Origin of the sequence: Wolbachia endosymbiont of Kerria lacca, from assembly GCF_051602725.1 — a bacterium.
GTDB lineage: Bacteria > Pseudomonadota > Alphaproteobacteria > Rickettsiales > Anaplasmataceae > Wolbachia.
The window spans coordinates 1,211,095-1,268,765 of the sequence record NZ_CP192272.1; the positions used below are offsets into that span (position 1 = coordinate 1,211,095).

The following is a 57,671-nucleotide window of genomic DNA, read 5'->3' on the forward strand; positions in this document are numbered from 1 at the left end:
CTGTAGAGTGCGCAATTTCGAACCTATTTAATAGTATTTTTTTTATCTCATACAAAATATTAGTGTGTTGTCCATTTTGCTTTATCTTGGCATGCATAGTAAGTATAAAATAATTATCAGATAGTGACCATGCATGTATATGATGCACATCTATCACTTCAGGTAACTTAGATACAATCTCACTTTTTATCTCCTCAGCAGATACACTCTCAGGTGTACCTTCAAGGAGTATATGGCAAGAATTCTTGAGAATTTTATATCCACTGTTTAAGATTATTACACTGACAAATACTGACAAAATAGGGTCCACTATTTGCCATCCGGTAAACATGATAATTATGGATGCAAGTATAGCAGCTACAGAACCTAAAATATCTCCGATAACATGCAATACAGCACTTTTTATGTTTATATTACTTTCGCATTTACTATGTAATATAAAAAAGACTATAATGTTAGAGATCAGGCCAAGTGTGGCAATTATTAGCATTACTTTCCATTCAACATTGACCGGACAAATGAATCTCTTTATTGATTCAATTATAATGACCGCTGCAATGAAAAATAGAGTTAAACCATTAACAAATGCTGCAATTATCTGCAATCTGTGATACCCATATGACCTCTGTAAATCAGATTTCTTAGCTGAAAATTTGTGTGCTATCCAGCTTAAAACCAAGGCAAAAAGATCAGTGAGCATATGTCCTGCATCTGATAGTAGAGCAAGCGAATGTGAAATTACTCCACCTGCTATCTCCATAAGCATTGTTATTGCGACTATTATTATGGAATAAATTAAGCGCTTGGACTCTGCTATTGAGTGTTTGCCATTGTGCACTGCTGTCATATAAAATCTTTTTATGAGCAAAAATCGTGGGTAACACTGGGCTCGAACCAGCGACCCCTTGCACGTCAAGCAAGTGCTCTACCAACTGAGCTAATTACCCATCGTAGCTTTAGTATAGTGCTTCAGTGAAATGAAAGTCAATTTGCTTTTAGACTTCTTGCTGAATGAAACTCCTTGACAAACCTTCCCACTTTCCTTATCATACCAATAAGAGTACTTATCCTTGTTTTTGATCCTCGCGGGTTCAACAACAAAAATTCAGTAAAAAACTCAGATATTTATTGGCAAATTACATAAAAATTATAGCGGCTGCATGTCTTTTTTATTTTTTCTACATTCAGCCAAATCGCGCTTGTTAGGACATTATTACAACGCCAATTTACATTATAAAACTCGCTACTAAAGGATTTTTTTACCTTTTTTTCTACTCAGTAAATTTCTTAATTATAATTCCGCTACTTATTAACAGCCATGGAATTTTAGCTATATTCTCGATTTTTCATATTGAGTTAACTATCTATACTTTTTTATTAAGATATAAATTATATCAATATGAGAATTTACACTTTCTTAGCGGAAGTAGCTTTATGCTTGATATTGTAAAGACTAATAAATTAGGGGTTAAAGTAATGACAATCAATCGACAAGTAAATAAAAATATATCTAAAGATGAATATTTTAACAACAAGCATATCATAGAAGTTAAAGATTTAAATATCAAAGTAGAGGTTCATTCTCATGATTTAAGAACAAGTAAAGTTGCTCACATTGAAAGTGAGATAAGAGAAACAGCTACTAATTTTAAAGATGCATTTAAGCTGGAGCCTGGTAGCTCAGAACAAACATTCAAAATTTATGTGTTTGATGATAAGGCTGATTACACTCACCTTGGTGGAAGCGAACGTTTTGGTTCTTACCTTGGAGATGAAGGTGGTAAATGTTACTACAAAGGAGAAGCTGATATTTTTGCTGAGATGTATGTCTATCAGCAAGGTGGCGTTCATAACCTTCAGCATGAATTTGCACATGGTTTAACTTACTTGGCTACAGGAGGAAAATCTCTACCTACAGTATTAATGGAGGGAATTGCAGATTACTTTGAACATCATTCAGATCACAAGTTCAATGCTCAAGGGTCAAGCATTGATAAAACTGAAGCCACAAATTTGGATCTAGGTGGAATTTTAAATTTACAATACTCAGCCAATGGTGAAGAAAACAGTTTAGTGTATAAAACTGGTCATGCGTTGATAATGTACTTACAGGAAAAAGATCCTAGTTTATTAAGAGACTACCTAGATGCTTTACGTCAAGGTAACTCAGATGAATCAAAAAGTTTCTTGAAAGACATAAAAGGACATGATGCTGACTTCAAAAGTTGGCTTGCTGAGAATGATACAGAAACTGCAATGGAACATCTCAACGCTTTGCAAGTTACAAAAGGAGATTTTATAGCAACTGGTCAAGAAATAGTGGGTGGAGAAATTAAAAACATATCCTACTATAAAGCAAATATAGAAAAGATAGATGGAGAAAACGTTGGAAGTTTTTCTCCTGTAGAACATGTTGCATTTTATGATGTTGCTCGTGCTATTAATAGGGCAACAAATGATAACCTCGATATATCAAAGGAATATCATTTTTTAAAGGTAGTAAAAACTCCTGATGGACAGGATAAACTAACTTACTCTGATCAACAAGGTAATGAATATCAAAACAGTCAAGAGTATAAAATGCAAGCTTTGAGGATATTATCAAAATATGGTGAAGATCTTAGAAAATCTTACTATGATGGGAAAGAAGACTTAGATAAGCAGAAGGATATAAAATATAATGATGTGTTGAAAAGCCTTCGTGAACAGGAAGAAACACAGCGTCATGATGCATACGAGCAATACAAAAGAGGAGAGATCTCTTATGAGAAATTTGTAGAAAAATGCAATTCAGCCAGCACTAATTATCATAATGAAGGTAAGAGATTATATAATGCTACACAGGACAAATATACACAACTGAAAGATGATTTGCTTGATAAAACCATAAACGCTGGCTTGAAACAAGTAAAAGAAACTCAGAACATTGACGTAGAAAAGATGTTAGAAGAGATGGTTAATATCGATCCAAACCTAATCAGAGGTGCTCATATTAATCTACAAGAAGGTAAAGTTTTCTCTATCAAAGCTCTTGGTCACGGAGATATGGGTGCACTATCTATATATGATGGGAATACAAAGCTTGGAGAGTTGTCGAGCGAATCGGGCTTTTTTAAGCAAGTTGAAGGTCAAACTAAAGAAACTTTTGTTTTTGAGGACATATTGCACAACTTGAATACTCAATATGACGGTGGTGCTTATATGGCTATTACAAAAGAAAATGGTCATTATAAAGCTTCTCTGATAGATGGCAGAACAGTTGAACGTGATGAATACTTTGATGAAGCACATTTACATGAAAATGAATTGTTGCATCCTAGCACTGGACACATTCAAAAAGATTTAGATTCTCTGCTTCTTAGAGGGACCAAAATTCTAAATTATCAGGATTCAAAGCATGCTCAATATTCTGATGAGCAAAGAGAAAGCGGTGTAATCGTAGAAAAAGGAACATTATTGGATGATAAAGGGACTGATAGAACAGACGACGATGTATACGAAGCGGTTGTAAAGCAAGGAGGCGAAAATCTACATGCATTCAAAAATATGGGCTTCTATATCACTGAAGAGATGAAAAATGAAAGAGGTGAAGTTGTAAATGGGAGTAACTTATTCATTCATGATCACGGAAAAAATGTACGCTATCAGTTACCTGAAGAAGTTACTCATCTAAAGTTAGTGCAAAAGGATGAAGGATACAAATTAGTGCCAGCTGATGAACGTGGTAATGAATATAGGTATGATGCTCAAGGTAATACTATACCAGAAGAATACAAATATATCAACCCAGTATTTGCACATGAATATGAAAAGAGAGATTATTCTCATAAACATATAAATGTGGGCCTTATAAACTTAGAAAAATATGCCCCTGGTAAACTTTTTACCATTAAACATGATCCAAATGATTATCAGATACAAAGAAACTCGAGTGGTGAAATAGTGAGAATCAACAATCAAAGATATTTCACTAAAGTAAAACTATTTGATGGTGATACTGATGAAGAAATAGGAATGTTATCTAATAATTTCCATAACTTCAAAGGAAAAATATTCTTTTCTGCTGATTATAACTACAGCTATAATGATTTCCTCGCATCTGTTTCTCCTCAAGTTGAAATTGAGAATATGGGAAATGGAAGCAAAAAAATAACTTTCGATCAAGGCAGTGGCGATATCGGTGATACTAACAGAGGCTACACGGACTATCAGAGAATATTCACAAAAGAGAAACAAACCGAAAGTCCAAAAGGGCAAGTAAGTGAAACTAAGACAGAAGTTCATAGTACTACTAATGTTGTTGCTGAAGAGAGAAACGACAACAGTGAAATACAGTCTGATCAACCACAAATTCCAACAAGGGCAAAAAGGTCAGCTTCAGTGGAGGAGAAAGAGCAGGTAGTGTTGAAAGACACAATCTTGAAAATAGAAAAGAGCTATGATAGAGATGTAGAAGGAAAGCATAAGGCAAATGTAATCATAGATTATAATGATGTGAAAGCCTTGTATAATAGAGCAGAAGGAGCAGATAAGCAATCTGTGTTAGATTTTTGGAACAAACTGCATACATCGGATTATAAGATTGGTGCTTTGCCGGAAGACAAGTATTACTTTAAAGATGGCAAATTTCTAATTCACGATAGTGACACGAAAAAGCTTATAGTGTTACCTGAAGATAAGGTATCCATCAAAATAATGAAGGATGGTGATAGTTATAGTTTGGCTATATCAAATGGTAATGGCAAAGTAATAAGCAGCATTAGTAAAATAGATAATCCAAATTACGAATTGCTATCAGATTCAAGTCACTTCAGCTTAGAAACACAAGATAACTTTGAGTTATTAGATCAACATCATGAATATAATCTCTATCTAGAGAATGGTTTTGTGAAAATGTTCGACTGCGCAAGCGATCACGTTTATCACGATCATAACTCAGCCTATATCTAATATATAAGGAGGGCCCTGCCCTCTTTTTGTTATTCCAATGCCCAGACACTGGCATCCAGTAAATTTGCTAGTATAAAAGTAATCAACGTTTCTTATGATGGAAAAATGGATTCCAGTGTCAAGCACTGGAATAACACCAAAGGGGCTACTAGGATGACATCGTCTGCTACATACTTAGATCACAAGAGAAGAATTCTGAAGCGAAAAGCTTCAAGGAAATCTTATGCAAAATCTAGTATTTACGGAATTTATATTATTTTCATGCACATTATGGTTTTTATAATTAACGGAAAGTGATATGGCTAGTTTAACTTTTAAAGACAACTCTGGAGGAAATGTACCATCCCCTAACATTAAAAGCATAATTTATGAAGATGCTGCACAGAATAAGTATACCTTTGGTGTAGACAATGCTACTAATGTTTTCAACACTTTTAAGTATGAACCTAATGGTGCTGCTGAAATAGATTACAGTGCTACAGCAACAAAGTTCATGACTGGAGGTGCAATTGCTACATTATTAGGTATTGGAACTAATGTAGATGCAATAAAAACTAAGACTGATTCTATTCCAGCTGACTTAAGCGCTGACTTAGTTACCATAAAAACTCAAGTCGGAACAGATCTGATATCAGGAATAAAGGCTAAGACTGATAAGATTACAGATACCTTCGGAGCTGATGTCACTGCTATAAAGGCTAAAACTGATACTATTCCAGCTGACTTAACAGCTAAAGTAACTGCTATAGAAACTGCTACAAATTCTGCTAATTTAGGAGATAAGGTTACTGCAATACAAACTAAGACTGATAAGATTACAGATACCTTAGGAGCTGATGTCACTGCTATAAAGGCTAAAACTGATACTATTCCAGCTGACTTAACAGCTAAAGTAACTGCTATAGAAACTGCTACAAATTCTGCTAATTTAGGAGATAAGGTTACTGCAATACAAACTAAGACTGATAAGATTACAGATACCTTAGGAGCTGATGTCACTGCTATAAAGGCTAAAACTGATACTATTCCAGCTGACTTAACAGCTAAAGTAACTGCCATAGAAACTGCTACAAATGCTGCTAATTTAGGAGACAAGGTTACTGCAATACAAACTAAAACTGATAAGATTACAGATACCTTAGGAGCTGATGTCACTGATATAAAGGCTAAGACTGTATTTATTCCAGATACCTTTACTGCTGATGTTGCTGCTATAAAAGATGCTACAAGTGCTGCTAATTTAGGAAAGAAGGTTACTGCAATACAAACTAAGACTGATAAGATTACAGATACCTTCGGAGCTGATGTCACTGCTATAAAGGCTAAGACTGATAAGATGCCTGCTGATTTAGGAACTGAGTTAGGTAATTTAGCTAAATCTGCTGAACTAGCTCCTTTAGCTAAATCTGCCGATGTTACTGCTATAAAGGCTAAAACTGATACTATTCCAGCTGACTTAACAGCTAAAGTAACTGCTATAGAAACTGCTACAAATTCTGCTAATTTAGGAGATAAGGTTACTGCAATACAAACTAAGACTGATAAGATTACAGATACCTTAGGAGCTGATGTCACTGCTATAAAGGCTAAGACTGATAAGATGCCTGCTGACTTAAACGCTGAGTTAATTAAGTTAACTACAATAGGAAATGCTATAAATGATAATGGTAACGTCACTGAAGCTGCTAAAGCTGTACTAGAGAGCAGTTTCAAGAAAGCTATTAAAGAAGCTGGAGAAGATGGTAGCGAATGGCTTAAAAATGAGATAAAAGAGATAGTGTCACAGCCATCCTTCGAGATTCCAACAGATTCAAGTTCACCTCTTTCTTGGGATTGGTAATGTAAGTGCTAGTGAATGACATCGCAAGATGTCATTCACTGTTGTCATTCCAGTATCACATGCTGGAATGACATCCTTGTTTTATTGCAACTAATTTGCAGTGATTTTTGTTTTAATGTAAATGGAATATAGTCCTATTGCTGCTGCGTTTGAAACATTTAGACTATCAATTACGTTTGACATTGGAATTTTTAAAAGATAATCACAACTTTCTTTCACTAATCTCCGCATTCCTTTCTCTTCAGAACCAAAAATAATTACTCTTTTTTGCCCAAAATTCTTTATTTCATCTATATTTTCCTTTGCATTGCAATCAAACCCATAACACCAGTAGCCTATCTTTTTTAAAGACTCCATCGTTTTTACTATGTTTGTAACGTATATTAGAGGAACAATATCCAGTGCTCCACTTGCTGCTTTTGCGATAGATGCATTTTCGCTCGGTGAATGGTGATGTGGTAAAACCAGTGCATCAATGTTGAAACAAGCTGAGGTTCTTAAAATCGACCCTATATTGTGTGTATCAGTAATTTGATCTAAAATGACTATAGTAGAGCTGTCACCTGAACCTTCAGCTATTTCTTCGATATTTAAGCTGTGAAAAATAGGAGCAACTTTTAAAGCAATTCCTTGATGATTGACACCTTTGGGTAAAACATCATTGAACATTTTGTTCTCTACCAGTCGAGGTTTAATGCCCTTACTATCTGCACATTGTTTAATTTCTTTCTCAAATTCTCTGTAGAAATTTTCTGTTACTAACAGTTCTATACACCGCCTATTTTTGTTTCTTAATGCTGAAATACAAGTGTGCTTTCCATATATCCAACAGTTTTCATTAGCTTTTGATGATTTCATCTCATTATTGAAAATCAGTTTTTTATAGAATAAGCAATATTTTACTGTGTTTATATATTGTTGTAAAATTATGCAGTTCAATTAATGAATTTATGTCAGATGATGAGTTAGATTGGCAAAAAAATGTTAAGCCAATAGAATGTGGAAAAGTTACTTTGAAAGTTGATCACAAAGTAAATATAAAATCTATGATTGATAAAGGTGCCTCTAGTTTACAAGAAAATTTTCTTAATACTGATAATGGTGATTCATCATTTTGTCTTGACTACAATACAAAATTAAAGATCGATAGGGGCAAATATTTTATAAGCGATAAACTCGATTTGCATGGCTATAGTATAGATAATGCTTATTGTAAATTGATAGATTTTATTATCAAAAATTATCAAGCAAGGAATAGGTGCTTATTAGTAATTACGGGGCATGGTAATAGTACAGATAAAATAGACACTATAAAGAATAGCTTAAATAAGTGGTTGAATGACACAAAAGTTCGAAATATGATCTTATACTATCAGCAAGCCATAAAAAAACATGGTGGCAAAGGAGCTTTTTATGTCTTATTAAGAAGAAATAAAGGTTAATTTTAGAGTACCTATTTAGGAGTACCTTTCTTAGAATTCACGTGTTGAAGAATGATTTCTGCTAAACCTTTACTAATTCCAGGTACGTTTTGAATTTCAGCTAGAGAAGCTTTGCTTATATTTTCTACAGAACCAAAATGAGACATGAGTGCCTTCTTTCTTTTACTGCCAACACCGGATATTTCACTTAATTGTGAAGCAAAAAACTGTTTATCGCGTTTTTTTCTATGCGAAGTTATCGCAAAACGGTGAGCTTCATTACGCAGCAATTGTAAATAAAGCATGACCTTACTGTCACTTGCTAGAGTAAATTCTTCTCTGTCCGGCACATAAAATCTTTCATTTCCTGCATTACGATCATGACCCTTTGCCATACAAGCAAAAGGAACTTTTATATTCAATATTTCCAACACATTCTGCACTATGGAAACATGTCCTGGACCGCCATCAATCAGTAAAAAATCAGGGATTATATCTTTTATATTGCCAGAGAAACGTCTAGTCAGCACTTCTCTCATCATTTTATAGTCATCACCTGAAATTTCTTCTTTTATAGTAAATTTTTTGTATTCACTTTTTAAAAAACCTTCCTGCCCTGCAACAATCATCACACCAACTTGTTGATTTCCAGATATATGGCTATTATCATAAACCTCGATACGCTTTGGAATATTTGGTAACGAGAAAATCTTCCTAAGCTCTTCGAGCTTTTCTAGGTTATTTCTATAATCAGTAAGCTTCTGTTCTAGACTATGCTGAGAATTATTGTAAATAAAATTCAACAAATCACGTTCTTTACTATTTTTCGCATGCAAAACTTTTATTGATTTTTGAGTAAGAGCATAAAGTGCTTGTTCTATAATTTCCTTATCCTTAATAAAATCGGGAACGTAAATTTGCGCTGGTGGTGTGTTAACTGGATTATACAAATTGACCAAAAAGGTGGATAAAATTTCATCATTTGAATGATCACTACAATTCTCAATGAAGTAAGGAATGCTTCCATAGTTACCTTTATCTCTGAAAGATAGTACACCAATGCATGCTAAGTCTGCCTCACGTACAACGCTAAAGAAATCTGCATCTTCTTCAAAAGAAAAATCCATTGGCTGCATTTGAATTTGCTGAAGAAATTTCAATCGATCTCTATAGACAGCAGCAAGCTCGTAGTTCATTTCCCTACTGCACTTTTCCATTGTAGAAAATAGCTGTCTTTGCACTTCTTTATTCCTTCCTAGCAGAGTATCTTGTGCTTGTTTTACTGATTTGCAGTAATCATCTTTTGTAATTTTATCTACGCATGGTGCTGAACAGCGCTTAACTTGATACTCAAGACATGGTCTTTTTGTTGAAGAGAAATATTGATCTGAACATACTCTTAAGAGAAAAGCTTTTTGCAATGATAATATAGTGTTCTTAACAGCAGCAGCAGATGGAAAAGGGCCGTAGTAATGAAACTCATTCTTCTTAAACTTACCTCTATATTTCGCTATTCTTGGATAATCATGCTTAGAAATTGTTATATAAGGATAAGATTTTCCATCCCTAAGCAAAATATTATAAGATGGTTTTAACGATTTTATTAACTGTGCTTCAAGAAGCAATGCTTCGATTTCATTCTCAGTGATGAATATTTCAACCTTAATAACCTGTGAGATCATTACTCTGATTCGTTCAGAAAGGTTTTCGAATTGAAGGTAGTCAGATAATCTCGACTTCAAGTTTTTTGCTTTACCAATGTATAAAACCTTACTCTTATCTCCAATCATCTTATAAACGCCACAGGATTGTGGAGATGATTTGATTTGTTCCTTATATTGCCTGAGCATTTATCAATTGTTTAACCTGTATAAGGTTAAACTCTGCTACTAAATGAAAGGTAGAAACAACATTTGCAAGCAAAGATAACCTGTTTATTCTAAGCTCATTAGAATCACAGTTAATCTTTACACTGTCCATAAATTGATTGATAAATGGAGCAAAACGAGCAAGTTCATCAAGCGCTGTATTAAAGTCGTTATTTTCTATCGCTTGTTTGATGTTTTTACAAGCAGCTATAGCACAATTTGATAGCGCAATCTCCTCATCTTCAATCAAAAACTTCTTACTGTAAGATGCATTATAAGTAGTGCCATCACTTTTTCTCACTTTGCTCATCATGTTACTGGCTCTTTTATAAGTGCTTAGAACCTGTTCACCTTCTTTTGTACTAAGATAACGATCCAATATCACAGTTTGCTTTTCCGCTTTCAGCAGATCATTAATATCGACTTTATATAGTATTGAATCTACAACATCTTGCCTTATATTTCTATTTTTTAAAATAATCTTGAACCTTTCTAAGCAGAATTTAAATACTAGTTCTAAAATTTGTTTTTCACTTGGCTTATCAACTGGAGTTATATTTTTATTCAATAGAAGCCTTGAACATAAAGATACTGACTTATCTATCAGCAATCTAATTGGAATATGCAAATTATTTTCAAGTATTGTTCTAATTATACCAATTGTCATTCTACGCAAACCAAACTGATCATACGAACCAGAGATTTTCTCACCTGCTGCAATTAAGCCAACCAAACTATCCATTTTGTCTGCAATAGCTACAGCAATCGCAGTAGGAGATCTAGGGCATTCTTGGTCCGATCCAATTGGCTTATAGTGCTCAGTTATAGCTTCCACTACTTCTTTATCCTCTTGAAAATAAGAAGCGTAGTATCCACTCATTACTCCTTGCAATCCCGGAAATTCTTTCACTATCAACGTTGCAAGATCTGCCTTTGCTAAATATGCAGCACGTTCAACTTTAATTAATGAAGCATGTGGAATAAATATCGCTATATACTTTGAAAGAGCGATAATACGCTTCACTTTTTCTTCTACGCTACCGAGCGAAGCATGAAATGAAATAGAGCTCAATTTTTTGACATAGTAATCTAGGTTTTCCTTCTTGTCTTGAGATATCAAAAACTGGGCATCAGCAAGACGTGCTTCTAATATTCTTTCATGGCCTTTGACAACTTCATTGTTGTTAACATTTACAACAGTAACAAAATGTGATATTTTCTGTCCATCACTTAAAGCAAGATACTTTTGCTGCGTATTAATTATACTAAGTATTACTTTCTTCGGTAATTCTGATGATTTTACTTTACCAAATAATACTATTGGCCACTCTATAAGCCCTGCCAATTCATTAAGTAAATAATCATTTTTTTCAAGTTGTAAGTTCTCCTCTTTTGTAAACTTATTAATCTGATCTAGTATAAATTGCTTTCTTTTGTCCAACTGGAGAATGACATTATTTTTTTCTAACAATTCAAAATAGTCTTTGGGTGTTTTAACAGTAAGTACTGCATCACCTGAAAGAAACCTATGACCATACGTCACGTTGCATGCTGTAACCCCTGCAAAAGATATAGGTATTATTTCGTCATTTAAAATACATAGAATATTTTTAATTGGCCTAACCCATCTCTCTTTTCTTTCACTCCATCTCATACTCTTTGGCCAAGAAAAGTTTTTTAGCATTTCCTCCAGTTGATTTTTGAGAAACCCGTTGATGTTAAATAAGCAGCTTTCTCTCTTAATGAAGTAAAAATCTTCATCATTTACTTTGCGAATGAGTAAATCTTCTTCACCTTTCCGATTTTTTCTCAAAAAACCTTCGATAGCACTTTTCGGTGCATTAACTCTTGGTCCTTTAATTTCATTGTTAGAATCTTTTAGCTCTAAAGCACTTATGCTATCAATAAAAAGAGCAATGCGACGTGCAGTCACATAAACTTCTATAGATGCAAATTTCACATTATTTTTACTAAAAGCATTAGTGATATAGCTCTTAACCTGAGCTGCAGATGAATTCTGCATTCTTGATGGAATTTCTTCTGAAAGACATTCAAACAATAATTGTGACAACATATTCTACTTTGCTCTATATAATTCACAGCATTTTTTTGTTAACTCTCTCACTCTACCAATATAGGCTGTACGTTCATTCACACCAAGCACACCTCTTGCATCAAGTAGATTAAGTAGATGGCTCGTTTTAATACATTGGTCATAAGCTGCTATCGGCAATTCTTTTTCAACAAGGAATTGACACAGTTTTTCTGTATCCTCAAACTGCTGTTGTACTACTTTAGTATCATAATAATCAAGTGCCAGGTAAGAAAACTCTCGCTCTCTTTGTTTAAAAATATCTCCATAAGTTACACCATTATCGTTCCACATTATGTCGTAAACATTATCTACACCCTGTATGCACATTGCTAAACGCTCTAACCCATATGCTACTTCACCAGGAATTATTCTGCAGTCAATACCTCCCACTTGCTGTATATAAGTAAGTTGTGTTACTTCCATTCCGTTGCATGTAACCTCCCAACCAAGACCGGATGCGCCAACACTTGGGTTTTCCCAATCATCTTCAATAAACTTAATATCATATTCTTTTGTCGATACACCAAGAGCTTTTAAGCTATTTAAGTAAATATCTTGCAAATTGCTGCCAGATGGTTTTATTATAACTTGGTATTGATGATGCTGATATAAACGATTAGGGTTGTCGCCATAGCGTCCGTCTGCAGGTCTGATTACTGGTTGTAGATACGCAATTTTTGTTGATTTTTCGTCAATCGCTGACATGATTGTTGCGGGATGTAGTGTTCCAGCTCCAACTTCAGACGTATATGGATGAAGTATAGTACACCCTTCATCTGCCCAAAAATCTTGTAATCCCTTTATTATATCCTGTAGATTCACGCAAACTGTATATCTTTTAAACTGAATACATAAGCAAATAAGTACTATTCTATACTTATTTTTTTAATAGTGCCATGAAAATAGTCACTCAAGGCTATTGAACTTTCTTTTACATACTCAAATATGCTTTTGTTTAAAACAATCGCATCATGCATAGTCAGATCGCAGAATATAAATGCAGTCAAGTACAATAAAATCACTGCATAAAACACATGAAAAATCCCTTCAAATGTGATTGATATTGCATTGTTATAACTAAGCTGTATCGTACTTATCGGCCATGGTTTTATTACTTCTACAATATTAAAAAATAAATAAGGTATTATAAAGAAAAAGAACAAATGCATAAGATCATTAAACCAAAATGGACATTGAAGTATTGCCTTGCATATACTTAAATAGAATTTACTTACAATATAATAAATTGACATTATTGCCGGCATCGAAAACGCAACAGTCATCACCTGTCCTGATGCTATTTGTATTACTATATTCTCATCACTGCTGGCTGAAGGATCTTGAGTATGAAAAATAGATATGCCAACTAATTGCAGCACTAACATAACTATTGCTAGCTTGGTAAAAATAGCAGCTACAACTATGCCTGAATTCGGCATTTTATATAGTATAAAATCACCTCCGTATGTAAGCATTAATATAATGTCGGTAATAAATAATATTAGAAAAGAAGACCAATAATGCTGCCAACCCGGTAAATATCCTACTCCTAAAAAAGAGCTTACTATTTTGGCAGGAAAAACCTTGCCTAGCATCTTACCCAAAAATTGAAAAAAAATCCCCATGTCCTAACTAACACTTGACTTATATTTTTCACAATACTGAATTGTAATGGACTTATCAATACACTTCTTGCATAGAAAAAAGGCAAATAGTTAAAAACGATCTAAACCGTTGCCCCTTTATACTAGTAGCCTCCTTTTTTGTCATCCCAGTGCTCCGACACTGGGATCCAGCCTTTCTTACCAATAAAAACTTAGAATAAGATCTCCTTTGTGCTCAAAAAACTTCTGGATTCCAGTGGGCTTTGTTGCACAGCTCTTCGGATAGTGGGTAATGTATAATAAATTCATGAAGCTATATCAAACTTAGCCATGCCTATTTCAGTAAATTTGTTAAGCAAATAACACTTGAGTAGCAGTTCCTTCTCACGATTAATCTCAGATTTATTCCTAAAACTAAATCCAAATATTTGCTTCAGTCGCGAGAAAAAACTTTCTATATAAGATCTCTTCCAATAATTTATCTCTTTTTTCCACCTCTTCATACCATCTTCATCATATGACTTTATGAGCTTGATTGTAGAATTTCTCTCATTCATATAATCCAACTTTGGATGCTCTACTGCATTATTTTGCGGAGGAATCCTTGTCTTTATGTCAAGCTCATCGCACAGTTTGTATAACTTCTTTCGATTATATGCCCTATCTGCATATATCGTGCTTATGTTATACTTGGTATCCACTCTTTCAATAAGATCACAGGCTCCATAGTGGTCGGAATAAACTCCACTACTGTATTTTGCAGCTATAACTTTTTTACTACCTATCTCTAGCATTACATGTAGCTTTCTTGTTTGCTCATAGCGGCGATACTTTCTATCTGTACCATTTGCCTTACTATGGCCTGGAATATTATTGTAGATGCTGATACCTGTACTATCTATAGCAATTTCAATATCTTCCATATCGTTCTTATCAACTCTGCAGTCGTTGATTTTGATATTAAGCTTTTTAAACCTTCTTGAAGCCTGCGAATAGCTGATAATTTGCAAAATTTTCCCTATTTGCTCAAGATATTTCTCTATAAATCCCACTGTTTGCCTAAGACCAATCCTGAATAGATAGGTTATTATGTGAATTAGAATCACTACTTTGTCGCTGTAGACATTGTTGCCACCTGCTACTTTTGGACTATTTTCGTACCAATTTTCAATGGCATCGTTGATATAATGAAAAACATTTCCCCTTTCTTGAAGAAATTTGTTATATTCATTGCAGTTACTGACTTTCATTCTTATTGGCATATTTTTCCTTTGTCGGCTAAATATCTATTTTATAACAAATTCCATCAGTAACTGCCTGTTCTTTCCTTGAGTGGTGCAACAAAGCCATCCCAGTGTCAGCTACTTGAATGACATCTTTAATCTCCGCATAGCTATGCGTCACGCGCTGGCCTGAAGCTTTAACTATAAATATTAAAAAATTTACCAAGCTAGAAAAAGGCAAAAGAATCCCCTAGTAACCCCAACTATGGATTAGCCAGCAAAGAAAGGCATAGAAATAGAGGGCTTTTTCGACTGCATGGAATAGGAAATCAGAACAGAAAAAAACATGAATTAGGAAATTTGTTGGCGATCTGTGTCTTGTGTGCTCAATCTCAAATTTGTTTTTCAAGGAGTCGAAAACAGTCTCAACAATCGATCTTTTCCTTAGTAAAATCTTCTCTTTAAGTGAAATGAGTACGTTTTTCATACCTTTTTTTACTTTAGTGACGAGTTTTAGGCCTCTATCAAAGAGTTTCTCAAAGAGCTCTTTCTTTATATAGCCCTTATCTCCAAACAAAAGTCCGGTCAGTCTTTTAGTGAGAGTTGGCACAGGTTTTCTGTCATCAACGTTACCTTTGGTTAGAGTAAGTGCTTGAATTTCTCCAATTTCATTAATTACCAAGTGCAATTTAAAGCCAAAAAACCAACCATATGTGCTCTTACTAATTTCTGCCAAACCATCAAAAACTTTGTTCTTGGAGATTCTTTTTTTGTGGCAAACAGCGATTGTAGAAGTGTCTATGTAGGCAATACCTGTCATTTTTGCTTGTTTGCAGAACCATTGCAAAAGTAATGCTAAATACCATAAAACCCGTGATTTAAGAGCGATAAATCGGTCATATGTTGGCAATTTAGAAAACTCAGATTTATAAAGTGGCAGATAAAGTAGGTAAAAAGCTTTGAAACTTTTGCAAGGGGATTGATGATATAATAGAATTATGGTGAGAATTTCCGAAGTCCGGTATTCTAGTTGGTTTTCTTCCTTTTGATAGGAGCATATTAGCAAAACTATCATCGACTGTGCGACAAAAATCCTCGACGCAACAGTAAAGTTCTGTAATATCTTTCTTCATGGGTAACCTCTTAATTATTGATAAAATACTTGAGCTTACCCTGTTTTCCTCTTCTTAGCTGCACTTTTATCTCTTTATTTAATCCATAGTTGGGGTTAGTAGTGAGTTTTGACCCTATAATAATGTAAATTGGCATTATAATAATGTGCTAACGCTTAAAATAAGCGTGTTTTGGCTGAATGTAGAAAAAATAAAAAAGACATGCAGCCGCTATAATTTTATGTAATCTGCCAATATATACCTGAGTTTTTTACTGAATTTTTGTTGTTAAATCTGCAGAGATTAAAAACAAGGATAAATACTCTTATTGATATGGTAAGGAAAGTGGGAAGGTTTGTCAAGTCACTTCGGCCAGCTACCTACTTAGATGTTCCACACTGCTAAGTAGATACCAAATTTTTTGCAACATCAAGTGCAGCATAGGTAAATATTGCACTTGCACCTGCACGTTTAAAACCAATTAAGGACTCATAAATCACTCTGTTATAATCCAACCAGCCATTATTTGCTGCAGCTTTTATCATTGCGTATTCACCGCTTACTTGGTAAGCAAAAATCGGAAAATTGAACTTGTCACTTGCTGTTTTTATTATATCTAAGTATGGCATACCCGGCTTTATCATAATAAAATCTGCACCTTCATTTATATCCATTTCAATTTCGCAGATTGCTTCGCGTGCATTTCGATAATCCATTTGATAACCACTTTTGTCGATGAAATTTGATGATGCGCACGAACCGACAACTTGCCTGAATGGCGCATAGAAGCTAGAACAGTACTTTACTGCATAGGACAATATTGACACATTCTGAAAGTTATTATCATCCAATGTTTTTCTTATTTTTTCTATCCTGCCATCCATCATATCAGAAGGAGCAACTATATCGCATCCTGCTTTTGCTAAAACAAGCGCTTGCTTACACAATATTGACACAGTTTCATCATTTTCCACATCCATCTTGCCGTCTTTTAAAATGCCATCATGACCGTGAGTAGTGTATGGATCTAGTGCAATGTCTGCAATAATGCCAATATCAAGTACCTTCGATTTTACAGCATGAATTGCTTTGCAGATTAAATTATCAGGATTATATGCTTCCTCAGCTTTTTCAGATTTTAGTTTACTATCAACTACAGGAAAAATTGCAACAGCATTAATCCCCGAGTCCTTAGCTTTCTGAACTATAGAAATTAATCCATCTATTGAATAACATTTGATATCAGGTAAGCCAGAAATTGGCTCAATTGTTTCTTCTCCGTCATGAACAAATAAGGGAAAAATCAAATCATTTACTGATAAAGTGATTTCACTTGTTAAATTGCGAATCCACTTGCCTGAGCGCCTGCGTCTTAATCTTATGTTTGGAAAGTTAAACATTGGACCCAGGCAAGTTCCCAGTAAAAAGCAACACTCCTGAAATGAGTATTACCCAAAGCACTGATATCGGTAGAAACACTTTCCAACCAAGACGCATTAGTTGGTCATATCTGTAACGGGGTATTGTTGCCCTGATCCAAATAAATATGAACAATAATAAAACTATCTTCAAAACGAACCAAATCAAACCTGGAATTTTATATAGTAAACTAAGCTCTAGTGGAGGATACCACCCTCCTAGAAAGAATATTGTCATCACAGCGCTTGCTAAAATCATATTTGCATACTCTCCTAGAAAAAAGAGAGCAAAAGGCATTGATGAATATTCGACGTTATACCCAGAGACAAGCTCTGCTTCAGCTTCTGGTAAGTCAAATGGGTGACGGTTAGTTTCTGCAAGCAAAGAAATAAAAAATATTATTCCTATAGGCATCATCAGCAAATCAATCCAAAATGGCATATTATGTTTCGCTACCACCATCTCTGCAAGATTCAACGTACCAGTTGTAATAACAACTGTAGCAACTATTAGACCTATTGAAACTTCATATGAAATCATTTGAGCAGCTGACCTTATAGCGCCAAGAAATGCATAATTAGAATTACTAGACCAGCCTGCAATAATAATGCCATATATTCCCAAAGAGGATATAGCTAGCACATAAAGCACTCCAACATTAATATTTGCTATTACCTTAGGGATTATTACCTGCTGTCCATTTTCTGTAATTATTTCAGCTCCAAATGGTATAACTGCCCAGGAAATTAATGCTAAAATAAAGGTGAGCATTGGAGCCATAATAAACAGTATGGTGTTTGCTCTAAATGGTATTATCGGCTCTTTAATTATCAATTTGATAGCATCTGCAAATGTCTGTAGTAGCCCAAATGGCCCTACTACACTTGGACCATGCCTTAGTTGAATTGCACCAATAACTTTACGCTCAAAGTACACTAAATATGCTACTGAAAGCAAAAGTGGAATAAGAAGAAAAAGAATATCAAATATCAAGTACATGCAACCCTAAATCAAAAAAATAGTTCATAATTGTGGCAATAAAAAATACAGCAAATGCTCTAGACACACAAGACAATGTCCCTATTGAAATCAATAGGACAACACTTTTCTGTATAGCATTTAGCTTAATAGAATAGTAAAATGATATGCATATGAATGACACTAGTGACATCATAATTAAGGTCATTGTGAGAGGCAAATAATTCCCTCTTCCCTCGGTAACTATAATAAATGTTATTGGCATCCATACATATCCTTCCGTAAATAGTGCAATAATATCATTGATAAAATCAACTAGCTTATAAACGAACTGTTTTTCTAATGTATTTTGTTCTTTACACAAAAATATAGAGTTTAATTTTCGTTGAAAATATACCAGAGTTATTAGTAATAATGGTGTTAGAATAAATAAAATATTAAGTAGAGTGTTCATAAAAATCCTTAGTACAATCTGCCATTATTTTTGAAGCGCGACTTATTGAGTCTGTCATATAAAAATTACACTTTTTTAGAGTGAAAGAGATATTACTTAATTTTATTTCATCACAGGTAATTGGTACCCATTTGTTTTTCACCACTTGGTCAGCATCTCTAAACTGTGGACCAATAGTGTATAATTTCTTCCTCACATCAAATAAATTATCGTATAGTAAGGAAAGGCCCAAATATTGGGATAAATTTTTTATAATCAACCAATCTTCCTTTGCTTCACCAGGAGGAAAAACAGCTAAATTTGTTCTCTGTACTCGCCCTTCAGTATTTACATAAGTTGCATATTTTTCTGTGTATGCAGCTCCAGGTAGAATGACATCTGCTATATGCGCTCCCCTATCACCATGGTGGCCTTGATAAATTACAAATGTACTTTCTAACTTTGATATATCAATTTCATCTGCGCCAAGAAGATAAACTACTTCTATCTCACCACTTTCTGCCTGTTTTAGCATCTGATTAATGTCTTTTCCACCTTTGCTAGGAACGAATCCAATATCGAGTCCACCAACCCTTGCTGCAGCCTTATGCAGTACGTTAAAGCCATTCCAGTCATCTCTGATCATGTTAAATTTTTCTGCAATTTTGCCAGCTAGAGCTAAAACTGATTCAGAATCATCTCTTATTAATGCATCTTGACCGATAATTAGCATAGGGTTCTGAGCCGCACTCAGTAACTCGCAGAATTTGTGATTTCCCTCTTCTATTTCTTTTAGAACGTTTGGACCATCACCTAATCTTTCAACATTATATAGATATTCAAGATTAGGACCAATATTTGCAATAGTGAAATTACCTTGTAAATATCTCTTTCTCAATCTTGCGTTAATTATTGGTGCTTCTATTCTTGGATTTGTATTTATAAGCAGACATAAATCTGCATTTTCTATACCCTCAATAGTGGTGTTGAATACATATGACCCACGATTATTTGGTATAAGCTTTGCTCCATCTTGCCTACAATCTATATTCCCCGAGCCGAGCTTCTGCATCACTTCTTTGAGTAGAAGCATAGACTCACAATCTGCTAAATCACCTGCAATTGCAGCTATTTTATTTGATTTTGTATTCTTTAATTTCTTTGCAGCAACAGTTAGTGCTTCATTCCAATCAACTGGGGCTAATTTACCATCTTTTTTTACATAAGGTTGATCAAGACGCTGAACTTTTAGTCCATCATAGGCAAAACGGGTTTTATCTGATATCCATTCTTCATTTACCTCTTCGCTCAGCCTTGGTAATATTCGCATAACTTCCAGGCCACGATAATCAACTCTAATGCTACTTCCCACAGCATCTAGCACATCTATAGTCTCACAATGTGATAGCTCCCATGGACGCGCTGTAAAGGAGTAAGGCTTTGAAGTTAAAGCCCCTACCGGGCAGAGATCTATAATATTCCCAGATAATTCAGAGCTAATATGCCTTTTTATGTAAGTACTAATCTCTATATTTTCTCCCCTGCCAATTCCTCCAAGTTCATTTGTACCTGCAACATCGGACAAAAATCTAACACATCGAGTACAATGAATGCATCTATTCATTGCAGTTCCAATCAGTGGACCAAAATGTTTTTTTGGCACAGCTCTTTTATGCTCATCAAGTCTGCTTATTCCTTTCCCATAAGCCATTGTTATATCTTGCAAATCGCACTCACCACCTTGATCACAAATTGGACAATCAAGTGGATGATTAATTAGTAAAAATTCGAGCACTCCTTCACGCGCCTTTTTTACCTTGGGAGTATCCGTGTGAATAACCATACCCTCTGCAACTGGCATTGCACAAGAAGCTACTGGTTTTGGAGGGCCACCCTCAACTTCAACCAAACACATTCTGCAGTTACCAGCAATTGCTAAACGCTCATGATAACAAAACCGCGGAACTTCAACGCCCACAACTTCACAAGCTTGAATTATAGTGAGCCCATGCTCTACTTCACATTCCTTAGAATTAATAGTAACTTTAACCACAACTACTATACAGCTTCCCACTTTATAGGATTGCCGCTTACCTCATCTTCAACTAGATTGCCGTTATCGTATTGAGCAGACATATAGTTCATACGTGAATCACGGTCTATATATCTAACCGGCTTTACCGGTTTATCCTTATACATTTTTTGTTCTGCTTTCTTACGCTGAGTAGGGTTATTTTTACTAGCTGTTTTCGCTTTTCCGCCTGCTGCCATATAAACTCCTAAAAACTTCCTATTTTATTCTAACACTTAAGTATATACCGTCAATACCCAATAGCTTTAAAGTTTTAATAGTCCATCATTACAATCATCATTTGAACAAAATACTTTCTCTTGATGCTGCTCAAGTGTGTAACTTTAGAATCCCCAAAAAAGAAAATGTAAGTTACTTTGATGATATCATTTTCTACGTCTTATAAATAGACATTCATGTAGCCGTAAATTAAGCTATAAACTCAATACAAAGATCCTTAATTATTAATCTCATAGTACTTCTCAACCAACTTATTTAGCAACCTTACACCGAAACCTACTGCCCCTCTTGGAGAAATATCAGTGCCTTTTTCGTGCCAAGCAGTGCCTGCAATGTCTAAATGTGCCCAACAAGTGTCGTTTACAAAACGCTGTAGAAACTGTGCAGCCATTATACTATCTCCACCAGAACCTGCAGGAGCTATATTTTGCACATCAGCAATCGGCGAATCAATAATTTTGTTATAAGTTTCATTCATAGGAAAACGCCATAATTTCTCATTTACTTCATTTCCTACATCAATCAGATGATTCGCTAATTCATCGTTATTTGAAAAAAGACCAGCATATTCATTATTTCCCAGTGCAACCACTATAGCACCAGTTAAAGTTGCAAGGTCGATCATAAATTTCGGTGCAAATCTATCTTGTGTATACCATAAAGCATCTGCAAGTATGAGCCTTCCTTCTGCATCAGTGTTCAACACTTCTATCGTCTGTCCAGACATCGAAGTTACTACATCACTTGGTCTTTGAGCATTACCGTCCACTGCATTTTCTGCAAGTGCAACTACACCAACTGCATTTACCTTTGCTTTTCGTCCAGCTAGAGTACGCATCACCCCAACCACAGTAGCAGAACCCGCCATGTCATATTTCATTGACTCCATGCCACGCGAAGGCTTGAGTGACACTCCACCAGTATCAAACGTTATGCCTTTACCCACAAAAGCTACAGGCTTTTGTTCCTTGAAAGCTCCATTCCATTTGATCACTACTAATTTTGGCTCTTTACTACTTCCCTGTGCTACCCCAAGCAATGCTCCCATTTTTTTCTCTTCCATCTGCTTCTTACCAAGCACTTCGATTTCAAGGCCAAGCTTAGTAAGCTCGGTTTTTATATAATCAGCATAGGATTCTGGATATAAAACATTAGGTGGTTCAATGGTAAGAGTACGTGCAAGAAATATGCCTTCACCTTCTTGTCTTAAACGCTCAAATGATTTTTCAGCACTACTGAATTGCTCATCTTTCGTTAGCACTGTGATCTCCTCTACTTCTGTAACTTTTTCATCCTTTTTGGTTTTATACTTATCAAATTTAAAACTGCGCAAAAATGCACCGTATGCAACATTTGCTGCATTGCCTTCGATTGAGATTGCCGCTCGCTTGATTCTTAATCTGCTTAGCTCACAATATATTTTACCACCAATATTTAATCCTTTGCTTTCATCCCATTCATCTCTCATTCCAAGACCAGCAACTATAATATTTTTTCCCTCTGATGAAGTAACGGAGAAAAATTCACCAAAACCTCCATTAAAATCACTAAATTTCTTGATGTTATCTATAGCTTGCTTATCTTGTAGAACATTAGTTATGAGCTTATCACCCTCAAAAAAACCTACCACTAGCGTCTCAAAATCGGGTAAAGCTTTAGAAATTGTTATCTTCATCGTTGACATCTCCGTTGCAAATAATTGTAAGCTGCACATAAAGCATAGTAAAAACATTAGTAAGATATTTTTCATATACATTTTAAGTACAATAGCGCTTAAGACTACTATGAACTCCGCTGATATGCAAGGGCTTTATCTTTTATCAGAAAATTTGTTATGCCCACCTAGGGTTATATTAAATGTGTAGGTCTTCATAGCCTGATTGTTATAAGTAAATGGTGCTATCAGAAGGCTTGCAAGTCCACTCTCAATAAGATTACCAAGAAGAAGATCATCACAGTTATCGCAATTATGATCAGCAAAAAACATTTGTGTTGTGAATTCTGGAAAATCTGGATGTTGGACCAAAAAGTTGATGTGTGGAGCCCTATCACCAATTTTACCTGGTACTATTGTAATAAAATTATAATAGCCAAGGTTATTTACTACAAATCTTCCTGATCCAGCAAAATTTGGATCAAGCTCCACATTTTCATCATAATAGCTCATGCCAAGTGAGTCTGCGTGCCATATAGAAACCACAGCATTTTGTATCGGTAAGCAATTTACATCAGTAACTCTACCCACTACATTTATTAATTCTCCTGATGCATTATTTGGAGAGCCAGGTTTTCTTCTTAAATTATTTGAAGAGTTAAAGCTTTTTGGCCTTGTTTCAAGATCATAAATCCCTGGAGTTTCAATACAATTAAGCAAAATAGGATCAGCTGCAAATAATGACAAATCGAATATAAATTGTACTAAAAACGCTAATAAGATATTTTTTACATTCATTTTGTTTATAGTGCTTTTATCAGAATTATAGCAACCTTTTTCTTTTATTAAAGACAAGACTTTCTTTGAAGCCTCCTTAGAATCACAACTATCCTTTCAATGTATGAGTTTTAGGTTTTAGTACTGCATACACAACTGCACGGACTTCCAATTTAGAAATTGCAAATCAATCCAAACACGCAAGTTTAATGTTACCGCCACATGCTGTAGTGTTGACACTTACAACCTTTTCTATAGAAAAACGTTGCAGATAATTAGGACCACCAGCTTTTGGTCCGGTACCTGACAGTCCTCTACCGCCAAATGGTTGTGTCCCAACTGCTGCACCTATTTGATTGCGATTGATGTATACATTTCCAACTGATATTTTCTTGCTTATTAAAGCGATCTGACTTTGTACACGGCTTTGCAAAGAAAACGTAAGTCCATATCCTGTATTGTTTATATCACTTATAACTTCATTTAACTGCGACTTATTAAAACGTATGATATGTAAAATAGGCCCAAACACTTCTTGCTTTAATTGCGAAATTTTTTGTATCTCATAAATGTACGGAGGAAAGAAATAACCATTATAAGAATTTGTATCCATTGGTACCTTGAACAAAAGGTTTGAATCTTCATCCCTTGATATTTTTTCCGTATGTTTAGTGAGCATATCAATAGATGCTTTGTCAATTATTGGACCAATATCTGTGCTCAGTTGTATTGGGTCACCTATCTTTAGTTCTTGAGCTGCATTGCATATCATTTTTACCTGTTTTTCTGCTATATCTTCTTGAATAAATAGCACTCTGAGAGCAGAACAACGTTGACCGCCACTGCGAAATGCAGAAATTAAAACATCCTTAGTTACCTGCTCTAAAAGAGCAGAACTATCAACAATCATAGCATTTAATCCACCAGTCTCAGCGATAAGTGGCACAATAGGACCATCTCTACTAGCAAGCATTCGATTAATTATTTGAGCAGTTTGTGTTGAACCAGTAAAAGCTACACCGGAAATTCTATTATCTGGTACTAATGTTTTACCTAAATACCAACCATCCCCTGGAATAAGGTGTAGCACATTTTTTGGTATTCCAGCTTCGTGTAGTATCTTAACGGCTTCATAGGCAATAATCGGCGTTTGCTCTGCCGGTTTTGCCAGCACTGCATTACCTGCTGCAAGTGCAGCTGAAACCTGTCCAATGAAGATAGCGAGTGGAAAATTCCACGGTGATATGCATAAGAAAACTCCTCTGCCTTCAAAAAAGATGAAGTTATCTTCACCTGTTGGACCTGGCAATTTTTTCCAGTCATTCAGTTCATTTTTTGCTATCATTGCATAATAGCGCAAAAAGTCGATTGCCTCTCTTACTTCTGCTATTGCATCGGATAAAATTTTTCCTGCTTCTACAATCAGAATATAAATTAACTCTTTCATCCTTTCCTCAAGCAAATCTGCAGCTTTTTCAAGGCATTTAGCGCGCTCTTCTGCTGAAACATTCTGCCACTTAGTAAAAGCACTATGTGCTATTTCAAGAGCATTTAAAGCATGAGCACTTGTTGCACTTGACACTTCTCCAATTACATTTTCCAAATGTGCAGGATTCACTACTTCGGTAAATTCCGCACTGTCAAGAAACGACTCTCCATCAATTATTGGGCCAACTTGCCATTTCTTTTCACTAAATTCCCTTATATCATTTGCAAATTGTGAAACTGCAATTGAATCGCTAATATCCATTCCCAAGGAGTTTTTTCTTTCCTCTCCAAAAATATCTCGTGGCAACGGAATGCTTGGATGAGGCTCATATTCTAAGCTTTTTACTTTTTCTAATGGATCTGAGACTAATTCTTCAATTTTAACGTCAGAATCATTTACTTGATTGACAAACGAGCTATTAGCTCCATTTTCAAGAAGACGCCTAATAAGGTATGGCAATAAATCACTATGTTTACCAACTGGTGCATATATACGACAATTGATGCTTGTTGCAAGTTCTGAAATTGCATAATCATACAAACTTTTACCCATTCCATGTAAGCGCTGAAACTCAAACCCAGGATGATTTTTATCGGCAAGCTCTATTATAGTAGCAAAAGTATAAGCATTATGAGTTCCAAAACATGGATAAAAGTGATTCTCTTTGCTTAAAAGTTTCTGCGCACAGGCAAGGTAGCATACATCTGTGTGGCTTTTTCTAGTAAACACCGGATAACCAATTAACCCTAATTCTTGTGTGCGCTTGATTTCCGAGTCCCAATATGCTCCTTTCACAAGTCTCACCATAACCTTATGCTTTGATCGAATGGCAACATCTTCAACAAAATCAAGAACAGACAAAGCACGTTTTTGATACGCTTGCACAGCTAGACCAAGCCCTTCCCACTCAGAAAGTGACTCATCAAGACGCAACTGTTCAAATAACACGAGCGACATCTCAAGCCTTTCTGATTCTTCTGCATCTATACAAAGTGAAATGTTATATTTCTTCGCTTCATGACACAGTTCCAGCAACTTAGCTCTCAGCTCTTCAGCTATATTACCAAATTGGCTAAATTCATAACGTGAGTGCAGTGAAGACAATTTGATTGAAACCCCTTGAGATTTAAAGCAATCATTTATGTCAGCAGATTCACCTATGGCTTTTATTGCATGCATGTATAAATTAAAATACTCTTCCGCATCCTCAACTGTGCAAGCAGATTCACCAAGCATATCAAAAGAGCATAAATACTTACTGTAGTCATCTGATTTCACACTTTCCAATGCTTTTTCTATAGTTTCTCCAACAATAAAATGCTTGCCAAGAATGGATATTGCTTGTTTCACCGCTTTGCGGATTATTGGCTCTCCTAAATTTTTCAATAACCTGGAAATTATGTGATAGAATTTTGAATCCTCTTCATTGTTTCTCAATATACTGCTTCCTATAATTAAACTCCATGTAGAAGCATTAACAAACAATGAAGAGGAACGCCCCAGGTGTTTATTCCATTCTTGGTTGGCAATTTTATCTTTGATCAATTCATCTATTGTGTAATCGTCTGGTATTCTAAGTAATGATTCAGCAAGACACATTAGCGCTACTCCTTCTTCGTTAGAAAGTGAGTACTGTTGTATAAAAGAATCTATAATGCCTAATTTACTACCTCTAATCTTTTCGACAATTTGTTTTGCAATATTGTAAATTATGTTTTTTGAATCAGCCGAAAGTTCTGATTTTTCTACAAGATAGCGTATGTGACTTTTTTCATCAGCACGATAAAATGCCTGCAATTGTTTTCGTAATGCGTTAGGTTCTTGTATAGAACTGATCATAATTATCTACAAAACACCCTTTACCATATATAAGATAAGATTATATCATAACTTTACATCGAATAAATTACTATTTAAATAAAGAGCCAGAATCGATTCAAAAAACCTAGTTGATGACTGTGATAGCTCAAAAGGACTGCGCAAGTATATAGCTCAACACTCCACCACTAATCAAGTACTTAACCTCAGTTGCAGTTTGTACACAGCACTTGAGTTGAATGGATTGCTCTGAATCATCCTTTCTTTTAATGATACATTCTAGATTTCCATTTGGTACTACTTCACCTTTTATGCTCACTATCTCACTACCATCAAATATCTTTCTCGTTACTCCATCCTGAAATGCAAGTGGAAGAACACCCATACCGACCAAATTGGACCTATGTATGCGTTCAAAACTTTCTGCAATCACAGCTTTAATTCCCAGCAATGCAGTACCCTTTGCTGCCCAATCCCTACTTGAACCCGTACCATATTCTTTTCCTGCAATGACAACTAATGGAACAGCTTCTCTTTTATATTGCATTGCTGCATCAAAAATTGACATAGTTTCTTGAGAAGGAATATGTTTTGTATAGCCACCCTCAGCGCTCACCATTTTATTTCTTATTCTGATATTAGCAAAGGTTCCACGCATCATTACGTTGTGGTTACCGCGGCGAGATCCATATGAATTGAAATCTTGCGGTTCAACTCCAAGACCTTTTAAATATATGCCTGCAGGACTATTTGAGGCAATATTTCCAGCAGGGGAAATGTGGTCGGTAGTGACGCTATCGCCAAACATCGCTAGTATTTGCGCATTCTTTATATCAACTATGTTGCTTTTATTGTTCTTAGTCGATAAATTATCAAAATAGGGAGGGTTTTGTATATAAGTGCTTTTCGCGTCCCAATCATAGATTTCACCTTTCTCACACTTTATCTTTTGCCAATGCTCATCACCAGAAAAAACATCCTTATACTTTTGTATGAACATTTCACGCGTCACAACACTTTTAACACAGCTCTCAACTTCATTATTTGTTGGCCATATATCTTTGAGATAGACATCATTTCCATTCTTATCTTTGCATATTGAATCTTTTGTCAAATCAATTTGCACAGTGCCTGCAAGTGCATATGCAACAATAAGTGGCGGAGATGCCAAGTAATTAGCTTTGACTAACGGATGAATTCTTCCTTCAAAGTTACGATTGCCAGACAAAACTGCAGCAACAGTTAAGTTTTTGTTTTTTATATCATCCTCTATATCCTTATTAAGTGGACCAGAATTTCCAATGCAAGTTGTGCAGCCATATCCAACTAGATTAAAACCCAAAGCATTTAGATCTACCTGCAATCCAGACTTTTCTAAATATTCTGTCACAACTTGTGACCCTGGAGCAAGAGAAGTTTTAACCCAAGGCTTTGATTTTAATCCAAGTTTAATTGCATTACGAGCTACAAGACCTGCAGCAATCATCACACTTGGATTTGAGGTGTTAGTGCAGCTTGTTATTGCTGCAATCACTACGCTGCCACTCTGGAGCTGATCGCCGTAGATAGGTTCCAACGGAGGTCTGTTTGTCTCATTAATAGGAAAAGATGTAGAAAAAGATTCCGCTACTTCTGAAAGGAAAATCTTATCCTGTGGTCTTTTAGGACCAGCCATCACTGGCTTTACGCTTGATAAATCAAGCTCTAGTGTGTCAAAAAATGCTAACTCATTACTGCTACGCCACAATCCCTGCTCTTTTGAATAGACTTCAACTAATTTGATCAGCTCTTCTGGTCGCCCTGTTAAATGTAAATAATCGAGTGTTTTCTGATCAATTGGAAAAAACCCACAAGTTGCACCATACTCTGGAGCCATGTTAGCTATGGTTGCTCTATCTGCCAAAGATAAATAATCTAAACCATCACCATAAAATTCTACAAATTTGCCAACAACGCCTTTTGTTCTCAGGATATTAGTAATCGTTAGCACTAGATCAGTTGCTGTTACTCCCTCTGAAAGTCTTCCTATTAATTTAAATCCTACTACTTCTGGAATTACCATACTAATTGGTTGACCAAGCATCACAGACTCAGCTTCTATTCCACCAACACCCCAACCAAGAACCGATAAACCATTTACCATAGTAGTGTGACTATCTGTACCGACTAAGGTATCTGGATATAGAACTCCGCTATCGTTACATACAACTTGCGCTAAATATTCAAGATTCACTTGGTGGCAAATTCCAGTACCTGGTGGCACTACTCTAAAATTTGTGAAGGATGACTCTCCCCATTTTAAGAATTGATACCTCTCCAAATTTCTTTTTACTTCCAGTGCAACGTTTTTACCAAATGCAGAAGTGCTTCCGTAACTATCTACTTGAACAGAGTGATCGATCACAAGATCAACAGGTACAGATGGATTTATTTTGCTGGGGTTACCTCCGTTTTTCTTCACATAATTACGCATTGAAGCTAAGTCAACGACAGCAGGAACTCCTGTGAAATCCTGCATCAAAACCCTTGCTGGCTTGTAGCTAATTTCGTGATTAATGTGTTTCTTGACGCAATTTGCTAATATCTTTATGTCATCTAATTTAACGCTTACTCCATCTTCGTTGCGCAATAAATTTTCAAGCAATACCTTGAGTGAACAAGGCAATTTTGTTAAATTTACTCCTAAAAATTTACCAGCGTTACTTAGGTTAAAGTAGTTATATAACCTTCCATCAATATTTAAAGTCGTCTTTGCATTTAAAGAATTGTTCATCCTGTATTAGTTAAAATTGGAATTACTAGCGCTACTTTTTTGTTGTTGACTTTGCTGCTGATACATAGTTTCAAAATCTATAGGATCTAGCATAAGTGGAGGAAACCCACCACTACTTGTAGTTCTTGCAATTATTTCTCTTGCAAAAGGGAAAAGAAAAGTAGGTCCACCAATAAATAAAGCTTGTCTCACCTCTTCCTCACTTAGCTCTGTAAAATTTTCTATTGAAAAAATACCGCAATACTTTACCTCGCAAATGAAAGCTATATCATCTTTTACATCTTCATCTTTTACCGTTGCTTTGGCTTCTATATGCAAAGTAATTTCATGAAAAGGCTTTTCTTCACTTATTCCTTTTTTATTTTCTGTTCCTTCTAATTTTGCTGAATTAATATTAACCATTACATTAATATCAGGAGCTTTACTAGAAGGAAGGAATGGCGAATTTGGATTCTCAAACGAAAAATCTTTGACATACTGACCATGAATTTTCATTTTGTGTTGTGACATTTCTTACGTCTCCTTTAATTAAGTTGAGATGTTTAATACTTTCTTATATAATATATTCATTTACAAATGAATAGTAAACCTAACTATAGGTTAATATGAAAAACATATTTTTATCAATAATTAATAATATTTAGATACTTTATATATCAAGGAGTTAAGTTACCATGATAGAGCTTGTAATATATGCTTTACTAGCGGCGTTTATTTTTTCACGCTTATATAATTCTTTAGGAAGATCAGCCAGTCTCAACCTAAAAAAGCTAACAGGTGTATTGGATGTAAGTCAAAGTAAAGAAGATGTGGTAGAAAATATCGAAGATTATATTTATAGCAACGACAAAAGTTCAATAGAAACTACTTATGAACAAATATTACAAAAAAACAAAGAGTTTTCTATTTCCAATTTTATAGAAGGTTCAAGCATAGCTTTTGAATTAATAATAAAATATTTTAACCAAGGAAATTTACCTCAATTAAAATCCCTTCTGGACAAAGACTTATATAACAGTTTTGTGGATAAGATTAAACATCGTAAAGAGACACATGAGTCCATAATTGTTTCTATCGTTTCACAAAAGATCTTAGAAATAAAGTTAGTAAAAAACGTAATATTTATTGCAGTATATTTCCTTTCAGAGCAAATTAACTTCGTTAAGAATAACGAAGGAAACATCACATCAGGTAGCATGTCTACTATTAACAAAGTTGAAGATGTATGGCAATTCAAAAAAAATATTAATTCATCAGATCTAACTTGGTTACTTGTTTCTATTAACTATAAGAAGGCAAGTACTGATAAAAATTTAACAACAAATGACAACTGATGAAAAGTAGGCTACGAGAAATAGTACTTGATACTGAAACTACAGGTCTTGATACTAAATCTGGCCATCGAATTATTGAGATAGGATGTGTAGAACTAATTAATCGTATTCCAACAGGTAAAACATTTCATCGATATCTCAATCCAGAAAGAGATATACCTTACCACTCATTTAAGATTCATGGTATTAGTGAGGAATTTTTGGAAGATAAACCACTATTCTCAGATGTTGCACTTGAATTTCTTGACTTCATATCCAATGACATTTTGGTGATTCATAATGCTGAATTCGATGTTAAGTTCCTTAATATGGAGTTAGGCAAGTTAAATGCTGGGTTAATTTCCTCAGATAGAGTGCTAGATACATTACCACTTGCAAGAAAAAAGTTTGTAGGATCACCTGCTTCTTTAAATGCATTATGCAAGCGTTTTGATATATCGCTAGAAGGTAGAGAGTTACACGGAGCATTAGTTGATGCTCAATTGCTTGCAAAGGTCTATGTTGAGCTTACAGGAGGATTGCAAACCTTTTTATTTAATAATGAATGTGCTCAGGACAATAACTCTACGTTTATTCAACATAAAGTGCGTAATTTAGCTCGCAGAGAACATTCACCAAGTATTAAAGAAATTGATGAGCATAAGAAATTGTTAGATAAAATTAACAACCCACTTTGGAAGGAATATATTGAATCAATCAACTAATCAATATATGATTTAACTTTATTGGAAACGCTTTAATGATAAAGTTTATAAGGTTATTGTCTAGTTTGCTAATAACAGTAGCAGCTATCTTCTTAGGTTATTGTTATTTTACTAAGCAAGGCATATTTGTTTCACAAAATACAGAAATTAAAATAGGTGGGGATTTTTCTTTGATTAACCAAAACGGGCAAATAGTACGCAGTAGTGATTTCAAAGATAAGTATATGATGATTTTTTTTGGATTTTCCTCATGTAAAAGAATTTGCCCTATGAACCTTGGAATAATTTCAGAAACACTTGCAAAGTTAGACGAGAAAACTGACAACAAGCTACAAACATTTTTTATCACAGTTGATCCTGAGCGCGATAATACAGAAAGGCTTAAAGAATTTCAGCAGCAATTTGACCATAGAATACAAATGCTCACTGGTGAAAGACAAAAAATAGATGAAGTAGTTGCAAAGTATAAAGTATATGCAAGTAAAGTAGATGGAGAAGAGGAAATTAACCATTCTTCAATGATATACCTTATTAGCCCTGAAGGAAAATATGTCACACACTTTGTAGCTGATTTAAATTCAGATGAAAGTCAATCTGATAAGATTCTGGCTGAGATAAAAAAATATGTAAGCTGAACTAAAGAGCTTAGCTTACTTTAAATTTATGCTAACAGCTATTTTGATTAAACTAAGTCGTTTTTTTAATTTTTTCTAGGATCAACTCAGCAGCTTTTTGTTCAGCAATTTTCTTACTAGGAGCGCATGCAGAAACTTTGTCATAACTCTCTATGCAAACTGATATAGTAAATTCAGGATTGTGTGCTGGTCCAGTTTGTTTTACAAGCTCATACTTCGGTAAAGGTAATTTATTTCTCTGAGTCCATTCTTGCAGTGAAGTTTTAGGATCTTGAGGAGGATCGAGGATGTCCTTAGCTAGCTTTTCCCAATGTCGGATAATAAATTTCTCAACACTCTCAAGTCCGCCGTCAATATAAATTGCACCTATTAGTGCTTCAAGCGAATTTTCTAAATTTTTTAAGTTACATTTTCCTCCGTTACAACGTTCACTATTATTCATGATAATAAAGTTACCTAACTCTATTTCTTTAGCAACATTAGCAATGGTACTGCCACAAACTAAATCCGTTTTTCTTTTTGCCAATGCTCCTTCTTTTTCTTCAGGAAACATTTTAAACAGCATAACAGACACAACCATATTCAAAACACTATCGCCCAAAAACTCTAGCCTTTCGTAGCTTACAACCTGGTCTTCGCTATTTCTCTTATTTACGCTTGGGTGAGTTAATGCCTCTTCTAATATTGCATAATCTGTAAATTTATAATTAATAACTTTAGATATTGTATCGTTCAAAACTCTCATATTAATCATTCAATAGAAAAGCACTCTCTATCATACCTCTACACTAAAAAGTTAGCTCTACTTTACTAAAACAATATCAATAACTTCCAAAATTAATGTATACAACCCACTGCTTCAGTAATGTTACTAAATCCATCTCTTTTTACCAATTCTGCAAGCTCCAGATTGATTTTGTTCACAACTTGATGCCCCTGGTATACAAGAGCAGTGTACAGTTGTACTAAAGAGGCTCCTGCCTTTATTTTTTCATATGCATCAACACCACTTGAAATTCCTCCGCATCCTATCAATAGAATTCTGCTTTTAGTAAGCTTGTACATGTCACTCAATAACTCGGTTGAAAGTTGAAATAATGGCCTGCCGCTCAACCCACCACTCTCATTATAGTAAGAATCTCGACTTATCGTAGTGTTGCTTACTATTAAGCCGTCAATTTTATATTCTAGTGTAAGCTCAGCGATATTTTCTTTTGTTTGCTGATCTATATCTGGAGAAATTTTTAATATTATCGGTATGGATTCAGAGCTATCGATTGATTTCCGGGTTAGAGTGATAGATTTCAACAATTTGGATAATTCTTGTTTATTGTGCAAATCGCGCAAGTTAGGTGTGTTTGGGGATGAGATGTTCAGTACTATATAATTGCTCTTTCCATATACTATCTTTATTAAGTCAACATAATCGCTGATTTGGTCCTTTGATGTACTGTTTCTTCCTATATTTATACCAAAAATACAATTACCAAGTTTAGTTTCACTTATCTGTTTAAGAAAATAGTCTACTCCTTTATTATTAAATCCCAATCTATTAATTATTCCTTCATCTTTAATTAATCGAAAAATTCTCGGTTTTTTGTTTCCATATTGGGGATGTTTAGTTACAGTACCAGCCTCAATAAATCCAAAACCAAATGAGAGCATCGGCTTTACAACTTCCGCATTTTTATCAAAACCTGCAGCAAGACCTACAGGACTCCTAATTTTATTACCAAAAAAGTTTACATTTAAAGACTTAGGTAGTTCTATAGGTTTCCTACAGGGCATCTTTTTTAACGCCGTTATTACCAAGGAGTGAGCGATTTCAGGCGGCAGTAAAAACAATAAATTACGTAATATCATTTTGTAAAACACTTTGCTTATTTTTAGTTTATTTTTTACCATGCAACAAGAATAACTTAGAAAGCTTGAGGTTTATCAAAATAGTAAGTATATAGTTTCTATGGGTAGTAAAAACTAATTTTTCTGAAGGGAAACCAGAACTTGATCAGTATTTTCATCTACTAATTCGAGGTAGCCAAATTTGTTAATTTGAGATTTTATTAGTATAGGAATCTTATTTCGATTTAAATAAAATCCCTGTTTTGATTGTTTATTAATCCGCAACCTTACATCCCCATTTTTCCAAGCAAGCATCTTATTTATTCCAGATTTTTCTTTACAATTATCTTCATTTACAAATCCTAAGTATTCATCTTCTGAAGAAGATATTGCAATCTCGCATATTCTATACCCTACCCAATTCCCTAGATATGGATCAGTATCGTCTTTTTCGTGAAGCTTGAACTCTCCTTTGACATATTCCCATGGAGCTTTTGCATCACCTACCTTTTTTAGAAAGAGTACGTCCTGATCAAAGTTTATAATGGTCCTTGTATGAAATGTTGTTAAGCTTGTGTCCCATAATAGTTTTTCTGTGATGCTAAAATGCTCTTTATCCTTTTGCATATTTTGAAATGATACGATTATCACATCTGCTCCAACTTCTCTTCCATAGTTAACATATTGACTAGCACGCCCATGTTTGGCTGTGAATGATGACTTACCTATTAACAGAAAGTCATTAAATAACGCATTATATATACTCTGTGCACTGTAAGCTGTACCGACGTAAACCGGCTGTTTGTTGGATGAAGGGTACTTTTCTGGTGCAAGATGAGTATACGAGCTCTTTAATAAATAGTGAAAAGTGCAACTGGTAAGCAAGAAGGGCAAACCAATCAATAATAAAACTTCTGTTAATCTCTTTGGCATTTTACTGCTTATATTTTGAATATAGTATCTTATTTTTTTAAATATTTCATTAAAAGCCACACTTCTTGTTAAAATTTCAGAAGAAAAAACGATCTAATTGGAGTAAGAGGCCGGGACCGGAATTGAACCGGTATAAAAGGATTTGCAGTCCTCCGCATAAGCCATTCTGCCACCCAGCCGTTTTTTATGCGTAGATATTAATTATATCTTTTAGCATAGATAAAGCATCCTCTTTTTTTCTTTGAAAAGTGTTGCGCCCGATAATTGAACCATTACCACCACCTTGCTTAATTTCTTTTGCCTCATTGTATATATCATCCACTGACTTTGACTCACCACCAGAGAAAACTACTATTCTTTTTCCTGCAAAGCAAGACTTTTTAATATATTCAATTCTTTTAGATAATGATTCAATATTTTCTATTTTTTCTCTTTCCAGATGATTGGTTGGAAGTTTTACTTTTATTATGTTGGCACCGAGCAAAGCCGCTATATGCGCAGCATAGGCAATCACATCAACTGCTGTTTCACCTTCTTTGGAAACCCCTTCACCACGTGGATAAGACCATAGCACTACAACAAGGCCACAAGATTTAGCCTCAGCTATAATTTTGCGAGCTTCTTCCATCATATCAAAACACTTAGCAGAACCAGGATATATAGTAAACCCAACAGCCATGCAGCCCAAACGCAGCGCATCTTTTACAGAGGCAGTTATTGCTTGATCTGAAGTTAAGCTTTTTGAGTGCAAAGAGTTAGCGCTATTAAGCTTCAAAATAAGTGGTAGCATTCCAGCATAAGTTGAAGCACCAGCTTCGATCATACCAAGCGGAGCAGCGTATGCACTTACTCCTGAATCAACTGCAAGCTGAAAATGATAATGTGGATCGTAAGCATTAGGGTTAACTTCAAAACTTTTTATTGGTCCGTGCTCAAATCCCTGGTCTACAGGGAGAATTACTAACTTGCCAGTTCCACCAAGTTTCCCATGCATAAGAATGCGAGTAAGATTCGCTTTTACTCCAGGGTTTTCACTTTCGTAGTAACTTAGGATTTGTTTTACTTCTTCACTCATTAATATCTTCAAATTTACTCAAAGTGTAGCAAAAACTATAGTTGAAGCAAAGACCTTTTTATGCTCTTGTTCCTACGCCTATATTTAAAGGTGTAACTTTAGGATCAGTAGTATGCTGTTGTGGTTTTTCTTGAACTAAATCTTCAAAATACATTTTAACAATAGGAAGAACGAGCGGCATAAGTACTAATTTGTAGTCATACCATGCAAATTTTTCTTTATAACTAAATTCCGCATCTTCTTCATATAAACACTGGATACAGTATGGCTTTGTTGCACAGCTCTTCGGATAGTGGGTAATGTATAATAAATTCATGAAGCTATATCAAACTTAGCCATGCCTATTTCAGTAAATTTGTTAAGCAAATAACACTTGAGTAGCAGTTCCTTCTCACGATTAATCTCAGATTTATTCCTAAAACTAAATCCAAATATTTGCTTCAGTCGCGAGAAAAAACTTTCTATATAAGATCTCTTCCAATAATTTATCTCTTTTTTCCACCTCTTCATACCATCTTCATCATATGACTTTATGAGCTTGATTGTAGAATTTCTCTCATTCATATAATCCAACTTTGGATGCTCTACTGCATTATTTTGCGGAGGAATCCTTGTCTTTATGTCAAGCTCATCGCACAGTTTGTATAACTTCTTTCGATTATATGCCCTATCTGCATATATCGTGCTTATGTTATACTTGGTATCCACTCTTTCAATAAGATCACAGGCTCCATAGTGGTCGGAATAAACTCCACTACTGTATTTTGCAGCTATAACTTTTTTACTACCTATCTCTAGCATTACATGTAGCTTTCTTGTTTGCTCATAGCGGCGATACTTTCTATCTGTACCATTTGCCTTACTATGGCCTGGAATATTATTGTAGATGCTGATACCTGTACTATCTATAGCAATTTCAATATCTTCCATATCGTTCTTATCAACTCTGCAGTCGTTGATTTTGATATTAAGCTTTTTAAACCTTCTTGAAGCCTGCGAATAGCTGATAATTTGCAAAATTTTCCCTATTTGCTCAAGATATTTCTCTATAAATCCCACTGTTTGCCTAAGACCAATCCTGAATAGATAGGTTATTATGTGAATTAGAATCACTACTTTGTCGCTGTAGACATTGTTGCCACCTGCTACTTTTGGACTATTTTCGTACCAATTTTCAATGGCATCGTTGATATAATGAAAAACATTTCCCCTTTCTTGAAGAAATTTGTTATATTCATTGCAGTTACTGACTTTCATTCTTATTGGCATATTTTTCCTTTGTCGGCTAAATATCTATTTTATAACAAATTCCATCAGTAACTGCCTGTTCTTTCCTTGAGTGGTGCAACAAAGCCATTCCAGTGTCGGAGCACTGGAATGACAGAAGAAGGAAACACTCGGATAGGGGCAATTTTAATGATACCAATCATAGAGATCAGCTACTCTGATGACAACTTTTTATCCAAATAGTTTTATTGATGATATTAAAGATTGCACTATAATGAAAGTTTAAGCTAGCGTTTTTAAGGTGAATAAAGAGCTAATAAGTGAAATACCTTTACTTGAAGATAAGGCAGTTTCTGAGATTGAAAATGCTGCTTCTTTGAAGGATTTAGAAAAAGTTAGGTTGTCATACTTGGGGAGAAAGGGTGTAGTAAAAGCTTATTTCGATGACTTAAAGAATATAGATGATGCAGGAGAGAAACGCGACCTAGGTGCAGTGATTAATGTTTTACGCAATAAGATAGACCAGCTTATAACAAGCAAAGAAAATGAACTGAAAGATAAAGAAGTTAAGTTAAAACTGCAAAATGAAGCAGTTGATATCACACTGCCTGTCAGACCAGAAAGAATTGGCAAGATTCATCCACTCAGTAAAGTTATAAGTGAAGTGAAGCTCATTTTTGCGCATATGGGCTTTAAAGCAGTTGATGGTCCTGATATTGAAGATGAATTTTACGTATTTGATGCATTAAATACTCCAAGTCACCACCCTGCACGAGAGGAGCAAGATACCTTCTATTTAAGGAATAAAATAAATGATAAAAGAATGGTGCTGCGCACTCATACCTCATCTGTGCAGATTAGAACCATGGAAAAGACAAAAACTTTTCCAATTAAAATAGTGGCTGCAGGCAGGGTATACAGAAATGACTTTGATGCAACTCACACTCCTATGTTTCATCAGATAGAAGGACTTTATGTTAATGAAAATGTCAATATGGGCCAATTAAAATTTACTATTCATTGCTTCCTTAGTAAATTTTTCGGAGATAAGGGTCTAAGAATACGCTTTCGTAATAGTTTTTTCCCTTTTACTGAACCTTCTGCGGAAGTGGACATAAGCTATAAAGATAGTAAATGGATTGAAGTACTTGGATGTGGTATGGTGCATCCAAATGTCTTTAAAAATGTTGGAATAGACGATACTAAATACAGTGGCTTTGCATTTGGGATTGGTATAGAAAGGCTAGCAATGCTGAAATATCAAATTAGTGATCTAAGGAGCTTTTACGACAATAGAGTTAGTTGGCTCAACCATTATGGTTTTCATTTTTCGTCTTTAAGATAAGTGACAAATAAATCTTATACATTTGTTGTACTTGCTGCTGGGCATAGTGAACGAATGAATTCAAGCTTGCCTAAGGTTCTGCACAAAATAGGTAATTTCTCCATGCTTGAGCATGTCATTTACAATGCAAAGCAGCTGAATCCTGAAAAAATAGTTATTGTAGTCGATTTGCCTTTAACTCAAAGGCTGAAATGCTTTGAGGGTATAAAACTCATTACACAAGAGTCAACGCTCGGCACGGGAGATGCAGTCAAAATTGCAATGAGGAACCTGAAAGAATTGTCAGATATAGTTGTTGTGCAGTATGGGGATACTCCACTAATAAAAAGCAGCACAATAACTAAAATGATAAGCTGCTTAGGAGAGAGCAATGCTTTAGTTTGTCTTGGGTTTAAAACTAATAATAAAGGATACGGTAGACTAATTATTGAGAACGGTTCCCTAAGAGAAATCGTAGAAGCACAAAATGGTAGAAATAATGATGAGGAATTTCTTGCTAATGCTGGAATAATGGTTGCACGTGAAAAGAATCTACGTGAATTGGTGGAGAAAATAGAGTGTAATAACCAAGCTCATGAATATTACTTGACCGATATCGTTGCCATTGCAGTAAAGAGTAATTTAAATGTCGGCTATGTTATTGCTGATGAGGAGGAGGCAACTGGCATAAATAATAGGAATGACCTTGCAACGGCCGAGTTTTACTTTCAAGAAGAAAAAAGAAAGTTTTTCACTAACTCTGGAGTAACGCTTGTTGCTCCAGAAACTGTTTTCTTCTCTCTTGATACGCAAATTGGTATGGATTCGATTGTTTACCCATACGTTTTTTTTGGTCCTGGAGTAAAAATAGGATCTGGTGTTAGGGTTGGTCCATTTGCCAAATGTGAAAATACAACAATAGGTGATGGTGCAATCATAGGTAATTTTGTTGAAACAAAAGCAAGTGATATAGGTATAAATACTAAGATAAAGCATTTAAGTTATATAGGAAATACTCAGGTAGGGCAGGGGAGTAACATAGGTGCAGGTACCGTTATTTGTAATTATGATGGGAAAAAGAAACATAGAACAAATATTGGAAGCAATTGTTTTATTGGTGCCAATAGTTCATTAATTGCACCGCTTAATGTTCATGATGACTCTCTAGTTGCAGCAGGTAGCGTTGTAGTCAAAGATGTGCCAAAGGGAAGTCTGGCAATTGCAAGAGAAAGACAAATAACAAAAAAAATAAAATAATTCCAATTTTTTACTTGCAATTTATACTATTTTTAATATTTATATGCTTGTATATGCATATATTAATCTTTGGAGGATAAAAATGAAAAAGTTACTTACTTTGTTGGCTTGCTGTTCTTTGTCAGCACCGTCTTTTGGAGTTGATTGGGTTAAAGATAGAACCTACACCTCTTCGTCATATGGCATGCTTGGTGTTAATTATGATCTTGGCTATCATTGTACAGATAGCATTAAAATTTCATTTGGTCCTGCAGTTAAACTTGTTATGAGTGAAGGGATTTTAGACGCGGGACTTATGACAAAGCTTCATTATCATTATAAATTTGAAAATACAGATATTACTTCTTATGTTACTTTTGGTGTAGGAGGTGGAGCTAAAGTATCTCAACCAGCACAGCAAGGTCAACAGCCAGACGTAAAAAAGTTTTTTTCCTACCAGATAGGTGCTGGTATTAATCTTCCACTTTCTGAGAGAACGAATGTTTTCGCTGGCTATAAACTTCACAAGTTCAGTAATTTTTCTCATGGGTTTGAACTTGGAATGAGTTTTAATTTATAAGCTCCGATTGAATGTTTTTAGTGAAAGCTTGAGTTTTTGTTAACGTCGTAAAGTTTTCATGAGACTAAGAGAATTTGAGAGTAGTCAAGTTTTAAAACTTGACTACTCTCCACGAGGAAAAGCAGATAAAGGTAGAAGTATTTCATGTTTTTATTTATATTGACAGTATGTGTAACATCATTTACGATTAGTGTTAATAACAATAATTGATATTTGTCATGTTTGCAGTAATCGAAACTGGTGGAAAGCAGTATTTAGTAAAAAAAGGCAGCATAATTAAAGTAGAAAGATTACAAGCTGAAGAAAAAGAGGAAGTGGAAATCAATAAAGTGATTTGTGTTTCAAACAATGGCTTATCTTGTTCATCTAATGCTGTTGTTAAAGCTGAAGTACTGGAGCAGTGTAGAGATAAAAAAATTATAATCTTTAAGAAAAAGAGAAGAAAAAATTACCGTAGGAAAAATGGTCATAGGCAGTATATTACTGTTCTTCGTATCAATGAAATTAGTCTTCAAAAGTAAGAGGTAAGATATGGCAACTAAAAAATCAGGTGGTAGTTCCTGTAATGGTAGAGATTCGGCAGGGCGTCGACTCGGGATAAAGAAGAATGGTGAGGTTATTCCAGGTAACATAATTGTACGTCAAAGAGGTACAAAATTTCATCCTGGAAAGAATGTTGGTATGGGTAAAGATCATACGATTTTTGCTAAAACGAAAGGCTGGGTGAGTTTTAGAAAATCAGCAAATAAAAAGACGTTTATTGATGTTGTGCTTACAGATGATATGCAAGCCTTGGCTTGAATAGATACGGGTCTGTAGCTCAGGTGGTTAGAGCGCACGCCTGATAAGCGTGAGGTCGGAGGTTCAACTCTTCCCAGACCCACCATTTAAATTTGCAATAGTTTTGATATCGTGTAACTAAGCGATGGTTTTACATAAGAATTCAGTAACCAGTGAATCAGTAGCAGCCGGTCATCCAGACAAAGTAGCAGAACAGATTTCAGATGCAATACTTGACGAATACCTTTTTAATGACTCTTCCTCTCGTACTGCAATAGAGACTTTAGTTACTAAAGATAATGTTATTATAGCTGGGGAAGTATTTGGGCCGAACATTGAAAATAGCAAGATTGAAAGTATTGTACGGAATACAATAAAAGATATTGGTTATGAGCATGATGGTTTCCACTGGGAAACAGTGAAAGTAAATATATTACTACATGAACAATCAAATGACATTGCAATAGGTGTGGATCAAGGTGCTGGGGATCAGGGCATAATGTATGGCTATGCAACAATAGAGACAGAAAGCCTCATGCCAGCACCCATTTTTTATGCACACTCGATTCTGAGAAATATCATGAGTATGGTCAAAGGGGTAAAGCTTGGTCCGGATGCAAAATCGCAAATCACTTTGGCGTATGAGAATAACCTTCCAGTGCGTGCTGAAAGTATTGTTGTTTCAATACAGCATCTTGAGGATCTGAGTCAATCGAAAGTGAAGGAAATAATTTATCCTTACATAGCTTCATCTTTACCTGAAGGGTGGATGTGCCCTAAAGAAAATCTCTTAGTCAATCCAACAGGTAGATTTGTTATTGGTGGACCAGTTGGTGATTGTGGATTAACCGGACGAAAAATTATGGTTGATACTTATGGAGGCTATATTCCACACGGTGGAGGAGCGTTTTCTGGAAAAGATGCAACAAAAGTTGATAGATCCGCAGCTTATATGGCGAGATACCTTGCTAAAAATATTGTCTTTGCAGGTTTAGCTGAACGTTGTCTTGTGCAGCTTTCTTATGCAATTGGTGTCTCAAAACCTACTTCATTTTACATTGATACATTTGGCACGAATACAATAGATGAAGAGAGGATTAAAGGGTTTATTGAAGGTAACATAGATTTATCAACTAAAGGCATAATAAGACATTTATCACTTAATCGTCCTATATATAAACGTACAGCCTGCTATGGGCATTTTGGTAAAAAGTTAGAAAGTGATGGTGGATTTTCTTGGGAAGGTGTGGACTTATCTACTGATTTTTGTAAAGAATTTAATATAGAAGAAGAAAAGAGAGAATTTCTTTAAACTATTAAACTCTTTTATTTCTAGCTTGATACTGATATAATAACTTATTATAAATTGTAAGTAACTTTTTAGTAACTATACTAATTTTAATATTTATGAGGCTTACAAGATGTCCAACAAACCAAAAGAAGAATTTTATGATATTGCTATAAAAGAATCATCTGATCTTATTGAAGAAATAAAAGAACATCCTTTCAATGTTGAATTGATAAACAATACGCTAGATTATGAAAAGTTCAAAATTTATCTTCAGCAGGATTTTTTATATTTAGTGGACTGTACTCGTGCTTTATTGATTATTGCAGCTAAAGTTGATGACATTGAAATAATGGGCAGTTTGGTTAATGTAGCAAGGGGAACATTTGCGGTTCGAAAGCAGTATACTGAATATTTTGAGACTTGTGATTTATCCGATAATCATAAAAAATCAAAATCTTGTTCTGCTTTTACTGATTTTTTTATGCGTGCTGCATATCATAATTCTGTTGCTGAAGCTTTAGCAGCGTCTTATCCTTGTTTTAATATATACCAAATTATTATAAATCATATGGTAGGAGAGGTTATGCCTAAAAAAGTTGAAGATCACAGATATCAAGGGTGGATTGATATCTATAATAACACAGTAATGAATGCTACGATTAATCAAGTTACTGACGTTGCAAATAATCTATATGCAAAGGCTGGTGATTGTGAGAGGAAAAAGATGCGTGAGTTTTTTAAGAGAGGTCTAGAGCTAGAAATAATGTTTTGGGATGAGATGTATTCTCTAGCATAATCTGTAGTATTAACACTAAATTATATTCTAGTTTATGTGATGTTTAGTGGTATAATTAAGAGTTATTATGGGTCAAATCTTTTAAAGGATATTATTGAGCATCCTTTCAATGTTGAATTAGCAAATAATACTTTAAACATAGAAAACTTCAAATTTTATATACAACAAGATGCATTCTTTTTAGCTGATTATGTTCGTACTGTTTTAATGACTGCATCAAAAATGGAGAGTTGTAATAACATTGTTCCATTGATTGGGGTGGCTAAAGGAGGAATAGAGATTATGAGAGTGTTATACGACCACTACTTTACTGTATACTCCATAAATCGTGGAGAAAAGTCGCTTGAATGTTTCAATTTTACTAACTTTCTTTTGTCTACTTCGTATAGCGACATTTATGAAGCTGTAACAGTTCTTTACTCTTGCCATTTTATATATAAAATTATTGTTGATAATATGAGAAATAAAATTAAAAAAAATAATAGATATAAGGATTGGTTTGATTTTTTTGGCGGTAGTTTGATGGAATCTGGATGTGTTGCTTTGGAAGATATTGTTGACGAGTATTGTAACAAAGCAAGGGAAAGTGAAAGAACCAGAATGCTTGAATTATTTAAAATAACTGCACAATTTGAGTTAGACTTTTGGAATAGCGCATATAATTTTTCAAAATTTGATCAAGATTTTAAGAAATATTGACAATTTTAAGCTAATTTGTATGCTTGATATGTATTTTTGAAGGTGATATGAAAAGTAAAGAACATGATTTTCATTTAGTGGACCCAAGTCCCTGGCCAATTGCTATATCAGCAGCAATTCTTGTTCTTGCACTTGGATTAGTTGGTACACTCCATAAACAAATTTCTGGAATATTTGGTTTAGTTTTGGGAATCTCTGCGGTATCAGGAGTGCTGTTTTATTGGTGGAGAGATGTAATAAGAGAAGCAATTTATGATAAATGCCATACTGCCATTGTAAAACATGGACTCAAGCTTGCAATGTACTTATTTATCCTCTCGGAAGTTGTGTTTTTTATAGCGTTCTTTTGTTCATTCTTTAAAGCCTGGCTTGATCCGGTTTTTTTATTTGAAGCGTTTTCTCCTACAAAAAAAGTTGAATGGCCCCCTGAAGGGATTTTACCACCGGATCCGTGGTCGTTACCATTTATGAATACACTAATATTATTACTTTCTGGTACAACGATTACTTCAGCACATCATTTTTTACTTGAAAATGATCAAAAGAGCATGATTAAAATGCTGTCTATAACTATATTGCTTGGGATGTTCTTTATAATAGTGCAAGCAATTGAGTATTATGAAGCAAGTTTTTCTCTACAAGAAGCGGGAGAGAAACTTATCTATACATCCAACTTTTACATGATTACTGGTTTTCATTGTGTACATGTTATAATAGGGATAATATTCTTGTCAGTATGTTTATTTAGAGCTCGAAAAAATCAGATTACACCTCAAGATCATTTATGTTTTGAGTTTGCTTCTTGGTATTGGCACTTCGTTGATGTAGTTTGGATATTTTTATTTTTGTTTGTTTATTGGCTCAGCATTTATTAAGTGATTAAGATAATAGGTCTAGATCCAGGAATAAGCAAAACTGGTTGGGCAATTATCAATCTGGAAGAAAAAAATAGTATTGAATTTTTGGGTGGTGGTGCCATATCAACTGATAGTAAGTTGGTTACAGGTGAGCGTTTACATATAATTTTTGAAGAATTAAAGAAAGTAATTTCTCTATACTCTCCAAATGAAGCTGCAGTAGAGAAAATTTTTGTTAATAAGAACCCAAAATCTTCGCTAACTTTAGGATATGCAAGAGCAATTGCAATTTTAATATTACGAATGACGGATTTACCCATGAATGAATATGATGCAAACTATATAAAAAAGAGCATTACTGGAAATGGTCATGCTGATAAGGATCAGATTATATTTATGGTGAAGCAAATAGTTAAAAACTTAAATATAAAATGTCATCATACTGCTGATGCTCTTGCTACAGCAATTTGTCATGCTTATACGAGAAGTTCTTGTTTTATTGAATAGTTTTACATGAATTCAGTTGAAAAAACTATTTGATGGTATTTATCTTATCTAACGTTCGTTGCAGAATAATACATGCAGCAATTTTATCATCTATTTTTTTTGATTTTGTGATTGATATTCCAGTAATTTTTAGTGCGTGAGTTGCAAGAGATGTTGATAGACTTTCGTCTTGTAGGTATATGTGTACTTTACATTTTTTTATTATTTTATTTGCAAACTGGATTATTGCTTTACACCATTCAGTCTCTTGGTCATCTATTTTGAATGGTAGTCCTATTACCATTGATCCAGCTTCATTTTCTTTAAGCACTCTATTTAGATAACCTAAATCTTTGCTCATATTTCTTCTATAATATATACTATGAGCTGTAGCTATAAGCTGTGTTTTATCACTAAATGCTATGCCTATTTGTTTTTCTCCCATATCAAGGCACATTATACGTTTATCTCTTGGAATAGACTTTAGAAATTCATCTGGATTTCTATGTAGCATCTATGAAAACATAACTTTTGTACAATTGTATTTTTGTGACAGTAAGTTATGTACAGTCTACTGGCATGATAGACATTCATCATAATTAATATCTGTTTTTTGTTGCAATATTTCACTTTTTTTGAATATGTCATGTGAGACCTTGTCAGCTCTCTGCATTGATTGTGATCTGCAGTAATACAAGCTTTTTAATCCTTTTTTCCAAGCAAGCATATGTATTTTGTGTAAGTAACGTTTATGCACATTGGCAGGTAAGAACAGATTTACTGATTGAGATTGACAAATATAAGGAGTTCTATCACTTGCATGTTCTATGATCCATTGTTGATCAAGTTCGTATGCTGTTTTAAATGTCAGTTTTTCATGCTTGCTAAGAAAATCTAAATGCTGAACAGAACCCTCATTTGTTGAAATTGAGGACCATATTTCATCATTGTCTTGATTTTTTTCTGCTAGTAGTTTTTGCAAGAATTTATTTCGTACTACAAATGAACCTGTAAGTGTCTTCTGTATAAATACGTTTGCTGCATATGGCTCTATTCCAGGGGAAGTGTTGCCTGCGATAATCGAAATTGAGGCAGTTGGAGCAATAGCGAGCTTATGTGTAAACCTTTCCATTAGATCGATTTCTTTAGCATCAAGACATGGCCCTTTTTCTTCTGCTAATTTTTTAGAAACTACATCTGCTTGCTCGCGCAAATGCTTAAATACTTTTTTATTCCATTGTTGGGCTGTTACTGATTCAAAAGGAACCATTTTACTTTGTAAAAATGAATGAAAACCCATCACGCCAAGACCGATACTACGCTCTCTTATTGCGGAATATTTTGCTCGCTGTATTTCATTTGGTGCTTGGTTTATGAAATCCTCTAATACATTATCAAGAAAACGCATTATATCTTCTATGAAAAGCTCATTATCTTTCCATTCTTCGTAGTATTCAAGATTTACGGATGATAAACAACATACAGCAGTGCGTGACTTTTTCAGGTGATCGTAACCTGTAGTTAAAGTTATTTCACTGCATAGGTTTGACATTTTGATGTCTAAGTTGAGTTTTTTGTAAGATTCTGGCTTATTGTTATTTGTTGCATCAAGGAAAATAATGTAAGGTTCTCCAGTTTCAACTCTTGCTGTTAATATTTTAATCCATATATCCCGTGCTTTTACTGTTGAAATAACTTTATTGTTATGAGGGCTTATTAAATCCCATTCTTGATCATCTTCAACAGCTTGCATAAACTTATCTGTTACTATTACAGCATGATGTATATTTAATGCCTTGCGATTTGGGTCACCACCAGTTGGCTTACGTAAATCTAGAAACTCTTCTATTTCTGGATGCCATACAGGAAGATAAACTGCTGAGCTTCCTCTTCTTAAGGATCCTTGGCTGATTGCAAGCGTCAGAGCATTTTGTACTACGATAAATGGCACAATTCCTGATGTTTTACCGCTACCTTTGACACTTTCACCAATTGAACGTAAATTTCCCCAATAACTACCTATTCCACCACCACGTGCAGCGAGCCAAACATTTTCATTCCATAAATCAACTATTCCCTGCAAGCTATCTTCAGTTTCGTTAAGAAAGCAGGAAATAGGCAATCCTCTCTTGGTACCACCATTACTAAGTATTGGAGTTGAAGGCATGAACCATAAATTGCTCATGTAATCATAAAGACGCTGTGCATGCTCTTTATTATCAGAGTAGTAATTGGCAATACGTATAAAGAGATCTTGATAACTTTCATTTTCTATTAAATACCTGTCCAATAGAACTGCTTTTCCAAAATCAGTTAATTTACTATCCTTTGCGTAGTTAATAGCAATGTAATTCATAAGACTCCCTTTATGATAATATAGACATTTATTTGAGCGATTTCTCGATTAAGTTGTTAAATTTTTTTGTGGATACTGTAATGCAAACAAGATACCATCAACTTGGCTGCCATATATTTTACAGTAACTCATTTGACTTATTTGCATATTTGTTTCTTTTGCAACATGCTGAATATAATCTTCTGAGTGACGAAAATAATCTCCTTTGTTTACAAAGTCAATACCTTTACCTTCCTTTCTTCTTACTAAACATACAATAACCCCTTTTTTGTTTGTCAATCCTTTTGCTAGTTCCAATTCTGCTAGAAAATCATGTAGATAGTGTAGCACTTCAGCAAAGATAATTACATCATACTGCTGGTTGTTCTCTTGTTTAAGAAACTCTTTCATTTCTGTATGTATTAACTCATCGTAAACAGGTTTACCTTTTATAAGGCATCCTCTTGCAATATTGAGCATTCTATTTGAGATGTCAACTCCTGTTATGCGACTTCTAGTATTACTTATTTTTAGGAAGTGACCACATATTCCAGTACCGCAACCAAGGTCGAGTATATTCAGTTTAGAAGTGGAGTTGTTAAAGACTTTTGTAATTATCATGTGTACGAGTTCATGCCCTCTGTATTGTTTGGCAATTAGCCAATGCTCAACAAAATATTCACCTGTGTAATCAAAATATTGTTTTATGAGATTTTCAGGCAATTCCACAATATCTGATGTGTTTGTTATTTTCTTTATATAGTAAGAAGCTTCTTTATGACTACTATCTAATTTTAGGGTTTTTGTTAAATAATTATAAGCTTTGTTAGTATTGCCTACTGCAAAATGACATCTTCCGATATTATACCAGACTAGAGGTAAATTAGGGTAGAATATGCTAATTAACCAAAATCTTAACTTTGCATCTGATATATTACCTTTATAGAAGTGATATAACCCGATTTCAGTGTTGGTATTTAACAGGTTTTTAGATTTTTCAAGAAACACTACAATTTCTTTATGGAGAGTACTGTATTTATCCATAATGAAATTTTTTACTTTTTTACTATTTAATAAGCCAGTGAGCTTGGATATACAATTTAAAGCAAAGTTTTTTATAAAAGATAGATTACTTTTCATACATTAGAAATACTCCAAATGTTCATTTTCATTTTTAGGTAACTAATTTTAACACATTTTATCTTACAAAATATCTTTTTCATTAATTTTTCTGTACATATCAATTTGTCAAATATTTCTTAGATTATAATGTTTAAGATTGCTGGTATATTGTTGTTGATAATAATAGGTAAATGTTTTGTGTAAAAAGGCGTTGACATATGATTTATCAGATTGTAACATATAAAAGATTAGTTTTTAGATGTTTGAAAAGTTTTATGGTAGAGATTATTTAATCTCAATTCAATTGTAAGTTAATATTTAACTCTGCATATTCTACATATAGTCAGATAAATAAATTATTAAGAGCACTTGATGGATGCCTTGGCGTTAAGAGGCGATGAAGGACGTGGCAGGCTGCGATAAGCTGTGGGAAATTGTCAACAAATTTTGATCCGCAGATTTCCGAATGGGGAAACCCAACTAGCTTAGCTAGTTATTATATACTAAGTATATAAAGCAAACTTGGTGAACTGAAATATCTAAGTAGCCAAAGGAAAAGAAATCAACCGAGATTCTGTTAGTAGTGACGAGCGAAAGCGGAAAAGGCTAGTGATTTAAAAATAAGAATTAGAATACTCTGGAAATGGTAACCATAGAAGGTGATAGTCCTGTATAAATAGAAAGTTTTTAAATCCTTGAGTAGAGCGGGGCACGTGAAATCCTGTTTGAATATGGGGGGACCATCCTCCAAGCCTAAATACTCCTTAACGACCGATAGTGAACAAGTACCGTGAGGGAAAGGTGAAAAGAACCCCGGGAGGGGAGTGAAATAGAATCTGAAATCAAGTGCTTACAAACAGTTGGAGCTCTATATCAATTTATTGATATTTAGAGTGACAGCGTACCTTTTGCATAATGGGTCAGCGAGTTAATCTATGAAGCAAGCTTAAGCCGGTAGGTGTAGGCGTAGCGAAAGCAAGTCTGAATAGGGCGTTTAGTTTTATGGATTAGACCCGAAACCAAGTGATCTAGTCATGACCAGATTGAAGGTATGGTAAAACATACTGAAGGATCGAACCAGTTAATGTTGCAACATTATTGGATGAGTTGTGATTAGGGGTGAAAGGCCAATCAAACTTGGAAATAGCTGGTTCTCCGCGAAATCTATTTAGGTAGAGCGTTGTATTTATGTTGTTGGGGGTAGAGCACTGGATAGACTAGGGGGATTCATCATCTTACCAAATCTAACCAAACTCCGAATACCAATAATTAATTATACAGCAGACACACTATGGGTGCTAAGTCCGTGGTGGAAAGGGAAACAGCCCAGATCACTATCTAAGGTCCCAAAATTACAGCTAAGTGGGAAAGGAAGTAGAAAAACCATTACAGCTAGGAGGTTGGCTTGGAAGCAGCCATCCTTTAAAGAAAGCGTAACAGCTCACTTGTCTAAATAAGTTTTTCTGCGCCGAAAATGTACCGGGGCTAAAGCTGTATACCGAAGATGTGGGTGCTTATTAATTTCGATTAATAGGCGCGGTAGCGGAGCGTTCCGTAAGTCTGTGAAGGTGGTTTGTAAAAACTGCTGGAGATATCGGAAGTGAGAATGCTGACATAAGTAGCGTAAAAGAGTGTGAAAAACACTCTCACCAAAAATCTAAGGGTTCCTACGTTAAGTTAATCTGCGTAGGGTTAGTCGGTTCCTAAGGCGAGTCCGTAAAGGAGTAGTCGATGGCAATTAGGTTAATATTCCTAAACCTCTTAAGTGTGACGGGTTTTGTATTTGTATAGGTCTTATTGGATTGATCTATGCTTAAAAGAAGCTCCAGGAAATAGCACTTATATTTATGAGGCCGTACCGTAAACCGACACTGGTGGATGAGTAGAGTATACTAAGGTGTTGAAAGAATGATGTTGAAGGAACTCGGCAAATTATACCTGTAACTTCGGAAGAAGGGTAACCTGCTTTTAGGCAACTATAAGTAGGTGGCACAAAATAGGGAGTAGCGACTGTTTACTAAAAACACAGGACTCTGCAAACACGTAAGTGGAAGTATAGGGTCTGACGCCTGCCCGGTGCTGGAAGGTTAATAGGAGGGGTGCAAGCTCTGAATTGAAGCCCCAGTAAACGGCGGCCGTAACACTGACGGTCCTAAGGTAGCGAAATTCCTTGTCGGGTAAGTTCCGACCCGCACGAATGGCGTAACGATTTCTCCACTGTCTCCAACATCACTTCAGCGAAATTGAATTCCCCGTGCAGATGCGGGGTACCCGCGGTTAGACGAAGAGACCCCGTGCACCTTTACTATAGCTTTACATTGCTATTAAAAGTGTGATGTGCAGGATAGGTGGGAGACTTTGAAGTTATGGCGCTAGCTATAATGGAGTTAACCTTGAGATACCACCCTTTACACTTTTGATATCTAACTATGTTTCATTATCTGGAACTAGGACATTGTATGGTGGGTAGTTTGACTGGGGCGGTCGCCTCCTAAAAAGTAACGGAGGCGTGCGAAGGTAAGCTAGAGCTGGTCGGAAATCAGCTTGATAGTACAATGGCATAAGCTTGCCTGACTGCGAGGCTGACAAGCCAAGCAGAGACGAAAGTCGGTCATAGTGATCCGGTAATTCTGTATGGAAGGGTTATCGCTCAACGGATAAAAGGTACGCCGGGGATAACAGGCTGATGGTGTTCGAGAGTTCATATCGACGACACCGTTTGGCACCTCGATGTCGACTCATCACATCCTGGGGCTGGAGAAGGTCCCAAGGGTTCGGCTGTTCGCCGATTAAAGTGTTACGTGAGTTGGGTTTAGAACGTCGTGAGACAGTTCGGTTTCTATCTGCCGTGGGTGAAGGAAATTTGAGAAGATCTGACTCTAGTACGAGAGGACCGAGATGTATATACCTCTGGTGTACCAGCTGTTATGCCAATAGCATCGCTGGGTAGCTATGTATAGATGGGATAATTGCTGAAAGCATATAAGCAAGAAACCCTCTTCAAAAAAATTTCCCAATTAAGGCCGTGGGAGACTACCACGTTGATAGGCTAGGTGTAGAAGCATGGTAACATGTGAAGCTAACTGGTACTAATAGCCTGATTGATTTATTTGCTTTCTATATGTGCATATGCAGTGTTAAATATTAAATTAAAATTTATTAAGTCAGAAATTTTTGTTGACTTGGTGGCTATAGCAAAAATGAACCACCCGATCTCATTTCGAACTCGGAAGTGAAACTTTTTAGCGCCGATGATACTTAAAAAGGGAAAGTAGGTCGTTGCCAAGTTTATAAAAATTTCTTCTTATTTATATCTTTTCAGTAGAGCGATGAAACAGGGTAAACATAGAGTAGCTGTGAGGTAATATAACTGATCTTTTAGAACTCTGCGAAAACTTTAAGATAAAAGTAGAAAATTTAAAAGTAGAATTTGTCACTTATTTCCAAATTAGGAGGAGAGATAGCAACATTTAACAAATCATCAAACAATTGATCTTCCGAAAATCAAACTTTATATAATTGAATATTAATTAAGTTGTTGGAGATGAGGAGAAAGAAGAAGTAGCAAACTACCAAAAAGCAGATACATTTGGTCCAATAGTTAGGTGATAATTGTAGCACTCAGTGGATCTTATAAAAATTCAAAACGTGAAAATTATAAGTGATATTTTTAATGTGAATTGAAAGCGTATCAAATAGTGAATATAGAATTCCCTCAAATGCAAAAAGGTGTATGAGCAAATCGAATAAGAAAAGTGAGGTTTTGCGCATCAACGTGTTATAATAAAGGTAAACTTGGTTAGTGCTGAAGCAATACTGCAAGTTTTAAAGGGAAAGAAGATTTAAAAGACAGTGTATGTTGCAATCGTAATAGTCGCTGAAAGGTACTTTGAAACATAGCTGGACTATTGAAGTTAAAATTCTGGGCTGTTACTTAAAAAACGCATCCACTGAATTATTTATGCTAAAAAAAGCTTTATTAAAAAATGAAACAGAAGTGTAAGAAAGTTGCAAAACGTATAAGGTATTACTTGAAGCTACCTATCTGAAGCAACTGGAGCTTCTCAAGTTGCGAAAAATATTTTAAAATCTGAAAGAATGATGTGAAATTTTTTAAGTAAACCAGAAAGTATTCCACTATCACGCTGAACAGCAAATTAGGCATTATATCGTTTACTGTAAAAGCTCATATTTTACGTAATCAGAGCTAGGAACTTGAAAGGATAATTTCATTATACTTAACATGGAAACAAAGAGAACTATACAATCTCCTACCTATCGTTTCTTCAACCACTTCCCTGAACGGGTACTTTTATCAAACTATTCTCTTATTGTAATGAGTTGCTTCTATATTAAAATTTAGCAATTTCCCTCTAGGATTATCTTTATTTTGTTCTAAATATTGGCTTTGTTCAAATGCCATTCCCCATTGTGTACGATAGCTAGACTTTCTATATTCATAAAAACTCTCTTCAGCATTATTTGTATCGAGCTTTTTATCTTGTTTTTTTATACTTTCTACCTCAAGCACCCACATCTATTAATTTATTTTAAAAACCTCACTTATCTTATCATAAAAAATATAGCTGTAAATACTTTAGTGAAAATTCCTTCTTATTTTATCTTTCTTTAAGCAAATATTGAGGTCTTTTTGTAAATTTTTATAGCCTGCTTGCATAATGTTTTGATGGGTTAGTATTATGTAATAGTATCCTACATTACTTATATTAGAAATGCTAACTTTAGCTAGCATTCGTAATTGCCTTTTTATTTTATTTCTTTTTGCTGCTTTTCCGACTTTTTTACTGATAGCCAGACCTACTCTAATAACATGAATATACTTTTCAGGTTCTCTTTCTTTTATAGCATATAGTGATATATATACCCCTCGATAAAAAAGACTGTAAGATGCTAATCTGTTTTTAAAAGCAAAGGAAAACTCTTTTTTTTTATGCTTACTATGCGCATAATTTATTACACCCTAATGAGCGACGCTTATTAAGAATTTTTCTTCCAGCTTTTGTTGACATACGTGAACGAAATCCATGTTTGTGCTTTTTTTTTAAAATTTTTGGTTGTAATGTTCTTTTCATTGTTTTTATATTAATATGACTATTTATTTTAAACTATTTTGCTCTATTGTCAAATAATGGTCAACTTCTGTGGCATTCTTGTTGAATAAAATTTGATATATGGAAAAATGAATTTAATTATAGGCGTACTTGTTTTACTAGTCCTTTTATTTTGTTTGAGTAAGTTTCAAGCAGTAAGTAAAGTTAAGTCTTATATATATTTGAGTTGTATGTGGATGCTACCTTGTTTGTTAGCATTCTATGATGGTTATTTTATAACTTCTATTTCTATAGCGTTACTTTTTTTTATGCTGATTTTTATCCTTAAAGGTAAAAGAAATAAGATGGTAAAATTTTTGTTATTTATGGCTTTAGCAATATCACTTTTTATCACTTTATTTATAATGCTATCTATTTTTGTTCAGTCCATTTCTTTTTTTAATAAAGTAGCTATTTCAGAATTCTTATTTTGCTTAAAATGGAAGCATAATGTAGCTATTATTGGTGAAGGAGAGGTGGGGTGTTTTGGTATAGCGCCACTTTTAGTGGGGACATTACTTATAACTATTGTAGCAATGTTAGTTGCGGTGCCGTTTGGTTTATTTTCTGCAATATATATTAGTGAGTATGCGAGTGAAAAAGTGCGTTATGTTATTAATACAGCCTTACAGGTTTTGTCTGCTATTCCTACTGTTGTATATGGATACTTCTCAGTTATATTTTTGTCTTTTTTTATAAAGCAGGTAGCAAATTTTTTTAATTTAAGTATACACTCAGAAAGTGCTTTGATTGCTGGTTTATCGATCGGGGTAATGATTCTTCCTTTTATTATTTCTTTGCTTGAAGATGCTATAAGATCTGTTCCAAAAAGTTTACGTTATGGTTTTATGGCGCTTGGCGCAACACCAGCGGAAACTATATGGCATATAACAATACCTTATGCAATGCCTACAATTTTAAGTGCAATTTTATTATCAATTTCAAGAGTAATAGGTGAAACAATGATTGTACTAATGGCTGTGGGAATCAATGCAAATTTGACCTTTAATCCTCTCAATTCAGTTACTACTATCACTGTACAAATTGCTACATTACTTAACGGAGATCAGGATTTCAATAGTGTGCAAACTCTTGCTGCTTATGCGCTTAGTTTGGTGCTGTTTGTTATTACTTGGCTATTGAATGCATTTGCATTGTTTATAATGAAACGTAACTAGTAAGTGTTTTAATATTGCAAAATTTCTGTTAATAATATAAGATTTATTTTCTTTAGAAGTTCTTTTATAGAATTGTAGTGTTAGGTGATGAAAGAGATGAGTACAGGTAAAGTAGTTAAAATAACTCAAGCAGTTGTTGATTTAAAATTTGAAGACGGGTTGCCTAAGATATTTAATGCTTTAAAAAGCAAACTAAAATATAAGGGCAAGGAGCTAGTTTTAGAGGTTTCACAGCATATAGGTGACAATATAGTTCGTTGCATTGCTATGGATAGCACAGATGGTATGTCAAGAGGTGATGAGTTTGTTGATACAGGTGCACCAATATCAGTTCCGGTTGGACGCTCAACTTTAGGAAGGATTTTTAATGTTGTAGGGGAGCTTATAGATGAGTGTGGTCCGCTAAAAGGAAAGTATGATTTAGAACCTATACATAGATCACCTCCAAGCTTTACTGAGCAGAAGATACAGGAAGAAGTTTTAGTTACAGGAATAAAGGTTATAGATCTTCTTGCTCCTTATCTTAAAGGAGGAAAAATTGGCTTATTTGGTGGAGCTGGTGTTGGTAAAACAGTTCTGATAATGGAGCTGATTAACAACATAGCAAAAGCTCATAAAGGATTTTCTGTGTTTGCTGGAGTAGGAGAGAGAACGCGTGAAGGTAATGATCTTTATAACGAGATGATTACTTCGAATGTAATAGATATAAATGAGCACGAAAAATCTCAAGCCGTTTTGGTTTATGGTCAAATGAATGAACCTCCTGGAGCAAGGGCTAGGGTTGCTTTAACAGCACTAACTATGGCGGAGTATTTTCGTGATCATGAAAATCAAGATGTTCTATTTTTTGTAGATAATATCTTCCGTTTTACTCAAGCTGGCTCTGAAATTTCTGCTTTGCTTGGAAGAATACCGTCGGCTGTTGGTTATCAGCCAACTCTTGCGACTGATATGGGCGCTATGCAAGAGAGAATAGCCTCAACTACTGCTGGTTCTATTACTTCTGTACAGGCTATATATGTTCCTGCAGACGATTTGACCGATCCAGCTCCAGCAACGACATTCTCTCATCTTGATGCCACTACAGTATTGTCAAGGCAGATAGCTGAAATGGGTATATATCCTGCTGTTGATCCACTTGAATCAACTTCTCAGTCTTTATCTGCTGAAATCATTGGTGAAGAGCATTATAATGTGGCTTCTGAAGTGAAACGTATATTGCAAACTTATAAGTCGCTGCAAGATATTATCGCAATACTTGGTATGGATGAACTATCTGATGAAGATAAAATTATTGTTGATAGAGCTCGTAAAATTCAGAAGTTTCTTTCTCAACCTTTTCATGTTGCGGAGGTATTTACTGGCATGTCTGGCAAATTTGTTTCACTTTCTGATACTATTTCTAGTTTTAAAGGAATTATTGAAGGTAAATATGATCACCTGCCAGAAGCTGCTTTTTATATGGTGGGAAGTATAAGTGAAGCAATAGAAAAGGCTGAATCAATAAAAGCTGAAGTTGGAGCCGGACATTAAAGATTATGAACACTTTTAAGGTGCAATTTTTTTCTCCTGATAATCGAATTTCATTCGATGAAGTGGTTTCGCTTTCAGTGAATGGGCTTGAAGGAGAGCTAGTGATTTTAGCTTACCATTCTCTTTACTTAATTTATTTATTGCCTGGTATAATTACTGCTCAAATGATTAACCAGACAAAGGAAAAAGTTGTAATTGATAATGGTATATTAGAGGTTGCAAATAATAATTGTAGCATTATAACGAATCAAATTCAGGTTTTTGATCATTTGACTCATGATGAGGAATCATTAAAAGATAAGAGAGTTGGTATATATTTAAGTTATCTTGATGTCAAATCTCTTTAGGGCTCTTTTTTGTTAAAGAAATAAGTCTACTCTTGTCATCTCAATGTTTGTCGTTCAAGTAGCTGACACACAACTCGGATGACAAGAGGGGCTACTTGAATAAAGAAGCCGCTGGTCTCATGTGCATCTTTAAACATTTTCACGCTGACTTTGGCTACACACCTTTGAGGGACTGCTGATGAAGTCTAGAAGTGAATTACAACAATCATCATCACTATAAAATGCACTATCAGAGCTTGAAGATCTAGATTTTCTTTCTGCATTATCAACTTCCCCTACAAGCTGATCAGATATTTTTGCACGATTGTTCAAAGGTTCCTGTTGAGAAATCTCTGTACTTAACATTTCTACTTGGTTATTTAGATGTTGCTCTTTACCGTTTAGCTCTTCTCTTTCTCCCGTTATTCTTTCAATTTCCATATCTTTAATCTTTTCTTTCAATATTTCAATCTCATTCTCATACTCTTCAAACTTTGGTTCT

General features: G+C 34.8%; 51 protein-coding genes, 3 tRNA genes, 2 rRNA genes and 2 pseudogenes (2 of these 58 only partly in view). 23 read left to right on the forward strand and 35 right to left on the reverse strand.

Annotated elements, in window-relative coordinates:
* Positions 1 to 847, reverse strand: the 5' portion of a protein-coding gene (locus ACQ4M0_RS05640; RefSeq protein ID WP_007302486.1) for a cation diffusion facilitator family transporter. Its footprint begins 50 nt before the window's first position; only the first 847 of its 897 coding nucleotides appear in the window; it begins with the start codon at positions 845 to 847; its stop codon lies beyond the left edge, outside the window.
* A gap of 27 nt (positions 848 to 874) precedes the next feature.
* Positions 875 to 947, reverse strand: a tRNA-Val gene (locus ACQ4M0_RS05645).
* A 487-nt stretch (positions 948 to 1,434) separates the two neighbouring features.
* On the opposite strand from ACQ4M0_RS05645, the gene ACQ4M0_RS05650 reads away from it, so the two are divergent.
* Together ACQ4M0_RS05650 and ACQ4M0_RS05655 are read left to right on the forward strand one after the other, a co-directional pair.
* Positions 1,435 to 4,950, forward strand: a complete 3,516-nt coding sequence (locus tag ACQ4M0_RS05650) for a peptidase M2 (protein ID WP_438456371.1) — start codon at positions 1,435 to 1,437, stop codon at positions 4,948 to 4,950.
* A gap of 298 nt (positions 4,951 to 5,248) precedes the next feature.
* The gene (locus ACQ4M0_RS05655) at positions 5,249 to 6,790 is read left to right on the forward strand and encodes a hypothetical protein (protein WP_438456372.1); all 1,542 of its coding nucleotides are present in this window, start codon (positions 5,249 to 5,251) and stop codon (positions 6,788 to 6,790) included.
* Between the two features lie 90 nt (positions 6,791 to 6,880).
* On the opposite strand, the gene rlmB is transcribed toward ACQ4M0_RS05655, so the two are convergent.
* On the reverse strand, positions 6,881 to 7,648 hold the full coding sequence (gene rlmB, locus ACQ4M0_RS05660) for a 23S rRNA (guanosine(2251)-2'-O)-methyltransferase RlmB (RefSeq protein ID WP_007302490.1): 768 nt from the start codon (positions 7,646 to 7,648) through the stop codon (positions 6,881 to 6,883).
* A gap of 92 nt (positions 7,649 to 7,740) precedes the next feature.
* Here rlmB and ACQ4M0_RS05665 point away from each other — a divergent pair, with 92 nt between their 5' ends.
* Positions 7,741 to 8,232, forward strand: a complete 492-nt coding sequence (locus ACQ4M0_RS05665) for a Smr/MutS family protein (protein WP_007302491.1) — start codon at positions 7,741 to 7,743, stop codon at positions 8,230 to 8,232.
* 11 nt (positions 8,233 to 8,243) lie between these two features.
* Here the strand turns inward: ACQ4M0_RS05665 and uvrC are convergent, their stop codons facing one another.
* The 18 genes and pseudogenes from uvrC to secB form a co-directional block, all read right to left on the reverse strand.
* Positions 8,244 to 10,061, reverse strand: coding sequence for an excinuclease ABC subunit UvrC (gene uvrC / locus ACQ4M0_RS05670; RefSeq protein WP_012481994.1), 1,818 nt, complete (start codon positions 10,059 to 10,061; stop codon positions 8,244 to 8,246).
* Positions 10,045 to 12,153, reverse strand: a complete 2,109-nt coding sequence (gene glyS, locus ACQ4M0_RS05675) for a glycine--tRNA ligase subunit beta (protein ID WP_213863905.1) — start codon at positions 12,151 to 12,153, stop codon at positions 10,045 to 10,047. The genes uvrC and glyS overlap by 17 nt, the downstream gene beginning before the upstream one ends.
* A 3-nt stretch (positions 12,154 to 12,156) precedes the next feature.
* Positions 12,157 to 12,996, reverse strand: a complete 840-nt coding sequence (locus tag ACQ4M0_RS05680) for a glycine--tRNA ligase subunit alpha (RefSeq protein ID WP_438456373.1) — start codon at positions 12,994 to 12,996, stop codon at positions 12,157 to 12,159.
* A gap of 44 nt (positions 12,997 to 13,040) precedes the next feature.
* Positions 13,041 to 13,799: a hypothetical protein gene (locus tag ACQ4M0_RS05685; RefSeq protein WP_007302495.1), complete on the reverse strand. Its 759-nt coding sequence runs from the start codon at positions 13,797 to 13,799 to the stop codon at positions 13,041 to 13,043.
* 284 nt (positions 13,800 to 14,083) lie between these two features.
* Entirely contained in the window at positions 14,084 to 15,040 is a 957-nt protein-coding gene (locus ACQ4M0_RS05690) for an IS5 family transposase (protein WP_213863789.1), read from the reverse strand.
* A 16-nt stretch (positions 15,041 to 15,056) separates the two neighbouring features.
* A complete protein-coding gene (locus ACQ4M0_RS05695) occupies positions 15,057 to 15,242 on the reverse strand; it encodes a hypothetical protein (RefSeq protein WP_341815226.1) in 186 nt (61 codons plus the stop codon).
* Positions 15,243 to 15,271: 29 nt separating this feature from the next.
* Positions 15,272 to 16,134, reverse strand: a pseudogene (locus tag ACQ4M0_RS05700) (IS982 family transposase).
* A 10-nt stretch (positions 16,135 to 16,144) separates the two neighbouring features.
* Complete coding sequence (locus ACQ4M0_RS05705; RefSeq protein WP_265025124.1) at positions 16,145 to 16,270, reverse strand: hypothetical protein; 126 nt, start codon at positions 16,268 to 16,270, stop codon at positions 16,145 to 16,147.
* Between the two features lie 244 nt (positions 16,271 to 16,514).
* The gene (gene hemB / locus ACQ4M0_RS05710) at positions 16,515 to 17,513 is read right to left on the reverse strand and encodes a porphobilinogen synthase (RefSeq protein WP_213863903.1); all 999 of its coding nucleotides are present in this window, start codon (positions 17,511 to 17,513) and stop codon (positions 16,515 to 16,517) included.
* On the reverse strand, positions 17,506 to 18,531 hold the full coding sequence (gene nuoH, locus ACQ4M0_RS05715) for an NADH-quinone oxidoreductase subunit NuoH (protein ID WP_213863902.1): 1,026 nt from the start codon (positions 18,529 to 18,531) through the stop codon (positions 17,506 to 17,508). The genes hemB and nuoH overlap by 8 nt, the downstream gene beginning before the upstream one ends.
* On the reverse strand, positions 18,515 to 18,964 hold the full coding sequence (locus tag ACQ4M0_RS05720; protein ID WP_438456374.1) for a hypothetical protein: 450 nt from the start codon (positions 18,962 to 18,964) through the stop codon (positions 18,515 to 18,517). The genes nuoH and ACQ4M0_RS05720 overlap by 17 nt, the downstream gene beginning before the upstream one ends.
* Complete coding sequence (gene nuoG / locus ACQ4M0_RS05725) at positions 18,948 to 20,996, reverse strand: NADH-quinone oxidoreductase subunit NuoG (RefSeq protein WP_007302472.1); 2,049 nt, start codon at positions 20,994 to 20,996, stop codon at positions 18,948 to 18,950. The genes ACQ4M0_RS05720 and nuoG overlap by 17 nt, the downstream gene beginning before the upstream one ends.
* Before the next feature lie 5 nt (positions 20,997 to 21,001).
* The gene (locus tag ACQ4M0_RS05730; RefSeq protein WP_006279675.1) at positions 21,002 to 21,214 is read right to left on the reverse strand and encodes a hypothetical protein; all 213 of its coding nucleotides are present in this window, start codon (positions 21,212 to 21,214) and stop codon (positions 21,002 to 21,004) included.
* Between the two features lie 257 nt (positions 21,215 to 21,471).
* Positions 21,472 to 22,929, reverse strand: coding sequence for a leucyl aminopeptidase (locus tag ACQ4M0_RS05735; RefSeq protein ID WP_007302471.1), 1,458 nt, complete (start codon positions 22,927 to 22,929; stop codon positions 21,472 to 21,474).
* A gap of 135 nt (positions 22,930 to 23,064) precedes the next feature.
* Positions 23,065 to 23,706 (reverse strand): protocatechuate 3,4-dioxygenase, encoded by a 642-nt coding sequence (locus ACQ4M0_RS05740; RefSeq protein WP_012481990.1) that lies wholly within the window; start codon positions 23,704 to 23,706, stop codon positions 23,065 to 23,067.
* A gap of 166 nt (positions 23,707 to 23,872) precedes the next feature.
* Entirely contained in the window at positions 23,873 to 27,013 is a 3,141-nt protein-coding gene (putA, locus tag ACQ4M0_RS05745; protein ID WP_438456375.1) for a bifunctional proline dehydrogenase/L-glutamate gamma-semialdehyde dehydrogenase PutA, read from the reverse strand.
* A gap of 127 nt (positions 27,014 to 27,140) precedes the next feature.
* Positions 27,141 to 29,765: an aconitate hydratase AcnA gene (gene acnA / locus ACQ4M0_RS05750; RefSeq protein WP_264685510.1), complete on the reverse strand. Its 2,625-nt coding sequence runs from the start codon at positions 29,763 to 29,765 to the stop codon at positions 27,141 to 27,143.
* Positions 29,766 to 29,771: 6 nt separating this feature from the next.
* Complete coding sequence (gene secB / locus ACQ4M0_RS05755) at positions 29,772 to 30,275, reverse strand: protein-export chaperone SecB (RefSeq protein WP_007302467.1); 504 nt, start codon at positions 30,273 to 30,275, stop codon at positions 29,772 to 29,774.
* Positions 30,276 to 30,439: 164 nt separating this feature from the next.
* On the opposite strand from secB, the gene ACQ4M0_RS05760 reads away from it, so the two are divergent.
* The 3 genes from ACQ4M0_RS05760 to ACQ4M0_RS05770 are packed head-to-tail and all read left to right on the forward strand — an operon-like array spanning position 30,440 to position 32,438.
* Positions 30,440 to 31,099 carry a Tim44/TimA family putative adaptor protein gene (locus ACQ4M0_RS05760; protein ID WP_007302466.1) on the forward strand — a complete coding sequence of 220 codons (660 nt, stop codon included), beginning with the start codon at positions 30,440 to 30,442 and terminating at the stop codon, positions 31,097 to 31,099.
* On the forward strand, positions 31,099 to 31,803 hold the full coding sequence (gene dnaQ / locus ACQ4M0_RS05765) for a DNA polymerase III subunit epsilon (protein ID WP_007302465.1): 705 nt from the start codon (positions 31,099 to 31,101) through the stop codon (positions 31,801 to 31,803). The genes ACQ4M0_RS05760 and dnaQ overlap by 1 nt, the downstream gene beginning before the upstream one ends.
* Positions 31,804 to 31,838: 35 nt before the next feature.
* Entirely contained in the window at positions 31,839 to 32,438 is a 600-nt protein-coding gene (locus tag ACQ4M0_RS05770) for an SCO family protein (protein ID WP_007302464.1), read from the forward strand.
* A gap of 52 nt (positions 32,439 to 32,490) precedes the next feature.
* Here the strand turns inward: ACQ4M0_RS05770 and rnc are convergent, their stop codons facing one another.
* The 7 genes from rnc to ACQ4M0_RS05805 form a co-directional block, all read right to left on the reverse strand.
* Positions 32,491 to 33,183, reverse strand: a complete 693-nt coding sequence (rnc, locus tag ACQ4M0_RS05775; RefSeq protein WP_012481989.1) for a ribonuclease III — start codon at positions 33,181 to 33,183, stop codon at positions 32,491 to 32,493.
* 92 nt (positions 33,184 to 33,275) lie between these two features.
* Positions 33,276 to 34,343: a quinone-dependent dihydroorotate dehydrogenase gene (locus ACQ4M0_RS05780; RefSeq protein ID WP_007302462.1), complete on the reverse strand. Its 1,068-nt coding sequence runs from the start codon at positions 34,341 to 34,343 to the stop codon at positions 33,276 to 33,278.
* 72 nt (positions 34,344 to 34,415) lie between these two features.
* Positions 34,416 to 35,213 (reverse strand): hypothetical protein, encoded by a 798-nt coding sequence (locus ACQ4M0_RS05785; protein WP_438456376.1) that lies wholly within the window; start codon positions 35,211 to 35,213, stop codon positions 34,416 to 34,418.
* Between the two features lie 107 nt (positions 35,214 to 35,320).
* A tRNA-Cys gene (locus tag ACQ4M0_RS05790) sits at positions 35,321 to 35,392 on the reverse strand.
* A 5-nt stretch (positions 35,393 to 35,397) separates the two neighbouring features.
* Positions 35,398 to 36,288 carry a class I fructose-bisphosphate aldolase gene (locus ACQ4M0_RS05795; protein WP_213863897.1) on the reverse strand — a complete coding sequence of 297 codons (891 nt, stop codon included), beginning with the start codon at positions 36,286 to 36,288 and terminating at the stop codon, positions 35,398 to 35,400.
* Between the two features lie 58 nt (positions 36,289 to 36,346).
* Entirely contained in the window at positions 36,347 to 36,604 is a 258-nt protein-coding gene (locus tag ACQ4M0_RS05800) for a hypothetical protein (protein ID WP_438456377.1), read from the reverse strand.
* Positions 36,601 to 37,557, reverse strand: a complete 957-nt coding sequence (locus ACQ4M0_RS05805) for an IS5 family transposase (protein WP_213863789.1) — start codon at positions 37,555 to 37,557, stop codon at positions 36,601 to 36,603. The genes ACQ4M0_RS05800 and ACQ4M0_RS05805 overlap by 4 nt, the downstream gene beginning before the upstream one ends.
* Before the next feature lie 259 nt (positions 37,558 to 37,816).
* Between ACQ4M0_RS05805 and pheS the strand changes: the two genes are divergently transcribed.
* From pheS to ruvC, 11 genes are all read left to right on the forward strand, one after another.
* A complete protein-coding gene (pheS, locus tag ACQ4M0_RS05810; RefSeq protein WP_438456378.1) occupies positions 37,817 to 38,860 on the forward strand; it encodes a phenylalanine--tRNA ligase subunit alpha in 1,044 nt (347 codons plus the stop codon).
* Positions 38,861 to 40,096: an NTP transferase domain-containing protein gene (locus tag ACQ4M0_RS05815; RefSeq protein WP_019236908.1), complete on the forward strand. Its 1,236-nt coding sequence runs from the start codon at positions 38,861 to 38,863 to the stop codon at positions 40,094 to 40,096.
* Between the two features lie 82 nt (positions 40,097 to 40,178).
* Positions 40,179 to 40,655 carry a P44/Msp2 family outer membrane protein gene (locus tag ACQ4M0_RS05820; protein ID WP_438456379.1) on the forward strand — a complete coding sequence of 159 codons (477 nt, stop codon included), beginning with the start codon at positions 40,179 to 40,181 and terminating at the stop codon, positions 40,653 to 40,655.
* A gap of 218 nt (positions 40,656 to 40,873) precedes the next feature.
* Positions 40,874 to 41,176: a 50S ribosomal protein L21 gene (rplU, locus tag ACQ4M0_RS05825; RefSeq protein WP_007302510.1), complete on the forward strand. Its 303-nt coding sequence runs from the start codon at positions 40,874 to 40,876 to the stop codon at positions 41,174 to 41,176.
* A gap of 10 nt (positions 41,177 to 41,186) precedes the next feature.
* Positions 41,187 to 41,456: a 50S ribosomal protein L27 gene (rpmA, locus tag ACQ4M0_RS05830; protein ID WP_438456380.1), complete on the forward strand. Its 270-nt coding sequence runs from the start codon at positions 41,187 to 41,189 to the stop codon at positions 41,454 to 41,456.
* 8 nt (positions 41,457 to 41,464) lie between these two features.
* Positions 41,465 to 41,541: transfer RNA gene (locus ACQ4M0_RS05835), tRNA-Ile, on the forward strand.
* A gap of 39 nt (positions 41,542 to 41,580) precedes the next feature.
* Entirely contained in the window at positions 41,581 to 42,747 is a 1,167-nt protein-coding gene (metK, locus tag ACQ4M0_RS05840) for a methionine adenosyltransferase (RefSeq protein ID WP_438456381.1), read from the forward strand.
* A 109-nt stretch (positions 42,748 to 42,856) separates the two neighbouring features.
* On the forward strand, positions 42,857 to 43,522 hold the full coding sequence (locus ACQ4M0_RS05845; RefSeq protein ID WP_007302512.1) for a TenA family protein: 666 nt from the start codon (positions 42,857 to 42,859) through the stop codon (positions 43,520 to 43,522).
* A gap of 39 nt (positions 43,523 to 43,561) precedes the next feature.
* Positions 43,562 to 44,221: a TenA family protein gene (locus ACQ4M0_RS05850; RefSeq protein WP_007302513.1), complete on the forward strand. Its 660-nt coding sequence runs from the start codon at positions 43,562 to 43,564 to the stop codon at positions 44,219 to 44,221.
* 47 nt (positions 44,222 to 44,268) lie between these two features.
* Complete coding sequence (locus tag ACQ4M0_RS05855) at positions 44,269 to 45,096, forward strand: cytochrome c oxidase subunit 3 (protein ID WP_019236912.1); 828 nt, start codon at positions 44,269 to 44,271, stop codon at positions 45,094 to 45,096.
* A complete protein-coding gene (ruvC, locus tag ACQ4M0_RS05860; RefSeq protein WP_438456382.1) occupies positions 45,097 to 45,585 on the forward strand; it encodes a crossover junction endodeoxyribonuclease RuvC in 489 nt (162 codons plus the stop codon). It begins immediately after the preceding gene.
* Between the two features lie 25 nt (positions 45,586 to 45,610).
* Here ruvC and ruvX read toward each other — a convergent pair whose 3' ends face one another.
* From ruvX to ACQ4M0_RS05875, 3 genes are read right to left on the reverse strand one after another with little or no spacing between them, the layout of a single operon-like run.
* On the reverse strand, positions 45,611 to 46,078 hold the full coding sequence (ruvX, locus tag ACQ4M0_RS05865; protein WP_143689150.1) for a Holliday junction resolvase RuvX: 468 nt from the start codon (positions 46,076 to 46,078) through the stop codon (positions 45,611 to 45,613).
* A gap of 57 nt (positions 46,079 to 46,135) precedes the next feature.
* Positions 46,136 to 47,920 carry a ribonucleoside-diphosphate reductase subunit alpha gene (locus ACQ4M0_RS05870; protein WP_007302519.1) on the reverse strand — a complete coding sequence of 595 codons (1,785 nt, stop codon included), beginning with the start codon at positions 47,918 to 47,920 and terminating at the stop codon, positions 46,136 to 46,138.
* Positions 47,921 to 47,968: 48 nt separating this feature from the next.
* Complete coding sequence (locus tag ACQ4M0_RS05875; protein WP_438456383.1) at positions 47,969 to 49,039, reverse strand: methyltransferase domain-containing protein; 1,071 nt, start codon at positions 49,037 to 49,039, stop codon at positions 47,969 to 47,971.
* Between the two features lie 331 nt (positions 49,040 to 49,370).
* Between ACQ4M0_RS05875 and ACQ4M0_RS05880 the strand changes: the two genes are divergently transcribed.
* The 3 genes and pseudogenes from ACQ4M0_RS05880 to ACQ4M0_RS05890 all read left to right on the forward strand — a co-directional run.
* A 23S ribosomal RNA gene (locus tag ACQ4M0_RS05880) occupies positions 49,371 to 52,135 on the forward strand.
* Between the two features lie 67 nt (positions 52,136 to 52,202).
* Positions 52,203 to 52,309: ribosomal RNA gene (gene rrf, locus ACQ4M0_RS05885) — 5S ribosomal RNA — on the forward strand.
* A gap of 191 nt (positions 52,310 to 52,500) precedes the next feature.
* Positions 52,501 to 53,358 (forward strand): annotated as a pseudogene (locus ACQ4M0_RS05890) (IS66 family transposase); the annotation flags it as partial.
* Here ACQ4M0_RS05890 and ACQ4M0_RS05895 read toward each other — a convergent pair.
* From ACQ4M0_RS05895 to rpmH, 3 genes are read right to left on the reverse strand one after another with little or no spacing between them, the layout of a single operon-like run.
* On the reverse strand, positions 53,337 to 53,558 hold the full coding sequence (locus ACQ4M0_RS05895) for a hypothetical protein (RefSeq protein WP_007302521.1): 222 nt from the start codon (positions 53,556 to 53,558) through the stop codon (positions 53,337 to 53,339). The pseudogene ACQ4M0_RS05890 and the gene ACQ4M0_RS05895 overlap by 22 nt on opposite strands.
* A 60-nt stretch (positions 53,559 to 53,618) precedes the next feature.
* Positions 53,619 to 53,996 carry a ribonuclease P protein component gene (rnpA, locus tag ACQ4M0_RS05900; RefSeq protein WP_081439702.1) on the reverse strand — a complete coding sequence of 126 codons (378 nt, stop codon included), beginning with the start codon at positions 53,994 to 53,996 and terminating at the stop codon, positions 53,619 to 53,621.
* Positions 53,980 to 54,114, reverse strand: a complete 135-nt coding sequence (gene rpmH, locus ACQ4M0_RS05905; RefSeq protein WP_438456384.1) for a 50S ribosomal protein L34 — start codon at positions 54,112 to 54,114, stop codon at positions 53,980 to 53,982. The genes rnpA and rpmH overlap by 17 nt, the downstream gene beginning before the upstream one ends.
* A gap of 107 nt (positions 54,115 to 54,221) precedes the next feature.
* Here rpmH and pstC point away from each other — a divergent pair, with 107 nt between their 5' ends.
* The 3 genes from pstC (at position 54,222) to ACQ4M0_RS05920 (ending at position 57,190) form a co-directional block, all read left to right on the forward strand.
* Positions 54,222 to 55,310, forward strand: coding sequence for a phosphate ABC transporter permease subunit PstC (gene pstC, locus ACQ4M0_RS05910; RefSeq protein ID WP_438456385.1), 1,089 nt, complete (start codon positions 54,222 to 54,224; stop codon positions 55,308 to 55,310).
* 96 nt (positions 55,311 to 55,406) lie between these two features.
* On the forward strand, positions 55,407 to 56,843 hold the full coding sequence (atpD, locus tag ACQ4M0_RS05915) for a F0F1 ATP synthase subunit beta (RefSeq protein WP_213863920.1): 1,437 nt from the start codon (positions 55,407 to 55,409) through the stop codon (positions 56,841 to 56,843).
* 5 nt (positions 56,844 to 56,848) lie between these two features.
* Complete coding sequence (locus ACQ4M0_RS05920) at positions 56,849 to 57,190, forward strand: F0F1 ATP synthase subunit epsilon (protein WP_438456386.1); 342 nt, start codon at positions 56,849 to 56,851, stop codon at positions 57,188 to 57,190.
* 129 nt (positions 57,191 to 57,319) lie between these two features.
* On the opposite strand, the gene ACQ4M0_RS05925 is transcribed toward ACQ4M0_RS05920, so the two are convergent.
* Positions 57,320 to 57,671: the 3' end of a hypothetical protein gene (locus ACQ4M0_RS05925; protein WP_438456387.1), read on the reverse strand. 2,597 nt of this gene lie beyond the right edge of the window; the window shows 352 of its 2,949 coding nt (coding positions 2,598-2,949); its start codon lies beyond the right edge, outside the window; the stop codon is at positions 57,320 to 57,322.

What these genes read in the sequence shown, in the direction of transcription:
- ACQ4M0_RS05650 (WP_438456371.1), top strand. Translation starts at nt 1,435, where the DNA reads ATGCTTGATATTGTAAAGACTAATAAATTAGGGGTTAAAGTAATGACA.
- rnc (WP_012481989.1), bottom strand. Translation starts at nt 33,183, where the DNA reads ATGAGAGTTTTGAACGATACAATATCTAAAGTTATTAATTATAAATTT.
- glyS (WP_213863905.1), bottom strand. Translation starts at nt 12,153, where the DNA reads ATGTTGTCACAATTATTGTTTGAATGTCTTTCAGAAGAAATTCCATCA.
- rplU (WP_007302510.1), top strand. Translation starts at nt 40,874, where the DNA reads ATGTTTGCAGTAATCGAAACTGGTGGAAAGCAGTATTTAGTAAAAAAA.
- ACQ4M0_RS05655 (WP_438456372.1), top strand. Translation starts at nt 5,249, where the DNA reads ATGGCTAGTTTAACTTTTAAAGACAACTCTGGAGGAAATGTACCATCC.
- ACQ4M0_RS05785 (WP_438456376.1), bottom strand. Translation starts at nt 35,213, where the DNA reads ATGCCAAAGAGATTAACAGAAGTTTTATTATTGATTGGTTTGCCCTTC.
- secB (WP_007302467.1), bottom strand. Translation starts at nt 30,275, where the DNA reads ATGTCACAACACAAAATGAAAATTCATGGTCAGTATGTCAAAGATTTT.
- nuoH (WP_213863902.1), bottom strand. Translation starts at nt 18,531, where the DNA reads ATGTACTTGATATTTGATATTCTTTTTCTTCTTATTCCACTTTTGCTT.
- ACQ4M0_RS05920 (WP_438456386.1), top strand. Translation starts at nt 56,849, where the DNA reads ATGAACACTTTTAAGGTGCAATTTTTTTCTCCTGATAATCGAATTTCA.
- pstC (WP_438456385.1), top strand. Translation starts at nt 54,222, where the DNA reads ATGAATTTAATTATAGGCGTACTTGTTTTACTAGTCCTTTTATTTTGT.
- ACQ4M0_RS05870 (WP_007302519.1), bottom strand. Translation starts at nt 47,920, where the DNA reads ATGAATTACATTGCTATTAACTACGCAAAGGATAGTAAATTAACTGAT.
- ACQ4M0_RS05740 (WP_012481990.1), bottom strand. Translation starts at nt 23,706, where the DNA reads ATGAATGTAAAAAATATCTTATTAGCGTTTTTAGTACAATTTATATTC.
- ACQ4M0_RS05735 (WP_007302471.1), bottom strand. Translation starts at nt 22,929, where the DNA reads ATGAAGATAACAATTTCTAAAGCTTTACCCGATTTTGAGACGCTAGTG.
- ACQ4M0_RS05665 (WP_007302491.1), top strand. Translation starts at nt 7,741, where the DNA reads ATGTCAGATGATGAGTTAGATTGGCAAAAAAATGTTAAGCCAATAGAA.
- ACQ4M0_RS05795 (WP_213863897.1), bottom strand. Translation starts at nt 36,288, where the DNA reads ATGAGTGAAGAAGTAAAACAAATCCTAAGTTACTACGAAAGTGAAAAC.
- ACQ4M0_RS05770 (WP_007302464.1), top strand. Translation starts at nt 31,839, where the DNA reads ATGATAAAGTTTATAAGGTTATTGTCTAGTTTGCTAATAACAGTAGCA.
- atpD (WP_213863920.1), top strand. Translation starts at nt 55,407, where the DNA reads ATGAGTACAGGTAAAGTAGTTAAAATAACTCAAGCAGTTGTTGATTTA.
- ACQ4M0_RS05760 (WP_007302466.1), top strand. Translation starts at nt 30,440, where the DNA reads ATGATAGAGCTTGTAATATATGCTTTACTAGCGGCGTTTATTTTTTCA.
- ACQ4M0_RS05705 (WP_265025124.1), bottom strand. Translation starts at nt 16,270, where the DNA reads ATGCCAATTTACATTATTATAGGGTCAAAACTCACTACTAACCCCAAC.
- dnaQ (WP_007302465.1), top strand. Translation starts at nt 31,099, where the DNA reads ATGAAAAGTAGGCTACGAGAAATAGTACTTGATACTGAAACTACAGGT.
- ACQ4M0_RS05730 (WP_006279675.1), bottom strand. Translation starts at nt 21,214, where the DNA reads ATGGCAGCAGGCGGAAAAGCGAAAACAGCTAGTAAAAATAACCCTACT.
- ACQ4M0_RS05855 (WP_019236912.1), top strand. Translation starts at nt 44,269, where the DNA reads ATGAAAAGTAAAGAACATGATTTTCATTTAGTGGACCCAAGTCCCTGG.
- ACQ4M0_RS05850 (WP_007302513.1), top strand. Translation starts at nt 43,562, where the DNA reads ATGTTTAGTGGTATAATTAAGAGTTATTATGGGTCAAATCTTTTAAAG.
- ACQ4M0_RS05845 (WP_007302512.1), top strand. Translation starts at nt 42,857, where the DNA reads ATGTCCAACAAACCAAAAGAAGAATTTTATGATATTGCTATAAAAGAA.
- rlmB (WP_007302490.1), bottom strand. Translation starts at nt 7,648, where the DNA reads ATGAAATCATCAAAAGCTAATGAAAACTGTTGGATATATGGAAAGCAC.
- metK (WP_438456381.1), top strand. Translation starts at nt 41,581, where the DNA reads ATGGTTTTACATAAGAATTCAGTAACCAGTGAATCAGTAGCAGCCGGT.
- ACQ4M0_RS05780 (WP_007302462.1), bottom strand. Translation starts at nt 34,343, where the DNA reads ATGGTAAAAAATAAACTAAAAATAAGCAAAGTGTTTTACAAAATGATA.
- ACQ4M0_RS05720 (WP_438456374.1), bottom strand. Translation starts at nt 18,964, where the DNA reads ATGAACACTCTACTTAATATTTTATTTATTCTAACACCATTATTACTA.
- ACQ4M0_RS05805 (WP_213863789.1), bottom strand. Translation starts at nt 37,557, where the DNA reads ATGCCAATAAGAATGAAAGTCAGTAACTGCAATGAATATAACAAATTT.
- ACQ4M0_RS05875 (WP_438456383.1), bottom strand. Translation starts at nt 49,039, where the DNA reads ATGAAAAGTAATCTATCTTTTATAAAAAACTTTGCTTTAAATTGTATA.
- rpmH (WP_438456384.1), bottom strand. Translation starts at nt 54,114, where the DNA reads ATGAAAAGAACATTACAACCAAAAATTTTAAAAAAAAAGCACAAACAT.
- hemB (WP_213863903.1), bottom strand. Translation starts at nt 17,513, where the DNA reads ATGTTTAACTTTCCAAACATAAGATTAAGACGCAGGCGCTCAGGCAAG.
- ACQ4M0_RS05685 (WP_007302495.1), bottom strand. Translation starts at nt 13,799, where the DNA reads ATGGGGATTTTTTTTCAATTTTTGGGTAAGATGCTAGGCAAGGTTTTT.
- uvrC (WP_012481994.1), bottom strand. Translation starts at nt 10,061, where the DNA reads ATGCTCAGGCAATATAAGGAACAAATCAAATCATCTCCACAATCCTGT.
- ruvX (WP_143689150.1), bottom strand. Translation starts at nt 46,078, where the DNA reads ATGCTACATAGAAATCCAGATGAATTTCTAAAGTCTATTCCAAGAGAT.
- ACQ4M0_RS05895 (WP_007302521.1), bottom strand. Translation starts at nt 53,558, where the DNA reads ATGTGGGTGCTTGAGGTAGAAAGTATAAAAAAACAAGATAAAAAGCTC.
- ACQ4M0_RS05800 (WP_438456377.1), bottom strand. Translation starts at nt 36,604, where the DNA reads ATGAATTTATTATACATTACCCACTATCCGAAGAGCTGTGCAACAAAG.
- putA (WP_438456375.1), bottom strand. Translation starts at nt 27,013, where the DNA reads ATGATCAGTTCTATACAAGAACCTAACGCATTACGAAAACAATTGCAG.
- acnA (WP_264685510.1), bottom strand. Translation starts at nt 29,765, where the DNA reads ATGAACAATTCTTTAAATGCAAAGACGACTTTAAATATTGATGGAAGG.
- ACQ4M0_RS05690 (WP_213863789.1), bottom strand. Translation starts at nt 15,040, where the DNA reads ATGCCAATAAGAATGAAAGTCAGTAACTGCAATGAATATAACAAATTT.
- rpmA (WP_438456380.1), top strand. Translation starts at nt 41,187, where the DNA reads ATGGCAACTAAAAAATCAGGTGGTAGTTCCTGTAATGGTAGAGATTCG.
- ACQ4M0_RS05820 (WP_438456379.1), top strand. Translation starts at nt 40,179, where the DNA reads ATGAAAAAGTTACTTACTTTGTTGGCTTGCTGTTCTTTGTCAGCACCG.